At 73.3% G+C, this 57372-nt stretch carries 44 protein-coding genes (2 of these 44 running past the window's edge); 20 read left to right on the top strand and 24 right to left on the bottom strand.

What is annotated here, in order from left to right:
- The 4 genes from WMF33_RS24200 to WMF33_RS24185 form a co-directional block, all read right to left on the bottom strand.
- Window positions 1-768, bottom strand: the beginning of a protein-coding gene (locus WMF33_RS24200) for a M1 family metallopeptidase (RefSeq protein WP_437339329.1). The gene continues 840 nt to the left of window position 1, outside the view; only the first 768 of its 1608 coding nucleotides appear in the window; its start codon is at window positions 766-768; its stop codon lies beyond the left edge, outside the window.
- A 71-nt stretch (window positions 769-839) separates the two neighbouring features.
- A complete protein-coding gene (locus tag WMF33_RS24195; RefSeq protein WP_437339328.1) occupies window positions 840-2009 on the bottom strand; it encodes an ATP-binding protein in 1170 nt (389 codons plus the stop codon).
- Window positions 2006-3286, bottom strand: coding sequence for a sensor histidine kinase (locus WMF33_RS24190; RefSeq protein WP_437339327.1), 1281 nt, complete (start codon window positions 3284-3286; stop codon window positions 2006-2008). The genes WMF33_RS24195 and WMF33_RS24190 overlap by 4 nt, the downstream gene beginning before the upstream one ends.
- A gap of 185 nt (window positions 3287-3471) precedes the next feature.
- A complete protein-coding gene (locus tag WMF33_RS24185; RefSeq protein ID WP_437339326.1) occupies window positions 3472-4971 on the bottom strand; it encodes a cobalamin B12-binding domain-containing protein in 1500 nt (499 codons plus the stop codon).
- A 208-nt stretch (window positions 4972-5179) separates the two neighbouring features.
- Here WMF33_RS24185 and pucL point away from each other — a divergent pair, with 208 nt between their 5' ends.
- The 6 genes from pucL (at window position 5180) to WMF33_RS24155 (ending at window position 14031) form a co-directional block, all read left to right on the top strand.
- Entirely contained in the window at window positions 5180-6025 is an 846-nt protein-coding gene (pucL, locus tag WMF33_RS24180; RefSeq protein WP_061627932.1) for a factor-independent urate hydroxylase, read from the top strand.
- Window positions 6026-6058: 33 nt separating this feature from the next.
- Complete coding sequence (locus WMF33_RS24175) at window positions 6059-7747, top strand: lipase maturation factor family protein (RefSeq protein WP_437339325.1); 1689 nt, start codon at window positions 6059-6061, stop codon at window positions 7745-7747.
- 249 nt (window positions 7748-7996) lie between these two features.
- A complete protein-coding gene (locus tag WMF33_RS24170; protein ID WP_437339324.1) occupies window positions 7997-9709 on the top strand; it encodes a DUF1592 domain-containing protein in 1713 nt (570 codons plus the stop codon).
- 1 nt (window position 9710) lies between these two features.
- Window positions 9711-11081, top strand: a complete 1371-nt coding sequence (locus tag WMF33_RS24165) for a DUF1552 domain-containing protein (protein ID WP_437339323.1) — start codon at window positions 9711-9713, stop codon at window positions 11079-11081.
- Between the two features lie 164 nt (window positions 11082-11245).
- Window positions 11246-12253 (top strand): NAD-dependent epimerase/dehydratase family protein, encoded by a 1008-nt coding sequence (locus WMF33_RS24160; protein WP_437339322.1) that lies wholly within the window; start codon window positions 11246-11248, stop codon window positions 12251-12253.
- Between the two features lie 140 nt (window positions 12254-12393).
- The gene (locus WMF33_RS24155) at window positions 12394-14031 is read left to right on the top strand and encodes an RICIN domain-containing protein (RefSeq protein WP_437339321.1); all 1638 of its coding nucleotides are present in this window, start codon (window positions 12394-12396) and stop codon (window positions 14029-14031) included.
- A 50-nt stretch (window positions 14032-14081) separates the two neighbouring features.
- Here WMF33_RS24155 and WMF33_RS24150 read toward each other — a convergent pair whose 3' ends face one another.
- The 4 genes from WMF33_RS24150 to WMF33_RS24135 all read right to left on the bottom strand — a co-directional run bounded on the left by WMF33_RS24150 (window position 14082) and on the right by WMF33_RS24135 (window position 21376).
- A complete protein-coding gene (locus WMF33_RS24150) occupies window positions 14082-14720 on the bottom strand; it encodes a hypothetical protein (protein WP_437339320.1) in 639 nt (212 codons plus the stop codon).
- A 6-nt stretch (window positions 14721-14726) separates the two neighbouring features.
- Window positions 14727-16130 (bottom strand): selenium-binding protein SBP56-related protein, encoded by a 1404-nt coding sequence (locus WMF33_RS24145; RefSeq protein WP_437339319.1) that lies wholly within the window; start codon window positions 16128-16130, stop codon window positions 14727-14729.
- A gap of 282 nt (window positions 16131-16412) precedes the next feature.
- Window positions 16413-18404 carry a hypothetical protein gene (locus WMF33_RS24140; protein WP_437339318.1) on the bottom strand — a complete coding sequence of 664 codons (1992 nt, stop codon included), beginning with the start codon at window positions 18402-18404 and terminating at the stop codon, window positions 16413-16415.
- A gap of 497 nt (window positions 18405-18901) precedes the next feature.
- Window positions 18902-21376 (bottom strand): heavy metal translocating P-type ATPase, encoded by a 2475-nt coding sequence (locus WMF33_RS24135; RefSeq protein WP_437339317.1) that lies wholly within the window; start codon window positions 21374-21376, stop codon window positions 18902-18904.
- Window positions 21377-21562: 186 nt separating this feature from the next.
- Between WMF33_RS24135 and WMF33_RS24130 the strand changes: the two genes are divergently transcribed.
- The 4 genes from WMF33_RS24130 (at window position 21563) to WMF33_RS24115 (ending at window position 24506) form a co-directional block, all read left to right on the top strand.
- On the top strand, window positions 21563-22180 hold the full coding sequence (locus WMF33_RS24130) for a cadmium resistance transporter (protein WP_437339316.1): 618 nt from the start codon (window positions 21563-21565) through the stop codon (window positions 22178-22180).
- 345 nt (window positions 22181-22525) lie between these two features.
- Window positions 22526-23326, top strand: coding sequence for a hypothetical protein (locus WMF33_RS24125; RefSeq protein ID WP_437339315.1), 801 nt, complete (start codon window positions 22526-22528; stop codon window positions 23324-23326).
- Window positions 23327-23758: 432 nt separating this feature from the next.
- The gene (locus WMF33_RS24120; protein ID WP_437339314.1) at window positions 23759-24283 is read left to right on the top strand and encodes a hypothetical protein; all 525 of its coding nucleotides are present in this window, start codon (window positions 23759-23761) and stop codon (window positions 24281-24283) included.
- 40 nt (window positions 24284-24323) lie between these two features.
- Window positions 24324-24506 carry a hypothetical protein gene (locus WMF33_RS24115; protein WP_437339313.1) on the top strand — a complete coding sequence of 61 codons (183 nt, stop codon included), beginning with the start codon at window positions 24324-24326 and terminating at the stop codon, window positions 24504-24506.
- A 362-nt stretch (window positions 24507-24868) separates the two neighbouring features.
- Here the strand turns inward: WMF33_RS24115 and rsmG are convergent, their stop codons facing one another.
- A complete protein-coding gene (rsmG, locus tag WMF33_RS24110) occupies window positions 24869-25588 on the bottom strand; it encodes a 16S rRNA (guanine(527)-N(7))-methyltransferase RsmG (RefSeq protein ID WP_437339312.1) in 720 nt (239 codons plus the stop codon).
- 180 nt (window positions 25589-25768) lie between these two features.
- Between rsmG and WMF33_RS24105 the strand changes: the two genes are divergently transcribed.
- The gene (locus WMF33_RS24105) at window positions 25769-26020 is read left to right on the top strand and encodes a hypothetical protein (protein WP_437339311.1); all 252 of its coding nucleotides are present in this window, start codon (window positions 25769-25771) and stop codon (window positions 26018-26020) included.
- Here the strand turns inward: WMF33_RS24105 and WMF33_RS24100 are convergent.
- Both WMF33_RS24100 and WMF33_RS24095 read right to left on the bottom strand, forming a co-directional pair.
- A complete protein-coding gene (locus WMF33_RS24100) occupies window positions 26017-27369 on the bottom strand; it encodes a sigma 54-interacting transcriptional regulator (protein ID WP_437339310.1) in 1353 nt (450 codons plus the stop codon). The two genes, WMF33_RS24105 and WMF33_RS24100, sit on opposite strands and share 4 nt — an antisense overlap.
- 144 nt (window positions 27370-27513) lie before the next feature.
- Window positions 27514-29079 (bottom strand): serine/threonine-protein kinase, encoded by a 1566-nt coding sequence (locus WMF33_RS24095; protein WP_437339309.1) that lies wholly within the window; start codon window positions 29077-29079, stop codon window positions 27514-27516.
- Window positions 29080-29152: 73 nt separating this feature from the next.
- Here WMF33_RS24095 and WMF33_RS24090 point away from each other — a divergent pair, with 73 nt between their 5' ends.
- Both WMF33_RS24090 and WMF33_RS24085 read left to right on the top strand, forming a co-directional pair.
- Window positions 29153-33415: a protein kinase domain-containing protein gene (locus WMF33_RS24090; RefSeq protein WP_437339308.1), complete on the top strand. Its 4263-nt coding sequence runs from the start codon at window positions 29153-29155 to the stop codon at window positions 33413-33415.
- Between the two features lie 168 nt (window positions 33416-33583).
- The gene (locus WMF33_RS24085; protein WP_437339307.1) at window positions 33584-34435 is read left to right on the top strand and encodes a hypothetical protein; all 852 of its coding nucleotides are present in this window, start codon (window positions 33584-33586) and stop codon (window positions 34433-34435) included.
- Window positions 34436-34759: 324 nt separating this feature from the next.
- Here the strand turns inward: WMF33_RS24085 and WMF33_RS24080 are convergent, their stop codons facing one another.
- Window positions 34760-35560, bottom strand: a complete 801-nt coding sequence (locus WMF33_RS24080; RefSeq protein WP_437339306.1) for a DeoR/GlpR family DNA-binding transcription regulator — start codon at window positions 35558-35560, stop codon at window positions 34760-34762.
- A 187-nt stretch (window positions 35561-35747) separates the two neighbouring features.
- Here WMF33_RS24080 and WMF33_RS24075 point away from each other — a divergent pair, with 187 nt between their 5' ends.
- Window positions 35748-36977: an MFS transporter gene (locus WMF33_RS24075; protein ID WP_437339305.1), complete on the top strand. Its 1230-nt coding sequence runs from the start codon at window positions 35748-35750 to the stop codon at window positions 36975-36977.
- A 72-nt stretch (window positions 36978-37049) separates the two neighbouring features.
- Here the strand turns inward: WMF33_RS24075 and WMF33_RS24070 are convergent, their stop codons facing one another.
- A complete protein-coding gene (locus WMF33_RS24070) occupies window positions 37050-37670 on the bottom strand; it encodes a class I SAM-dependent methyltransferase (RefSeq protein ID WP_061626501.1) in 621 nt (206 codons plus the stop codon).
- 49 nt (window positions 37671-37719) lie between these two features.
- Window positions 37720-38535, bottom strand: a complete 816-nt coding sequence (locus WMF33_RS24065) for an alpha/beta fold hydrolase (protein ID WP_437339304.1) — start codon at window positions 38533-38535, stop codon at window positions 37720-37722.
- Between the two features lie 291 nt (window positions 38536-38826).
- Between WMF33_RS24065 and WMF33_RS24060 the strand changes: the two genes are divergently transcribed.
- The gene (locus WMF33_RS24060; RefSeq protein WP_437339303.1) at window positions 38827-39585 is read left to right on the top strand and encodes a class I SAM-dependent methyltransferase; all 759 of its coding nucleotides are present in this window, start codon (window positions 38827-38829) and stop codon (window positions 39583-39585) included.
- Between the two features lie 29 nt (window positions 39586-39614).
- Here WMF33_RS24060 and WMF33_RS24055 read toward each other — a convergent pair whose 3' ends face one another.
- Window positions 39615-41906 carry a response regulator gene (locus WMF33_RS24055; protein ID WP_437339302.1) on the bottom strand — a complete coding sequence of 764 codons (2292 nt, stop codon included), beginning with the start codon at window positions 41904-41906 and terminating at the stop codon, window positions 39615-39617.
- Between the two features lie 744 nt (window positions 41907-42650).
- On the opposite strand from WMF33_RS24055, the gene WMF33_RS24050 reads away from it, so the two are divergent.
- Together WMF33_RS24050 and WMF33_RS24045 are read left to right on the top strand one after the other, a co-directional pair.
- Window positions 42651-43550, top strand: coding sequence for an S-adenosylmethionine decarboxylase (locus WMF33_RS24050; protein WP_020736745.1), 900 nt, complete (start codon window positions 42651-42653; stop codon window positions 43548-43550).
- 573 nt (window positions 43551-44123) lie between these two features.
- Window positions 44124-45596 carry a serine/threonine-protein kinase gene (locus WMF33_RS24045; RefSeq protein WP_437339301.1) on the top strand — a complete coding sequence of 491 codons (1473 nt, stop codon included), beginning with the start codon at window positions 44124-44126 and terminating at the stop codon, window positions 45594-45596.
- 10 nt (window positions 45597-45606) lie between these two features.
- Here WMF33_RS24045 and WMF33_RS24040 read toward each other — a convergent pair whose 3' ends face one another.
- Complete coding sequence (locus tag WMF33_RS24040; RefSeq protein ID WP_437339300.1) at window positions 45607-46404, bottom strand: helix-turn-helix domain-containing protein; 798 nt, start codon at window positions 46402-46404, stop codon at window positions 45607-45609.
- 121 nt (window positions 46405-46525) lie between these two features.
- Here WMF33_RS24040 and WMF33_RS24035 point away from each other — a divergent pair, with 121 nt between their 5' ends.
- Window positions 46526-46924 (top strand): hypothetical protein, encoded by a 399-nt coding sequence (locus WMF33_RS24035; RefSeq protein ID WP_437339299.1) that lies wholly within the window; start codon window positions 46526-46528, stop codon window positions 46922-46924.
- A gap of 26 nt (window positions 46925-46950) precedes the next feature.
- Here WMF33_RS24035 and WMF33_RS24030 read toward each other — a convergent pair whose 3' ends face one another.
- Window positions 46951-47862 (bottom strand): LysR family transcriptional regulator, encoded by a 912-nt coding sequence (locus tag WMF33_RS24030; RefSeq protein WP_437339298.1) that lies wholly within the window; start codon window positions 47860-47862, stop codon window positions 46951-46953.
- 243 nt (window positions 47863-48105) lie between these two features.
- Here WMF33_RS24030 and WMF33_RS24025 point away from each other — a divergent pair, with 243 nt between their 5' ends.
- Window positions 48106-49104, top strand: coding sequence for a zinc-dependent alcohol dehydrogenase family protein (locus WMF33_RS24025; protein WP_437339297.1), 999 nt, complete (start codon window positions 48106-48108; stop codon window positions 49102-49104).
- A 48-nt stretch (window positions 49105-49152) separates the two neighbouring features.
- Here the strand turns inward: WMF33_RS24025 and gstA are convergent, their stop codons facing one another.
- From gstA to WMF33_RS23990, 7 genes are all read right to left on the bottom strand, one after another.
- Entirely contained in the window at window positions 49153-49758 is a 606-nt protein-coding gene (gene gstA, locus WMF33_RS24020; protein ID WP_437339296.1) for a glutathione transferase GstA, read from the bottom strand.
- Between the two features lie 26 nt (window positions 49759-49784).
- Window positions 49785-50291 carry a GNAT family N-acetyltransferase gene (locus WMF33_RS24015; protein ID WP_061623442.1) on the bottom strand — a complete coding sequence of 169 codons (507 nt, stop codon included), beginning with the start codon at window positions 50289-50291 and terminating at the stop codon, window positions 49785-49787.
- A 146-nt stretch (window positions 50292-50437) separates the two neighbouring features.
- A complete protein-coding gene (locus WMF33_RS24010; protein WP_437339295.1) occupies window positions 50438-51172 on the bottom strand; it encodes a Uma2 family endonuclease in 735 nt (244 codons plus the stop codon).
- Window positions 51173-51363: 191 nt separating this feature from the next.
- Complete coding sequence (locus WMF33_RS24005) at window positions 51364-51966, bottom strand: TlpA family protein disulfide reductase (protein ID WP_437339294.1); 603 nt, start codon at window positions 51964-51966, stop codon at window positions 51364-51366.
- 4 nt (window positions 51967-51970) lie between these two features.
- Window positions 51971-55120: an efflux RND transporter permease subunit gene (locus WMF33_RS24000; protein ID WP_437339293.1), complete on the bottom strand. Its 3150-nt coding sequence runs from the start codon at window positions 55118-55120 to the stop codon at window positions 51971-51973.
- A 9-nt stretch (window positions 55121-55129) separates the two neighbouring features.
- Window positions 55130-56524: an efflux RND transporter periplasmic adaptor subunit gene (locus WMF33_RS23995; RefSeq protein ID WP_437339292.1), complete on the bottom strand. Its 1395-nt coding sequence runs from the start codon at window positions 56522-56524 to the stop codon at window positions 55130-55132.
- A 1-nt stretch (window position 56525) separates the two neighbouring features.
- Window positions 56526-56873, bottom strand: a complete 348-nt coding sequence (locus WMF33_RS23990) for a hypothetical protein (protein ID WP_129576409.1) — start codon at window positions 56871-56873, stop codon at window positions 56526-56528.
- Window positions 56874-57088: 215 nt separating this feature from the next.
- Here WMF33_RS23990 and WMF33_RS23985 point away from each other — a divergent pair, with 215 nt between their 5' ends.
- Window positions 57089-57372 carry the 5' portion of a YnfA family protein gene (locus WMF33_RS23985; protein WP_437339291.1) on the top strand. It continues 49 nt past the right edge of the window, so only the first 284 of its 333 coding nucleotides appear in the window; its start codon is at window positions 57089-57091; its stop codon lies off the right edge, out of view.

Raw genomic sequence — 57372 nt, 5'->3', positions numbered from 1 at the left:
CGGCACCCCGGTCACGCGCATCGTGAACCGCACGCCGTCCGCAGGATCGGATTTGCACGGGAAGAGGTTGCCGCAGAAATAGGGCCAGAGGAACGACACCCCCGCTTCCGGCATCCACCCGTCGAAGCCGTCGTGGGGCTTGAATGCATAATCGATGATGACCGTGGCGTCGCTCCCGGTCGACGGCACGCTGACGTGGAGCGCGCCGGCGCCCACAGCGTAGTCGAGGTCGCCCGATGGATCCGCGACCGACACGATGTCGAGGTCGCCGATCTCGAACGACGCGGCCGTGCTGTCCGACGCGGCGAGCACGATGGTCGCCCTGCCCGCCAGGCTGGCGAGGTCGAGCTCGAGGGCCGTCGAGAGGATGTCGCGGGTCCAGTCCTCGGCAGCGGGGCTGCCGCCGGAGCCGCCAGTGCCGCCGGCTGAGCCGCCGGTGCCGCCGCCTGAGCCGCCTGAGCCGCCGCCTGAGCCGCCGGTGCCGCCGCCTGCGCCGCCGGAACCGCCAGTGCCGCCGCCTGCGCCGCCGGAGCCGCCGGTGCCGCCGCCTGAGCCGCCCGAGCCGCCGGTGCCGCCGCCTGAGCCGCCGTCGCCACCCGAGCCGCCGTCGCCGCCCGAACCGCCGTCGCCGCCCGCCGTGCTCGAGCTGCTGGCCGCGCCAGCGCCGCCATCACCGCCGCTGCCTGCGCCCTCGTCGTCGCCGCAGGCTGCCGCCGCCGCGAGGGTCGCCGAGGTCACGATCGATAACCAGAGGGGAGTGCGCCGCATGCCTTCGCTCCTGGAGCAGGAGCGCGCATGCTAGGCGACCGCGAATCGCGCTCGAAGAAAGCTGCGTCGTTTCAGCTGCTCCTCTCGACGGCCAGCGGCAGCGTGAAGAACACCCGCGTTCCCCGGCCGAGCTCGCTCTCCACGCGGATCACGCCGCCGTGGCGCTCCACGAGGTTCTTGCAGATCGAGAGGCCGAGCCCCGTGCTCTTCTCGCCGCCCGTCGTCCGGGTGCTCGTCCTCCGGAACTTGCAGAACAGGCCGCTGATCTCCTCCGGGCGGATGCCGAGGCCCTGATCCTCGATCACCACCTCGACCGCCTGGCCGAGCCGCCGCGCGCGCACCGTCACCGTCGTGCCCGGATGAGAGAACTTGAAGGCGTTGCTGAGCAGGTTGCTCAAGACCTGCTCGATCCGCTCGACGTCGCAGCGGACGGGCGGGAGATCGGCGGGCGCGTCGATGGCCAGGGCGATCTGCTTGCGGCGGGCGCCGTGCTCGTTCAGCGATATCGCCGCCGCGATCAGGCCACGCAGGTCGGCGTCCTGGAGGCGAAGCACGATGTTCCCTTGCTCGAGCGTCGTGATGTCGAGCAGATCCTCGAGCAGCTGCAGCGCGAACTCGGCGTTGGCCTGGATCTTCAAGAGGTGGCGGCGCGCGTCCTCGCGCCCGGCGGAGGCGCCCCCGAGCTGCATCGCCGAGAACCACTGGATCGCCGCGATCGGATTGCGCAGATCGTGCGCGGCGATGCCCACGAGCTCATGGCTCCGCTGGCTCTGCTCGGCGAGCCGCTCGTTCTCCCTGCGGAGCGTCTCGGCGCTCGCCTCCAGGCGATCGAGGCGCCGATTGCGGTCGCAGAGCCGATCGTGCTGGGCGAACGCGTCCCGCACGACGGCGGCGAGCGCCGGCGGGTCCCACGGCTTGGCGATGAACCGGTACACGCCGCCGTCGTTGATGGCCTGGATCGCCGCGTTCGTGTCCGCATAGGCCGTCATGAGGAGCCGGACGGTCTCCGGAAACTCGGCCTTGACCGCCGCGTAGAGCTCCGTGCCCGTCATGCCCGGCATCCGCTGATCGCTGAGGACGACGGGGATGGCCCGCGCGCGCAGGAGCGCATGGCCCTCTTCGGCGCTCTCCGCGGTGAGGACCTCGTAGTCGCGCCGGAGCTCGCGGCGGAGCGCCTTCAGGGTCTCGCGCTCGTCGTCGACGATGAGCAGGGCGCGGCGCTCGCCGGGCGCGCTCGTCATCGATCGAGCTCCTTCGGCAGCGTGATCGTGAAGGTGCTCCCGGCCCCCGGGGTCGAGCGGACCGCGAGCGTGCCCCCGTGCTGATCCACGACGATCTTGTGCGAGATCGTGAGGCCGAGCCCCGTGCCCTGCCCGACGGGCTTGGTCGTGAAGAACGGATCGAAGATCCTGCCGAGGACGTCATCGGTCATCCCGGCGCCGTTGTCCTCGAACTCGAGGGCGACCTGGCGCCCCTCGTCCCGCGCGCGGATCGCGATGCGGCCGTTCCCCGGGCCGCGGCACTCGACCGCCTGGGCCGCGTTGATGAGCAGGTTCAGGAACACCTGGCTGAGCTCCGCCGGCTTGCACCGCACCTTCGGCAGGTCGTCCCACGCCACCGTCACCTGGACGCCGCCGCTCCGCAGCGCTGGGCCCGCGATCGCGAGGGTGCTCTCCAGGCTCTCCCGCAGGTCGGAGCCCTCCACCTCCGCCTGGTCGAGCCGCGCGAAGGTCCTGAGATCCTCGACGATCTTCTGCACGCGCGCGAGGCCGCCGAGGGTGCCTTTCACGAGATCGCCCGCGTCCTCGCGGAGAAACTCGAGGTCGGCGTCCTCGCGGAGCGCCGCGGCGACGCCCGCCACGTCGCCCGGGCGCTCGCGGAGCGCGGCCGCCTCGAGCGCCTCGTAGGCGGCGAACAGCCGCACGAGCGACGCTCCCAGGGTGTGCACGTTGCTGCGGACGAAGGCGAGGGGGTTGTTGATCTCGTGGGCCACGCCGGCGGCGAGCTTGCCGAGGGCGTTCATCTTCTCCGAGTGGACGAGCATCGATTGCGTGGCGCGCAGCTGCCCGAGCGACCTCTCGAGCGCCTTCTGCTCGGACACGAGCCGCCGCTGGAGGCTCGTGATCCTCGAGTTGAGCGCGGACACCTCGGCGACCACGCGCTCGAGCTCGACGACGTCGAACTCGGCGAGGATCAGCAGCGCATCGTCGAACCGCCACACCTCGCCGCGGACGCTGTGCGCGATCGAGCGGAGATCCCCGAAGTGCAGGATGCCGCGGTGGACCGGCGCGTCGCCGCCGCGCGCCGCCGCGGCGAGCTGCGGAATGCTCGGGCTGACGAGGCGGGCCGGCTCATCCGCGCGTCCGAGCAGCCGGCGCATGCCGCGGTTCGCGAGCCGGGGCGCGCCGTCCGGCGCGAACACGCCCACGGCGAGCGCGGTGGAGTCCATGAGGAACGAGCCGGCGAGCTCTGCGACCCTGCCGTCGAGCTGCCCTGTCGCCGGCAGGGCCAATCCCATCTCTTCTTCGTTATCTCCTGTGCTTCGCGGCTCGCGCGGTGCCATCGGACTCCGGGCCTCTCGTTCCGGTCGGGACGACCTGTTCTTGGCAGGCTGGCGCGAAGCTCGCTAGACGAAACCGTACCGCGCTGGCGCCGCCGCTCGCCCGCGCTGGCAAGATCGGCGCCGGAGCGCGCCGGGCAAGGTCATGCGGCGCGCGCGGTGAGGAGCTGCTCCGCCGCGCCGACGGCCCCCTTGGCGGTCAACGCCGAGCCGTCGGCGCCGACCTGCCTCCAGAGGTCGGAGACGGCGCAGAACGGCCGGCCGCCGGCCAGGACGACGACCCCCTTGCACCGCTCGTCGCGGCGCGCGGCGGCGATGAGATCGCCGACGCTCGCGAGGTGCTCGCCGAGCGCGGCCGAGACCGCGAGGACGTCGGCCTTGCAGCGGACGACCGCGTCAATCACGTCCTGGGCCGGCGTGCTGGCCCCGAGATAGAAGGTGTCCCAGCCCGCCATCTCGAAGAAATCGGCGACGAAGCGCGCGCCGATCTCGTGGAGGTTGCCGTCGACCGCGGTGGCCACGAGCCGTAGGCCGGCGCGATCGGAGCTCGGGACGAGCGGGTACAGCTGATTGATGACCATCTGGGTGACCGCCGTGCAGTAGTGCTCCTCGGCGATGCTGAGCTGATGGAGCTGCCACAGCCGGCCCACCTCGTACTGGCACGGCTGCAGGACGTGAGCATAGATGTCCCCGATCGGCGTGCCCAGCTCGACCGCCTCCCGGATGAGCCTCATGGCCCGCCGCCGGTCCCGCTGGAGGAGCGCGTCGAGGTAGCCGCACGCGAGCACGCCGAGCGGGGCCTCGGGCCGGACGAAGCTCGGAGGTTCGACGCGCACCGAGGTGAGCCGATCGATCGCCGCGGACAGGTACCTCCGCGGCGCCTCGGCGAGGTGCTCCGGCAGCGCGATCGCGAGGACGTCGCCGAGCGCGCCGAGGTGGCCCACGAGCTCGGCGGGGTCGAGGCCGAAGCCGACGAGCAGCGCCTGCGCCCAGTCGGCGTACGCGCTGAAGAGCTCGGGCGACCCCAGCTCGACGGCCGCGGCGAGCTGCGCGAGGTGGCGCCGGGCGTCCTCCAGGCAGCGGGCGCGCCGCTCGCCGTGGGCGAGCGCGTCCGCCGGCCGCCGCGCGTAGCTGAGCGCCACGCTCATCGCGGCGACGCGCGCCGCCGACATGCGGAGCGCCTCCGCCGCCGAGGCGGCCTCGCCGGGCGCGGGACCGGCCGGGGGGACGGCCGCCAGCGCCGCCGGCGTCACGAGGGGCGCGCCGCCGAGGCGCCGCCGGCCGGCGGCGAGGACGCCTTGCGCGAGCGCGGCGAGCGCCGGGTCGAGCTGCTCGCCGATGCTCTCGCCGAGCGCTTCCAGCGCGGCGGCGAGCGCGCTCTTGGGCACGCCGAGCCCCTCGAGGAGCACCGCCGCGAAGGCGCAGTGCTCGCCGAGCTCCTCGTCGACCCCGGCGCGCAGCGCCGCCGCGAGCGCGTCGATGTGCGCGCCGAGGTCCAGGTCGCACCGCGCGAGGGCCTCGCGGGCGCTGGGGGCAACCTGCGCGGCCGCCGCGCCCTGCAGGCGCCCGAGCGCGGCTGCCGTCAACGCTTCGCGGGAGGCGAGGAGTCGATCCGCCGCCCTGTCGCGCTCTGCGATCGCCATATCGACCCATCTTGCGACGCGCGCTCGCCGGCGCACGTCCCGTATCGCACGAGCCCGCCCGGGGCGTTCCGGCGGGCGGCGCGCGCCTGCCCGCGGGCGCTGCCCGCGCCGGCTGCCCGCCGGGCTTGAGCGGGCGTCCCGCTTCAAGGTACGGTATCTCTCGCATCGCAACGAAGCGTCGTTGCCCGGGCGCGGGAGCTGAAGAACGATGTCGATCTCCTTGGTGCGGAACAGCTACGGCAAATCGAGGGTGCGGCTCGTCAAGGTCCGCCGCGCGGACGGGCGGCACGAGCTCACCGACATCGACGTCGACATCCAGCTCGAGGGCGATTTCGACGACGCCTACACGCGGGGCGACAACAGCAAGGTGCTGCCCACGGACACGATGAAGAACACCGTGTACGCCCTCGCCAAGGGCCACCCGGTCGAGCCGATCGAGGACTTCGGCGTCCTGCTCGCCGAGCACTTCCTCGGGAAGGCCCACACCCGGCGGGCGCGGGTCGCCATCGCGGAGAACGTCTGGTCGCGCATCGACGCGGGCGGCGCGCCGCACCGGCACGCCTTCCTCCGCGCCGGGGCCGAGCGGCGGACCGCGGAGATCACGGCGGGGCCCGGCGGGGTCGAGATCGTGTCCGGCATCGAGGATCTGCTCGTCCTCAAGACCGGCGGCTCGGCGTTCTCGGGCTTCCCGCGCGACAAGTACACGACGCTCAAGGAGACGGAGGACCGCATCCTCTCCACGCTCATCCTGGCGCGATGGCGCGCGGCGGCCCGCGACGAGGCCCCCACGGCGACCTGGGAGCGCGCCCGACGCGCCCTGCTCGAGACGTTCGCCGAGCAACACAGCCTCTCGGTCCAGCACACCATCCACGCGCTCGGGGAGGCCGTGCTCGCGGCCTGCCCGGCCGTCGACGAGCTGAGCCTCTCGCTGCCGAACAAGCATTGCTTGCTCGTCGATCTCTCGCCCTTCGGGTTCGGCAACGACAACGAGATCTTCGTCCCCGTCGACGAGCCGCACGGCCTCATCCATGCCACGATGAAGCGCGGTGGATGACCGGCGCGCAGGGGGGCTATCCTCTCGCGTCCGATGGCTCGCGAAGCACCGCCCCCCGCCGCAGCGACGGCCGACGAAGCAGCGCCGGCCGACGAAGACGACGGCGCGTTCCTCCGCCGCATCCGGAGCCACCCGCTCCGCCGCTTCCTCGGCCCTCCGCGCACGTACCTGCTGACGCGCTTCGTCCTGCTCCGCCTGCTCGGCTTCGTCTACTTCATCGCGTTCTTCTCGCTCGCCCGGCAGCTCGGCCCGCTCCTCGGCCCGGACGGGCTCCTGCCGGCGGACCGGTTCCTCGAGCGCCTCCTCGCCGTGACCGGCTCGCCCGGCGCCGCGTTCCGCCGGCTCCCCACGCTCTTTCTGTGGCTCGGCGCCTCCGAGGGCGTCCTCCTCGCCGCCGCGTGGGCCGGCGTCGCGCTGTCGCTCGCCGTGTGCGCCGGCGTCACCAACGCGATCGTGCAGCTCGCGCTCTGGGCGCTTTATCTCTCGTTCGTGCACATCGGGCAGGTCTTCTATGGCTATGGCTGGGAGCACCAGCTCGCCGAGACCGGCTTTCTGGCCATCTTCCTCTGTCCCGTGCGCGGCCTCCGCCCGTTCCGGTCGCCGCCGCCGCCGGTCGTGGTGATCTGGCTCTTCCGCTGGCTCATCTTCCGGATCATGCTCGGCGCCGGCCTCATCAAGCTCCGGGGCGACCCGTGCTGGCGCGACCTCTCGTGCCTTGTCTATCATTACGAGACGCAGCCGGTGCCGAACCCGCTGAGCTATTACCTTCACCAGCTCCCGCGGCCGGTGCACGCGCTCGGCGCGCTGTTCAATCACCTCGTCGAGCTGGTCGTCCCCTGGTTCGCGTTCGGCCCCCGCCGCGCCCGGCACGCGGCCGGCGTGCTCCTCGTGCTCTTCCAGGTCCTGCTCATCGCGAGCGGCAACCTCTCGTTCCTCAACTGGCTCACCATCGTCCCGGCGCTCGCCTGCTTCGACGACGGCGCCCTCGGCCGGCTCCTCCCGGCGCGGCTCAGGGAGCGCGCCGCGGCGCTCTCCCAGGAGTGCTCGCCGTCCCGCGCGCACCGCGCCGCCGCCGCCCTGCTCGCGGTCCTGGTGCTCTGCCTCAGCGTGAGCCCGGTCATGAACCTGCTCTCGCCGCGGCAGGCGATGAACGCCACGTTCGACAGCTTCGGTCTGGTGAACACCTATGGTGCGTTCGGCAGCGTCGGCCGGGAGCGCTACGAGGTGATCCTGGAGGGCACGAGCGACGAGGCGCTCGGGGAGGGGACGCGGTGGCTCGAATACGACCTGCCGTGCAAGCCGGGCGACGTGCGCCGGCGCCCGTGCGTCATCACGCCGTACCATTACCGCCTCGACTGGCAGATCTGGTTCGCCGCGTTCGGGAGCTACGAGAGCGAGCCGTGGCTCGTTCATTTCATCTACAAGCTCCTCACGGGCGACCCGGGCGCGCAGCGCCTGCTCGGGACGAACCCGTTTCCCGGCGCGCCGCCCCGGTACATCCGCGCCGAGCTCTACCGGTACAGCTTCACCCGCATCGGCGACGGCAGCGGCGCGTGGTGGCGCCGCGAGCGCGTCGGACCGTACCTGCCGCCGCTGTCCGCCGACGACCCGGCGCTGCGCCGCTTCCTCGCCGCGCATGGATGGCTGCGGCTGCCTGCCTCCCGCGCGGCCGCGCCCGCGGATGACGAAGATGGCAGGAGCGGAGTCGAGGACGCCCCGTAATCCTCCGGAGCGCGCGCGGCGCGCCGGCGCTCCCCGGAGCAGCCCGGCGCCCTCGCGCGGTCCGATTTCTGGCGCGCTCGTGATCAAGGCGCCCCAGCGCGGGCATTCAGGGGATCGCGGTCCTGGTTTCGGCGCGGTGGCGCGGAGAGACACGATAGCTTCGGCGTGAGTGCAATTTTCTTGGCCCGAGTCGCCGAGCGCGTGCCGAAACTTCACCGTAGGTGGTGAACGACGGTAGGAGGTCACGGTATGGCTGACTTAAGGGTTCGTCGCTGGCGAGGCTGTCTCGCGGCCACCGCGACGCTCGCGCTGACGCTCGCGGCCGGGTGCGACGGGACGATCGGGGCGGCGGGCGCCGGGGACGGGGAGGACGTCCCGGGGTCCGGACAAGGCGGTCCGCAGGCGTGCGCGGGGACCGAGCGGCTCCTCGCGCCGCAGCGGCGCCTGACGCGATTCGAATACAACAACACGGTTCGAGATCTGCTCGGAACGTCGCTTACCCCTGCCGATCAATTCCCGGTGGACGAGGTCGCCGGCGGGTTCAACAACAACGCGTCGGTGCTGACGATATCGTCGCTGCACGCCGAGAAATACCTGCTGGCCGCCGAGGCGCTCGCGGCCGAGGCCGTGGCGGGCGATCTGTCGAAGCTATTGCCGTGCGACCCGGCCGCCGTCGAGGGCCAGGCCGAGGCGGAGGCGGCGTGCGCGCGGAAGTTCGTCGAGACCTTCGGCCGCCGCGCGTACCGCCGGCCGCTCGCGCCAGAGGACGTCGACCGGCTGATGCGCGCCTACGACGCCGGGCGCACGGGCGGGTCGCTGCGCGAGGGGATCGAGGTGGTCATCCGGGCCGCGCTGCAGTCGCCGAAGTTCCTGTTCCGCCTGGAGCTGCGCCACGATCTCGACGGCTCCGCGCCGAAGGTGCGCCTCGATCCGTACGAGATGGCGTCCCGCCTCTCCTACCTCGTCTGGGCGTCGGGCCCCGACGACGAGCTGCTCGCGGCCGCCGAGGCCGGATTGCTCGAGACCCGCGAGCAGCTCGCCGAGCGAACCCGCGCGATGCTCGAGAGCCCGCGGGCGCGCCGGGCCATCGCGGAATTCTACAAGCAGTGGCTCAACCTCGGGAGGCTCGACACCATCGTCAAGCAGGAGAGCGCCTTCCCCGGGTTCGACGATGAGCTCGTCGCGGGGATGCGCGCCGAGACGCCCGCGTTCATCGAGCACGTGCTGTGGTCGGGGGACCGGAAGCTGTCGAGTTTGCTCACGCTGCCCGTCGGCTTTGCCACCGAGCCGGTCGCCGAGCTGTACGGCGTGTCGGTCCCGCCCGGCACGACCACGCCCCAGCTCGTCGAGCTCCCGCCCGAGCAGCGCGCCGGGCTGCTCACGCAGCCCGCGTTCCTGGCCGTCCATGCGCACCCGGATCAGACGTCTCCGGTCCTGCGCGGCAAGGCGATCCGGCAGAAGTTCCTGTGTTACGATCCGCCGCCGCCCCCGGACGACGTCGACCTCACGCCGCCCACGGGCGAGGAGGGCGCCACGGCGCGCGAGCGGTTCCAGCAGCACTCCTCCGACGCGTCGTGCGCCGGTTGCCATCAGCTGATGGATCCCATCGGCTTCGCGTTCGAGAACTACGATGCTGTCGGCGCGTACCGCACCGAGGAGGGCGGGCAGGTGATCGACAGCTCCGGCGAGATCTTCCGGTCCGCGGACGTGGATGGGCCGTTCGTCGGCGTCCGCGAGCTGGCGGAGCGGCTCGCCGGGAGCGAGCAGGTCCGTGAGTGCCTCGCGACACAGTGGTTCCGCTACGCGGCGGGCCGCTTCGAGACGGACGGCGACGGATGCTCGCTCGACCGGCTGCGCGGCGGGTTCCACGCCTCCGAGGGCGATCTCGTGGAGCTCATCGTGGCCACCACGCAGACCGAGGCGTTCATGTTCCGCAGCGCGATCGCGGCAGAGGAGGAGTGAGATGAGACAGCGAATGATCTCCAGGCGGCGGATGCTCCAGGGCGCGCTGGCGGCGACGGCGACGATCCCGCTGCTCAACTCCGAGCTGGCCCGCGGGGACGAGACCACCGCGCCCAAGCGCTTCGTGGTGTTCTACACGCCGAACGGCACGCTCGAGTCGCAATGGATGCCCCAGGGCACCGAGACCAACTTCACGCTGAGCCCGCTCTTGCAGCCGCTCTCGCCGTTCAAGGCGAAGCTGATCCCGCTGCGCGGGATCAACATGAACGTCGTGGTCAACTCCAACATCGGCTCCGAGCACGCGCGGGGCATCGGCGGCCTGCTCACGGGGCGGGCGCTGCTCCGGGGCAATTTCCGGAGCTTCAACTCCAACAACGCCGGCTGGTCGTCGGGGATCTCGCTCGACCAGCACATCGCGAACAAGCTGAAGCCCCCGACGCTGTTTCGCACCCTGGAGCTCGGCGTCCAGGTCCGCGACGCGGAGGTGCGCGGCCGGATCTGCTACGCCGGGCCCGATCAGCCGATCCCGCCGCGCGAGGATCCCTACGACACGTTCCAGCAGCTCTTCGGGGCCTCGGTGCCGGGCCAGGGCCAGGGCAGCTCCGATGCGCTGGATCGGCTCCGCGCGCAGCGGCGGACCGTGTTCGACATCCTCCGCGAGGACATCGCCGACGTGCGGCCCCGCATCGGCCGGGAAGATCGCGTGAAGCTCGACGCGCACCTGCAGTCGATCCAGGACATCGAGGCGCGCCTGGCCGGCGGCAGCTCGTCGACCGGCGGCGGCCCGACCGCGAGCTGCCAGGGCCCGGCGCTCGGCGATCGCATCGACCTCTCGGACGACGCGAACATGCCCGCCATCGGCAAGCTCCAGATGGACATGGCGGCCGCGGCGCTCGCGTGCGACCTCACCCGGATCTGCACGATCCAGTGGTCGTACGCCGAGAGCGAGCACCTCTATCCGTTCCTCGATCTCCAGGGGAACCACCACGCCATCTCCCACCAGTGGGACACCCAGGGCAAGGCGCAGTACTCGAAGATCCACACGTGGTTCGCCGAGCAGCTCGCCTACTTGCTCGGCAAGCTCGACTCGTACGCGGAAGGGGATGGCACGCTCCTCGACAACACCGTGGTCCTGTGGGTCACCGAGATCAGCGAGTCGACGCAGCACGCGCTCACGAACATGCCGTTTTTGCTCGCCGGCAGCGCGGGCGGGGCCTTCCGCACCGGCCGCTTCGTCGACTACCTGGCGAACGGCGGCTCCGCCCGCCAGCACAACGACCTGCTGGTCTCGATCGCCAACGCGATGGGGACCGACGACACGACCTTCGGCGACCCCCAGTTCTGCACCGGGCCGCTCCCCGGCCTCACCTGACCGCCCCCCGCCGGCGGGACACACGCGCCCCATAGCGCCGCGATCTGCCTCGGTCGCGGCCGTACCTCGCCGGCGCCGCGCCCTCTCGGGTCTTGCATTTTTGCCGCCACCGCTTGCAGTTTCCGGCCGTTGTCTTGCGCCGTTGCAAGAACCATCCTGGGCTCATGAACAACGCATCGCCCACCCCGGGCTCCTCTTCCCAGCTCCACGTCGTGCTCGGCGCCGGCCAGATCGGCCCGCGCGTCGCGGATCTCCTGCTCGCGCGCGGGCATCGCGTGCGCCTCGTGCAGCGCACCCGCCGCGCTCCGGAGCGGCCGGGGCTCACGTCGGTGTGCGGCGACATCACCGATTTCGCCTTTGCCGAGGAGGCCACGCGCGGCGCGAGCGTGGTCTACGATTGCATGAACCCGCCTTACCATCTCTGGCCCACGCAGCTCCTGCCCATCGCGCGGGGCGCCGTGCACGGCGCGGGCAAGGCGGGCGCGAAGCTCGTGGCGCTCGATTGCCTCTACATGTACGGCGTGCCCGACGGGCCCATGCGCGAGGGCTCGCCGCGCCGCCCTTGCAGCAAGAAGGGCGCGCTGCGCGTCGACCTCGAGGAGATGCGCCTCGGGGCCCAGCGTCGCGGCGACGTGCGCGTCGCCATCGGGCGCGCCAGCGACTTCTTCGGCGCCAACGTGCCGCTGTCCGCCTGGGGCGAGCGCTTCTATACGCGCGCGCTCGCCGGTAAGGCCGTGGAGTGCATGGGCGATTCCGACATGCCTCACTCCTATACGTACGTGGAGGACGTGGCGCGCGGCCTCGTGACGCTGGGCGATCGGGAAGAGGCCATGGGCCACATCTGGCACCTGCCGACGGCGCCCGCCGAGAGCACGCGCGCGCTCGCGCGGCGCCTCGGCCGCGCGCTCGGGGTCGAGGTGGAGGTCGCGCGGGTCCCGCGCCTCGCGCTGCGCGCGGTGGGCCTGTTCTCGCCGTTCGTGCGCGAGGCCGTCGAGATGGCGTACCAGTGGGACGTGCCTTATGTCATCGACGACACGCGATTCCGCGAGACCTTCGGCTGGTCGGCGACTCCCGTGGAGCGGCAGGTCGCGGACGTCGCGGCCTGGGCCCGGAACCGGTACAACCTCGCCGCCCCGAACGCCGCGCCGGGGATCCCGGCGGGCGCGCGCTGATCGGCCGGCACGAGCGGCCGAGTTCGTCGAGGCTGGGTGTTCGCCCGAGAGCGGAACATCGCAGCGCTGCCATAGCGCGCGCGAAGGCCTTGACAAGCCTGGTTGAAGGACTCGAGATGGTGCTCTTTCTGGAGGGCATCATGCGTCTCGATTCCTTGTCTCCGACGGTGTGCCTGCTGGTCGCGGGCGTCGGCCTCGCGGCCTGCGATGCCGGTACGGCCGAGGGCGCCGGGAGCGCGACACCCGGGGACGGCGTCACCTCGGGGGTCGGCGCCTCCGGCGGCGGCGGCGCGCCCGGCGGCGGCGTCACCTCGGGGGTCGGCGCCTCTGGCGTCGGCGGCGCGCCGGGCGACGGCGGGTCTGCCGGCGAGGGCGGTGGCCCGGAGCCGCTCCCGCCGGTCGGGCCTTTGGTCAACGGCATTCAGTGGGCCGACACCTCGGGCAATCCCATCCAGGCGCACGGGGGCGGGGTGATCAAGGTGGGCTCCTATTACTACTGGTTCGGCGAGAACCGGAACCCGGACGGGACGTTCTACGCCGTGTCCGCTTACCGCTCGTCGGACCTGCGGCGCTGGGAGCTCAGGAACCATGTGCTCACCATGGACTCCGACGAGGACCTCGACCCGGCCAACATCGAGCGACCGAAGGTGGTCTACAACGCGTCCACGGGCAAATACGTGATGTGGATGCACTGGGAGAACGGGGTGAACTACGGCGAGGCCCGGGCCGCGGTCGCGAGCTCGAGCACCGTGGACGGCGACTACACGTATCACGGCAGCTTCCGGCCGCTCGCGGGCACCGGGGTGACCGACCACGGCAAGCCCGGGTACATGTCCCGGGACTGCGGCCTCTTCGTCGACGACGACGGCAAGGGCTACTTCATCTCGGCCTCGAACGAGAACTACGATCTCAACCTTTATGCGCTGACCCCCGACTACCTGGCCGTGGACCGGCTGGCTGCGGTGCTGTTCCCCGGCGGACACCGGGAGGCGCCGGCGCTGTTCAAGCGGAACGGCGTCTATTTCCTGCTGACGTCCGGGGCCACGGGCTGGGACCCCAACCAGGCCAAGTACGCGACCTCTCGCTCCCTCGAGCGCGGCTGGTCGACGATGACCAACGTCGCCGACGGCACGACCTTCCACTCCCAGTCGACCTACGTGCTCCCGGTCCAGGGCAGCGCGGGGACGGCCTACCTGTACATGGGGGATCGCTGGGCGGGCGCCTGGGGCGGGCGGGTCAACGACTCGACCTATGTGTGGCAGCCGATCTCGTTCCCCTCGGACACGACGATGAGCATGACCTGGAACAACACGCTGACCATCGACACGGCGGCGGGCAGCGTCACCGGGGCGACGAACCGCTTCAAGCTCATGAACAGGAAGAGCGGCAAGGTGATGACGGTCGCCGGCGCGTCGTCCGAGGACGGGGCCGCGGTGGTCCAGAGCGCGGACGACGGCGGAGACAACCAGAAGTGGAGCCTCAACTACAACGGCGCGGGCTACTTCCGGCTGACCAACGTCAAGAGCGGCAAGGTGCTGGACGTCCCCGACGAGTCGAAGAGCGACGGGATCGCGCTGAAGCAATGGACGGACCACGACGGCGACAACCAGGCGTGGCTCTTCATCGATCTTGGCGGCGGCGACCTCCAGATCCGGAACAAGAACAGCGGCAAGCTGGTCGGGGTCGTCCAGGGCTCGACCGAGGACGCCGCCGCGATCGAGCAGCGGGGGAGCAGCGGCGGCGAGGAGCAGCGGTGGCAGCTCGTCGTGGCGAATTGACGGCGAACTGACGGCGAACTGACGGCGAATCGACGGGCGCGCGACCGGCGTCAGAGCACGATCGCGATGACGCCGGCGCCGATGAGCGCGGCAGCCCACGCCCGATCGAGGTTGAACCAGGCCGTGCGGAGGATCGCGACGCCGAGCCTGTGGTAGACCACGAGCGCGACCGCCGCGGCCGCCGCCATCATGGCGGCCGTGTGCACGAGGACGGCGGCGAGGTAGCCCGCGGGGCTCGTCAGCGACAGGCCAGCTGCGTTGTGACACCCGGCGCCATGGCACGGCGCCGGGTTGTCCGCGCCGAGCAGGAAGACCGGGAGCAGCATGAGCCCGGCGCCGTGCGCGGTGGCCATCAGGAAGGACCACCAGGTCAGATCGCGGAAGCCGACGCGCATCCCGACCCACCTCGGGTGGCGCGGCCTCACGAGCTTGAGCGCGCCGAACGCGATCAGCGCGATCGCCGTGATCCAGCGGAGCGCCGCGGCGGGCACGCTCGCGAGCCCGAGCCCGAGCAGCGCGACCGTGAGCCCGATCGAGGCGGCGTGGCCGAGCGCGATCGGCACGAGCGCCCGCCGCACCGCGCGGCCGCTCTTCTCCTGCAGGCCGAGCGCGACCGCGAACAGCCAGCCCATGCCCGGGTTGATGCCATGATAAGCGCCGAGGAGCGCCAAGGTGAGCCAGGGCGTCATGGCGAGCTAGGGATAGCAGAACGAATCCGAGGACGCGTCGCCCCCCTCGAGCCGCACCTGGTGAGGGCGCAAGGGGCCGAAGTCGACGAAGAACTCGGGGTCGAGCGCGATGCCGCCGCCGGGGGCCGCGTCGACCTTGGCCATCCAGCCGCCGACGCCTTCCGGATAGAACTGCTCGTCCCACGAGGCGTAGAGCGAGTTCGTGAAGTAGATGCGCCGCCCGTCGCGGCTCACCTCGACCATCTGCGGCCCGCCGCGCAGCGGCCCGGAGCGCTGGTGCGCGGCCCTGCGGACCACGCCCCCGAGGTGCACCGAGCCGGTCAGCTTCGGGTGGAACGGGTCCGACACGTCGTACTGGCGGAGCTCGCCCGTGCCCCAGCAGGACACGTAGAGGAACCGGTCGTCGAGGGAGAGGTTGATGTCGGTGATGAGGGGCGGGACGGCCTTGAAGCCCTCGAGCAGCGGCGGCAAGAGATCTGGCTCCGCCGGCTCGGCCGGCACCTCGATGACCTTGCGGATCGCCCACCGGTCGCCGTCGCGATGCCAGAGCCAGACCGAGGCGGAGAGGTCCTTGACGCTCACGACGACGCCGACGAAGCCATAGGCCTTGGTCGGGTCGTGCGCGGGGCGGAGCTCGAGCGCCATCTGGTGCTCGTCGCCGAGATCCAGCGCCTGGAGGTGCTTTCGCTTCCGGAGATCCCAGACATGGATCTTGTGGCCGTATTTCTTGCCGAGCAAGAGCTCCGGATTCACGCCGTCCTCGATCATCTTCGGCGTCCCCCACTCGCTCGTGAGCAGGGTGTCGTGGCCGAGGTGCCACCAGAAGTCGTAGTGGAGGAACTGCGGCCCGCGGTCGATCTCCCAGCGGCCGAGCACATCGAAGCTCTCGCAGTCGAGCACGAAGATGCCCCCTGGCCCTTCGCCCTCGGGGTTGCCGAGCGCGCTCACGTAGATGCCGTCGGGCCCGCAGTGCAGCGTGTGCGGGCGCGAGTAGCCGGCCCGCTTCGCGATCTCCTCGGCCCGGACCGTGTGGACGAGCTCGGGGCGGCGCGGGTCCGGCTTGACGTCGAAGACGAAGATGTTCGACGAGCGGAGCGCGGGCAGCAGGAGGAAGCGGCGCTCCACGTGGGGGTGCGGCGCGTACGGGCACAGCGAGGCGCTGCAGGCGTTCCAGCCCGAGTGGTGGAGCTCGTCGCCGTAGGTCGGCAGCTCGTTGACCGAGACGAGGGTGCCATACTCAGGCGACCTCGGGTCGAGGTCGACGACCGTGAGCGCGTCGTGGCGATGGTTGCCCGGGCGCTTCAGCGCGGCGCCCGCGTCGAGCGCCGTCACGTAGGCCAGCCGCTCGGGCGGCGCATCCATCGCCAGGCGCGGCGACGGGTAGAAGGTGGGATCCGGACGAAAGCGCATGCGCTGCGTCTCCTTGAGTTCTGGCGTTCGCGTGTTCTCCGGGGGCGCCGCCGCCGCTCCCGGCGGGACCGGCGCGCGACGCCCGCGGCGTGAGGCGGTGATGACGGTTCGTTGCCGGGTCGATGCGCTTCGTCCAAACGGCGGCGCTGCGCATCGACGTGGACCCGATCGGAGCGAGGACGTGCGTCCGTTATAACAGACGCCGCGGGCGGGATCTACGGTCGCGGTGGGCTTCCGGCGGCGCCGGGGCCCCGTGTGGGCGGCGAGGTGCCGCGGGGCACGCTACGAGCGCGCGCGGCTGCGGCGCGCGAGCGCGAGGCCCGCGAGCGCCGCGGCGAGCGCGGCGGCGCCGCCGGCAGAGCCCGCCGGGCCGGAGGTGCTGCACCCCGCTCCGGCCGGCGCGATGTCGGCGCCGGTGTCCATATCGACGTCGCCGAGCAGCTCGGCGCCGTCGGCCGACACCGGCAGCGCGTCGGGCTCGTGCAGATCCCGCGCCCACACCGTCGCGTCGAGCGCCTCGCTCTCGGCGAACGACGTGGACAGCACCTCGCGCTCGCCGAGGCCCTCCTCCCGCGCGAGCTCCTCGATCCCCGTCGCGGCGAGCCGCGCGGCGGCGCTGGCCGGGGTCGAGACCTCAAACAGCGTGTTGCCGATGGTCACATACCAGCTCCCGTCGAGCCAGCGGCCGTGCCCGATCTCGGTGCTGATCTGCTCCGGAATTCCCCCCGGGCGGCCGATATAGCGCTTGCCTTCGTACAGGAACAGGACCTCGCCGGCGTCGCTGATGCCGTCGTGGCCGACCCGGAGCTTCGCCTGGTCGAACCGGCTCGACTTCGGGAAATCGCTGATCTGGTGCTGCTCGCCGTCGGGCGTCCGCAGCCAGATCTGGTTGGCGTCGCCATCGCTCTTCAGGAAGGCGGCGTAGCCCGCGTGCGCCAGCAGCCCGGCAGAGGTGTGGGTGAGCGAGTCGCCGAGGAACACCTCCTCACCTTCCGCGGTGTAGAGGTAGCTAGAGCTCGTCATCCCATCCCACCACCGGCCGACGACGTTCGTTCCGTCGGTGATCGGCCGCTGCAGGTTGCCCGCGTGATCCCCGAGGATCGCGTTGCCCGGCCCGACGATGGACGCGCTCTCGTAGGTGCCGAAGAAGACGCCGCCCGACGCCGCAACGTCGGCCTGGAACGGCGATCGGCTCCCCGGGCTGTACCAGAGGGTCCGGTTCGCGCCCGTCGACAGCGTGTGCTCGTGCGCCCAGTCGTCGTTGTACGACGTCCACACGGCCGTATCGCCGTTCACGGCGTCGAGGCGCGGCGTTACCGTCGCGCTCGCGACCTGGCGCCGGACGCCGTCGGCCCAGGAGAGAATGTAGCCGGTCGCCGACTGGTACACGCACCCCGACGGCGTGAGCGCGCCATAGACCGCGCCGAGCTGGGGAGCCGCCCATTCCGGGATGGTCTCGATCCACGTGATCTGGTGGGTGGCGCGATCGAAGATCCCGATGCGACGGAGGTAATCCACGAAGAGGAACCGCGTGGCGTCGAAATCGAGGATGGTGCCGGGAGCGCGCTCGACGGCGGTGAGCCTCGGGCTGCGGTCGACGTAGATGGGGCCGACGGTCCTGGTGACGTTGGGGCCGATCCCGACGTTGGCCGAGACCGTGAGCGTGTACGTCTTGCCCGACGGGAGCCAGTTGCCGTTCCTGCCATTGGCCTCCTTGACGTACAGCCGTCCCGGGACGGGCTGCGGGTGGGGCGACCCGTCGTTGTTGTCGAACCCGTAGCTTCCGCTATCGGTGTCGAACCGCGCCGAGAGCTGCTTGCACTCGTAGGGCGGCGTCGGGATGCACTTCGCTTCGAAGCGCCAGCCGGCCGTGAGGGTGTCGTGCGGCAGCACGTTCCACACCACGGTCGGGGGCGCGTACTGATGCACGATGCCCTCATCGCTCGCCCCCTCGCCGAACGTGTCGTACGCGTTGACGGTCACGACGTAAGGGCCGTAGGGGAGCTCGCCGCCGAGCTCGCCGAGATCGAACGCGCCCTCGTAGTAGCCGTCTCCCGTCGGCGTGAGCTCGATGGTGAGGCCCTCGAACTCCGCCTCGACGTAATAGATTTCGTCAGGGGACGACGCGGCGACGCGCACCGGGACGGTGCTGCCCTCGATGAGCGTGTGGTTCGGCTGGACGATGTCGACCGTGACGGCGGCGTCAGCGGCTTGCGCCGCGAGGAGCACGGTAAGAGCAACGGCTGTGCCAGTGTGCCGGTGGTAAGTTCTCATAGATCCTCCGTATTTCTGGGACTTCGGTGCGCCCGCAGCTTCTAGCATTCACCCCCGTCGGCGTCCGGGCGGTGCTTCCGCGGCGCGCGTGTGGGCGTGCGGCGGAGCGCCCGCGCGGCAGAAGAGGGTCCGGGCCTTCCGCCCCTCCGCAAGCCGGCTCCGAGAGATTCGGCCCGGCGAACCCGAACGGCGCGCCCGGCTTGTTTGTGCGCCGCGTTGGGCAGCGCGATGACGCGGGCGAGCCAACCCTGACCCGTGCCGCCGTCACGCCTGCGCTCCTCACCGAGGTCTAGGTAACGATGCCAGTCCAGCTTTCGCCAAGCCGATCTGGATATCAGCATGAATTCAACGCCATCGAGGAACGGGCCGAGTGGGAGATCGTCGCCTTCGCGAGGCGATCTCGGCCTCTCCCGACCTGGTGGAGCTGCCGACCGCCCGCGCGCGCCATCGCCGCGAGCGGAGGTCGGCGCGCGATGCGGAGTCGACTCACCGAACGCTCATTCGCGACGTGAGCCGCGGCCGAACGCGCGCAGCCGGAGGGAGTTGGCGAGCACCGACACGCTCGACAGCGACATCGCCGCGCTCGCGAGGACGGGGGAGAGGAGCCACCCGGTGAGCGGGTACAGCAGGCCCGCCGCGATCGGGATGCCGAGCACGTTGTAGATGAACGCCCAGAAGAGGTTCTGGCGGATCGTGCGCAGCGTGGCGCGCGCGAGGTCGAGCGCCACCGGCAGGCCGGCGATCCCGCCGCGGAGCAGCGCCACGTCTGCGGACGCGACCGCGACGTCCGCGCCGCTGCCGAGCGCGACCCCCACGTCCGCGCTGGCGAGCGCGGGCGCGTCGTTGATGCCGTCGCCGACCATGGCCACCCGGCGGCCGGCGGCCCGCTGCTCGCGGACGATCCTCGCCTTGTCCTCCGGCCTCACCTCCGCGAACACCGCGCGGATGCCGAGCTCCTCGGCGACGGCGCGCGCGGCGCCCGCCCGATCGCCGGTCACCATGGCCACCTCGACGCCGAGCTGCCGCAGGGCCGCGATGGCGCGGCGCGCCTCCTCGGTCGGCCGGTCGGCGACCGCCACGAGCCCGGCGAGCCGCCCGTCGACGGCCACGAACGACGGCGTGCGGCCCTGCGCGGCGAGCCGCTCGGCCTCGGCCTCCAGCGCGCCCGTGTCGATGCCCGCCCGGCGCAGCCACGCCGCGGTGCCGGCGCGCACGAGGCGGCCCGCGGCGCGCGCCTCGATGCCGTGGCCGATCTCCGCGCGGAAATCCGAGGCCGCCGGGAGGCCCACGCCGCGGCCGCGCGCGCCCTCGACGATCGCCCGCGCCACCGGGTGCTCGCTCTGGAGCTCCGCGGCCGCCGCGAGGCCGAGGAGCTCCGCCTCGCCGTGGCCCGCGAGGGCGACGACGTCGGTGAGCTCGGGCCGCCCCGAGGTGAGCGTCCCGGTCTTGTCGAGCAGCACCGTGTCGACGCGGCTCGCCGCCTCGAGCGCCGCGCCGCCCTTGACGAGGACGCCGAGCTCCGCGCCGCGCCCCGTCCCGACGGCCACGGCCGCCGGCGTGGCCAGGCCGAGCGCGCACGGGCAGGCGATCACGAGCACCGCGACGAACCGCTCGATCGCCGTGGCGAGGCCCGCGGCGGTCGGGTCGACCGCGAGCCACGCGACGAAGGCGAGCGACGCGACGGCGGCGACGACGGGGACGAAGACGCCGCTCACCACGTCGGCGAGCCGGGCGATCGGCGCGCGCGACCCCTGCGCCTGCTCCACGGCGTCGACGATGCGCGCGAGCGCGGTGTCCGCGCCGGTCTTCGTGACGCGGAGGGTGAGGGCGCCGCTCTGGTTGAGCGTCCCGCCGAGCACGGCCGAGCCCGCGGTCTTGTCGACGGGCATGCTCTCGCCGGTGAGCATCGACTCGTCGACCGCGGACGCGCCGCGGACCACCTCGCCGTCGGTCGCGATGCGCTCGCCGGGCCGCACCAGCACGAGGTCGCCGGGCGCGAGCGCGGCGGCGGGCACCTCGTCCTCGGCGTCGCCGCGGAGGCGCCGCGCGGTCTTCGGCTGCAGCGCCACGAGCCCGCGCACGGCGTCGGCGAGCCGCTTCCGCGCGCGCGTCTCGAGGAGCCTGCCGATCAGCACGAAGGTGACGATCGCGGCGGCGGCCTCGAAGTAGACGGGCGGCAGGTGGCCGTGCTCGGCGTGCGGGAAGAGGCCGGGCGCCACGACCGCGGCGGTCGAGTAGAGCCAGGCGGCGCCGGCCCCGAGGCTCACGAGGGTGTTCATGTCGGCGGCGCGGTGCCGGAGCGCGCCGAAGGCGAGGCGGAAGAACCGGCGACCCGGCCCGAGGATCACGACCGTGGCGAGCGCGAGCGAGAGCCAGCGCCCGAAGGCGCCTTCGAGCGCCGGGAGCGCGCCGTGCGACATGGCCACGGCGAGCAGGGGGGCCGTGAACAGGGCGGCGATCGCGACGTCGCGCCGGAGCGCGCGCCGCTCCCGCTGCTCGGCCGCGTCCATGGCGGCGGCGCGCTCGGAGGCGGCCGGGTGCGGGCGCGGCGGCGGAGCGCCCGCGGCGGCCGCGGAGCGCTCGGGCGCCGTGGAGGTCGCGCGGGCGCCGGCGTCGGCGGGCGCCGCGGGAGCGCCGGCGTCGGCGGGCGCCGCGGGAGCGCCATCGACGGCGGAGGCGTCGGGCACCTCGGGCACCTCGTAGCCCGCCTCCACGATGGCGTGGGCCAGCGCGGCCGGCGTGGTCGTCCGCGCGTCGTAGGCGATCGTCGCCCGCTGGGTCACGAGGTTGACCGTCGCCTCCGCGACGCCGGGCGTCGCGCGCAGCGCCTTCTCCACGCGGCGCACGCACGCCGCGCAGGTCATGCCCTGCACCGGCAGGTCCGTCCGGGCGCGCTGCTCCACGGTCGCCGCGTTCGCTCCGGGCGCGGCCGTCGCCCTGGTCGGCTCCGCGGGCTGGGGGTTCGTCGTCATGGCCTCTCCATTCCACTCCACGAGCGCGCGGCTCGCCTCCCGTCCGCCTGCGCAGGCGCAGCCGCTCCGGCCACGCTATCTACCCCGGAACGGTCGACACGGCTCCCGCGACGCAGGGCCGGCGCCGCTCCGGCCGCGCCGCGCCGAGCGGTGGCCGGCCGCGGGAGGTGCTACGCCCGCGGGCGCATGGAGCAGATCCTTCCGGCGCTCGGGGTGAGCGTGGTCGTGTTCATCTCGACGAACATCGACGACATCCTCCTGCTGTCGGCCTTCTTCGCGGACCCCGGCTTCACCGCCCGCCAGGTCGTCGCCGGCCAGTTCCTCGGCATGGCGGCGCTCGTCCTGGCGAGCGTCGCGTGCGCGCTGCTCGCCGTCCGCGTGCCGGACGGGTGGATCGGCCTGCTCGGCCTGGCGCCCCTCGCGCTCGGCCTGCGGGGCCTCTGGGCGCTCCGTCGGGGCCCCGGGGCCGACGACGACGGCGACGACGACGACGAAAAGCCGCCCGGCGGCGCGGCGCGGTTCAAGGCGCTCGCGGTGGCGAGCGTGACCATCGCGAACGGCGGGGACAACCTCGGCGTCTACATCCCGCTGTTCTCGAGCGCCCCGGGGCACGTCCCGCTCCACGCGGCCGTGTTCGCGGTCATGACCGGCGCCTTCTGCGCGCTCGGCCACCGCCTCGTCCACCACCCGGTCCTTGGCAGCCGCATCCGGCGCTACGGCCGGGCGGCGCTGCCGTTCGTCCTGATCGGCCTCGGGCTCTGGATCCTGTCCGACGCCCTCGCGCTCGCCCGTCCAGCGGGTTGACCGGCCGCGGGAGAGGGCGCTCGTTGCCTGCCCCGGGCTGCACCTGCCGCCTGCTGCAGCCAGCACCCGGGCGCCGGGAGCGCCTCCGCCGCCGACCGCCGCGCTCGCCGCTCGCCGCGCGCGGGGACCCCCGCACCTCCCCGGAAATGAGGGCCCTCCGAGGCGGCGATCGCCCTCGCCTCGGCCCGCGCCGCGCGTGGCGCGATGCCTGCTTGAGAGCGCGCGGCGGCGGCAGGGCGACATCACCCCGTGCACCTCGCCCGCCGTCGAGTGTGACCACCATGTTTCAAGCAAGAACCGAATCATCCGTGACCGCGCACGATCGCGAGCGCACAGGAGGCCACCTTGCCGGTCGCGTGTTTTGATGCCGCGGGCAAGCTCGCCGTCGACGAGGCGCTCCAGCGCGGCGAGGCGGTCGTCCTGCCCACCCCGTCGCCGCTGGCCTACGTGATCGCGGGGAAGACGGCCGCCGCCGTGAACCGCGCGCGGGGGCGACCTCACAACCACCCCGTCGCCGCGTGGGAGCCGCGCCTCGATCGGCTCGCGCCGCACCTCGCGCTCGACGAGGCGGAGCGCCGCCGCCTCGGCTGGCTGCTCGCGGTCGAGCGCGTGACCGCCCTCGTGCCGCAGGCCCGCGACGTGGCCGCGCCGAGCTGGCTCGATCCCGCCGCGAGCTACGGCATGGCGCTCCTCTTCGGCGTCGCGTGGGAGCCCATCGCCTGGCTGCTCGAGCGCCACGCGCCGCTCTTCGTGAGCAGCGCCAACGGCGCCGGCGCGCTGCCCGCGGTCGACCTGCGGCAGGCCGTCGCCGCCTTCGGCCCCGAGGTGTGGGTGCTCGACGGCGACGCGCTGCGCGAGCGCGCGCGGCCGCACGCGTCCACGACGACGCTCCGCTTCGTCCCCGGCCGCGGCTGGGAGATCCACCGGCGCGGCATCCAGGATACCCTCCGCGCGAACGCCGGGTGCAGCGACTACCTCGCGGACGTCCTGGCCCGCGCCGACGCCGCCCTCTTCCGGAGACCGTTCCCCCGGCGACAGGACGGACGCGCAGGGCGCCAGGCGCGGCGCTCGCCGCCAGCGGACCGCGACGGCCCGGCGCGCCTTCACGGTCCCAGGGGCCGTCGCCCGAGGCATCACGCAGCGTAGCTCGGCCGCCCAGCGGCGCGCCGCAGGGAGCCCTGCCGGGACGGTTCTGCGGGGGCGATCTGTCGCGATCCGTCGGGTCGAATGTGCGGTGCCCAACCATCACCCGCCAGCCCTCCCACCCCCGCTTCGGGCCGAGCCGTTCACATGTGAATCGCACTCGTTAACACGTGATTTTGCATGACGAGGTTTGGACGGCGCCGTACTCGAGGTTTGGACGGGGCGGTACTCGAGGTTTGGACGGCGCCGTACTCGAGGTTTGGACGGCGCCGTACTCGAGGTTTGGACGGGGCGGTACTCGAGGTTTGGACGGCGCAGCACCAGGAGGGTCGCGGTCGAGGTGCGCTCCGCCGTTACCAGGCGCGCACCACCGCAAGGATACCGCACCCTTCCACGACGCCCCGTCGGAGCCATCGCCCGAGGAGATCTTTCCCCATGACAACGCTTCCCAAGAATCGCCATGCCATGTTCGGCTCGATCCTCGCCATCGCCACCGTGGGCCTCTTCGCGCTCGGTTCCGGGTGCAGCACGGCCCCGTCCGACTCCGCCGGCGCGGAGGAGGTCGGCGAGGCGGATGACGACCTCTCCATCCTCCAGTGCCTGCTCTACGAGATCAACGGCAAGACCACCATCTGCCACGCCACCAACTCGCGGCGGCACGCTGAGCTGCGGCTCCTGCACCGATCCCGAGACCTGCGGCGGCGGCGGCACGGCCAACGTCTGCGGCTGCACGCCGACCACGTGCGGGGCCCAGGGCGCGACCTGCGGCACCATCCCCGACGGCTGCGGCGGCACGCTCACCTGCGGCGCGCCCTGCGGCCCCGTCTGCCCCTGCGCCGCGAACCCGGCCTGGGAGGCCGCGCTGGACGGGACGATCGTGAACGACGGACGGTGCACGAATTACTCCTTCCCCGCTCCCTGCCACACTTCGGGCGCCTATTCCTGGGCAGTCTCCGATGAGGGCACGTCGGTCGTGGAGCTCATGGCCGGAACGGACTCCGTGGACGGAGAAGAATTCAGCTTCTGTGGTGTGCAGGTGATGAACGTGAGCAGCCAATTCCCCGGTCAGTGCAGCGGGGGTGCCTTCCCCGTCATGATGACGACCCTCACCGCGGCGGAGGTCGCGTCGTGCAGGGCCGATATCGCGAACTTCGCGGCGGCCCAGAACGTCACCTGCAACTGAGCCTCCATCTCCCACCTTCCAAGCGCGCCGCTCTCCCCGGGCGGCGCGCGCTGCCCGCGGCAACGTCGTCGTGGCCGCGTGGACACCTCGCGTCGGCGATGGGCCACGCTTTTCTCTCCTCCGTTCGGGCTTGCGCGGGCTCCCTCGGCCGCGCGCCCCGGACTCTTCTCAGGGGCGATCTCCGGCCGCATGCCGCGCATGCCCAGCGCCCGCAGGGCCGGCGGATACGCACCGGGTCTGCTTGCCTGACGAGCACCGCGACTTCGTCCTCCACATCGCCGACGGCGGCGCGGGCCCGAGCTGCGGCCTGGCCCCTCGTGACGCCTGGACGCCGGACGCGCGGCAGGAACACCCGCCGGCGATCACCGCCCGAGACGGCGCTTCGGCTCCTCCCCCGACTTCCGCAGCATCACGATCTTCCCCGTCGGCGTCCCCACCGTCTTCACGAAGGCGGCCCGCTGTCGCCCGAGGACCCGGCTCGCCTCGGCGAGCTCCTCCTCGGCGCGCTGCCCCTTGACCAGCAGCACCATCCCGTCGGGCCGCACGAAGGGCACCGTCAGGGGGATCAGCACGACCAGGCGCGCCACCGCGCGCGCCGTCACCGCGTCGAACGCGCCGCGGAGGTCGCCCTTGCCGAGCTGCTCGGCGCGCTCGGCGCGCACCGACACGTTGGTGAGCCCGAGGCACGCGGCCACCGCGACGAGGAACGAAGCCTTCTTCTGGGTCGCCTCCACCAGCGTCACCTTCAGATCGGGCCGAGCGATGGCGAGCGGAAGGCCGGGGAGGCCCCCGCCCGAGCCGATGTCGGCGAGGCTCGCCCCCGCGCTCAGCTCCTCCAGGAGAGGCACGAGCGTGAGCGAATCGAGGATGTGCTTCTCCCAGCCCTCGACCGGATCCGTGATCGCGGTGAGGTTCATCAGCTCGTTCATCGCGAGCAGGCGCGCGAGGTAATCGCCGAGCTTGGCGATCACCGCGGCGTCGAGGGTGACGCCGATCGCCGCGAGGCGCTCCGCGAAGCCCTCCGGAGGCGTGAGCGGAGCGGGGGCCGGCAGCGGGAGAGGGGCGCGTTCTTCAGGGATCATCGGGGTCCGTACACCCTAGCAAGCGCCCGCTTGGCGTTCGCGTCATCGATGGACGGGATGAGCACGTCGCTCCGCTGCGTGAGGCGAAAAGGGCACCCGACCGGGGGGCCACCGGGGGGCTGAAGCGAAAAGGGCACCCGACCGGGGGGCCACCGGGGGGCTGAAGCGAAAAGCGCAACGGTGGAGCGGTTCGGGGCAACGGTGGAGCGGTTCGGGGCAACGGTGGAGCGGTTCGGGGCAGCGGTGGAGCGGTTCGGGGCAGCGGTGGAGCGGTTCGGGGCAGCGGTGGAGCGGTTCGGGGCAGCGGTGGAGCGGTTCGGCGCCGGCGCGTTCACGAAACGCGCGGCGCCGCGCCCGGCGGAGCCTCCCGTTCAGGCGCACGAGGCGACCGCGAACCGCAGCCGCTCCACCCCGCCGCTCGACGCCGTCTAGGACTCGGTCGCCGTGACGCCGTGCCGGCGCAGGAGCTCCCGCAGGTAGTTCCGGTCCATCCGGCCGGCGCGCGCGGCGTGGGAGAGGTTCCCCCCGTTGGCCCGGATCAGCGCCCTCACGTACGCCCGCTCCCAGCGCGCCACCGTGCGCTCCTTGGCCTGGCGGAACGAGAGCTCGAGGTCGTCCGGCCGGAGCGCCTCATCGTCGTCGCCGACCTCCCGCGCCGCGGGGCAGCCCTCTCCGATCGCGGGATCGCCGGTCAGCACGGCGCGCTCGACCGCGCTGCGCAGCTCGCGGACGTTGCCGGGCCAGTCGTGGTGGAGCAGCCGCTCCACGAGCTCGGCCGGCGGATGCGCCTTGTCGGCGAACTGCCGGTAGTAATGCGCGACGAGCAGCGGGATGTCGTCCCGCCGCTCGCGCAGCGGCGGCACGCGGAGCCGGACCACGTTGAGCCGGTAGAACAGGTCCGAGCGGAAGGTGCCGCGGTTCACCTCCTGCCGGAGATCGCGGTTCGTGGCCGCGATGATCCGCACGTCGAGCGGGACGGTATCGAGGCTGCCGATGCGGCGGATCGAGCGCTCCTCGAGGGCGCGCAGCAGCTTCGGCTGGAGGTCGAGCCGGAGCTCGCCGATCTCGTCGAGCAGCACCGTGCCCCCGCGCGCCGCCTCGAAGGCGCCGGCGCGCGCCTGGTGCGCCCCCGTGAACGCGCCCTTCATGTACCCGAACAGCTCGGCCTCGATGAGCGTGGGCGGGATCGCGCCGCAGTCGATGACCACGAACGGCCCGGCCGCGCGCGGGCTCTTCTGGTGGATCACCTCGGCGAGCAGCCCCTTGCCGGACCCGGTCTCGCCCTCGAGGAGCACCGTGGCGTCCGCCGCGGCGATCCGCGGGATCATCGCGAAGAGCCGGCGCATGGCCGTGCTCTGCCCCAGCACCCGCCCGGAGAGCTCCGCGTCCCCGAGCGGCTCGTGGACCTCGTCGGGCAGGTGATCGAAGCGCAGCGACGTCTGGCCCACGCCGAACGTGGCGCCCGGGGTCAGGTACGCCGCCTCCACGCGGAAGCCCCCGAGCAGGATCCCGTTCGTGCTGCCGAGATCGCGCAGCTGGTAGCCCTTGGGGGTCGCGGCGATCACGCAGTGGTGGCGCGACACCGACGGATCGGTGAGCACCAGGTGATTGCCGGCCGCGGTGCCGATCGCGAGCTCCGGCGCGTCGGCCGCGTGGGAAGCGCCCTGATCCGGGCCGCTCACCACCTGCACGCTGAACCTGCCGAACGTCACCTCGCGCGGGTGGACCTTCAGCACGGTGGTCGCGTCCTCGCCTGATGTGGGTATCGGAGTGCGGATCACTCTCACCAGCTTACCATGTCGAACGTCGCCTGAGCGGTGTCCCGGACATCGCACAGGCGGTGCAGACGCGGGCACGCAGCTGCTGATGGCCCCCGCAGGCAGCACCCAGGATGGACTTTTCCGGCGCGGTGCCGGAGCGCGCCGCTACCGCGCTGCGGTGGGCTCGGCCGCGGCGAGGACGAGCATCGTCCCCTCGAGCGCCGTCGGCCCGGCGACGATCCCGAGGCCCGCGACGACCTCGGGCGAGGCGAACACGCCCGCCTGCGCCCCCTCGGGCGCCCAGCCGCCGACCTCCGCGAGCTCGCCGCCGAGCAGCTCGCCCGAGGGGCCGAGGAGCAGCTCCCCCGTGTGGAGGCACAGGCGCACCTGCACCCTCGGATCGCGCCCGGGGCGGCCCTCGAGCCGCCGGAAGATCCGGAGCGCGGCGTCCACGGCGCGGCGGCGCGCCTCGGCGTCGGCGTCGGCGTCGCCGGGGCGCTCGGCGGTGAAGAGCAGGCTGCTGCCGGTCTCGGCCCCGGGGGACAGCCCGGCCTCGGTGAGCTCGGCGGCCACGAACGGCAAGATCGCCTCCAGATCCGCGAGCAGGCGATCGTCCGGCGCGTCGAGCGCCTCGGGCGCGGCGCCCACCTCGGCGTAGATCGCCACCCCGGGGCGCGCGCGCGCGCCGCTCGGCGCGTCGCTCGCGCCGCGCGAGGCCTCGAGCGCGCCGCGGAACTCCTCGAGGAAGGCGCCGGGGCTCGGGGGGCGCGCCGCGGGGTCCTTGGCGAGCGCCCGGAGGATGACCTCGTCGAAGCCCGTCGAGAGCCGCGCCTTCGCGCTCGGGCGCGGCGGGCTCGCGAACAGGTGCAGCTGGCGCAGGAGCGCGCCGATGTCCCCGCTGAAGAGCGGCTCGCCGACGAGCATGCGGTAGGTGAGGGCGCCGAGTGCGTAGACGTCCGCCCGGACGTCGACCGGCTGGCCGAGGAGCTGCTCGGGGGCGACGCTCGAGGGGCTCCCGAGGACCTCGCGCGAGGAGGTCAGCGACGGCCCGGGCGCGTCGAGCAGCTTGGCCACCCCGAAGTCGAGCAGGACGACGCGGCGGCGGTCGCCGTCCTCCTCGAGGAAGACGTTCGACGCCTTGAGGTCGCGGTGCACGACGGCCTGCGCATGCGCGGCCTCGAGCGCGTCGCAGAGCGGCTCCAGCACCGCGAGCGCCTCCTCGGGCGACAGCCGGCCGCGGGACCGGAGGTGCTGATCCAGGCTGACCCCGGAGAGCAGCTCCATGACGTAGTAAGGCCGCCCGTCCTCGAGCTGCCCCTGCTCGAAGACCCGGACGATGCCGGGGTGCTCCAGCCGCCGGACCGTCTCCACCTCCCGCTGGAAGCGGAGCACCACGTCCGGCTGCGCGCTGAGCTCCGGGTGCAGCACCTTCACCGCGGCCGGCGCGCCGCGGTCCGCGTGCCGGGCGCGGTAGATCACGCTGAAGCCGCCCGCGCCGAGCGGGCCCTCGATCACCCAGTCGCCCGCCCGCTCCCCGGGCATCAGGCCCTCCAGCGCGAGGCCGCCGAGCGCGGCCGGCGGGCGCGTGGCCGTGGCGGTCGGCGTCATCGGCGCGAGCGTGATCGGCGTGGCCGCGGCGTCGGGCTCGGCCGAGGCCGGCTGCGCGGTCCGGACCGTGCGCTCGCTGGGGATCCCCGCGCTGGGGAGGGTGTCGGGCTCTTCGCTCACCATGGACCGGCCGAGCGACGGTACCATAAGCGCGGCGGCGCGCTGACGCCCTCCGCCGGCCTCAGGGAGCAACGACGTGTCCCGCTGCCCACAGTGCCACCGCCGGCTCCCCCCGGCGGGGGCTTGCCCTCGAGACGGCGGGACGGCGCCGCCGTCGGCCGAGCGCACGCCCGCGCCGGGGCCGCCGCGCGTCCCGGGCTTCCAGGTCGGCGGCTTGCTGGGGCAGGGCGGCTTCTCCGCCGTGTGGTCCGCGCGGCGCGAGGCGGACGGCCTCACCGTCGCCCTCAAGATCGGCCGCTCCTCCCGGCCGACCGTCCAGGCGCGGTTCCGGCGCGAGGCGGGCGCGCTCCGGCTCATCGGTCCGCCGCACGTCCCGCGGGTCCACGCCGAGGGGCGGCTCGACGACGGCCGCCCCTGGTTCGCCATGGATCTCGTCCCCGGCGAGACGCTCGCCGAGGCGCTCGCGGCGCTGCCCGGGCCCCCGGAACCGGCCTGGGCGGCCGCGAGCGCGGCCGCGCTGCTCGACGCGCTCGCGGCCGCGCACGCGCGCGGCGTCGTCCACCGGGATCTCAAGCCGGAGAACGTGATCCTCACGCCTCCCCACGCGCGCCCCGGCGCGGACGCCGCGCGCGCGGTGCTGCTCGACCTCGGCCTGGCGCGGCCCGCGGGGGCGCCGCGCCACGACGACGAGATCGAGATCACGCGCGGGGGGACGGTCGTCGGCACGCCCGAGTACATGGCGCCCGAGCAGCTCCGCGCGGAGGCCGACCTCGACGAGCGCGCGGATCTTTACGCCTTCGGCGCGATCCTGTTCGAGCTGCTCACCCTCAGGCCGCCGTTCGTGGGGGACACGGGCGCGGTGGAGCACGGGCACCTCACGCTGCGCCCGCCGCGGCCGGGAGAGCTCGCGCCCGTCCCCGAGGCCCTCGAGGAGCTCGTCCTGTCGTGCCTCGCCAAGGATCCCGGCCGCCGGCCCCCGAGCGCGGCCCGCCTCCGCCGCGCGCTCGACGAGGCCTGCGCGCTCGGCGCCGCCGCTGCCGCGGAGCGCGGCGCCTCCGCCGCGGAGCCCGGCGCTGCCGCGGAGCACGGCGCCGCCGCCGCGGAGCCCGGCGCCGCCGCGGAGCCCGGCGCTGCCGCGGAGCCCGGCGCTGCCGCGGAGCCCGGCGCTGCCGCGGAGCGCGTCGCGGCCGCTGCCGCGGAGCCGACCTCGCGGCCCGTGATCGCGCCGGGGCCGCCCTCCGGCCGCGGGGGCGGCAGGCTCATCGCCGAAGGGCTCCAGCCGGCCGTCGTGCTGGTCGCGGAGACCGGCGCCGCCACGCCGATCGTGGTCGCCGCGCTCGCGAGCCGCAGGGGGATCTGCGTCCGCCAGCGCCGGCGCCGCTACACCGCCGTCTTCTCGGCCCGCGACGCCGAGGATCCGGTCCGGCTCGCGCTCGCCGCCGCGCGGGAGCTCGTCGAGCGGCACGGCGCCCGCGCCGCGCTCCACCTCGCGGGCGTCATCATCCGCCCGCGCGAGAAGGCCCCGCCCGCCGTCTACGGCGCGGCCGTGGATCGCCCGGAGACCTGGATCCCTGCGGATCCCTGGTCGGGCGTCGCGCTCACCGAGGAGTTCGAGCGCGCCCTCGTCGAGGCCGAGGCGACGATGACCCCCACCTCGCCGCAGGGCGCGCCGGCGGCGGAGCTCGAGGCGCCGCCGCCGACCACGGTCGGGCGGGGCGACGTCATCGCGGCGCTCGAGGCGAGCGCCGCCGCGGCGTTCAGCGGCGTGTGCCCCGCGCTCGTCACGGTGCTCGGCGACGACGGCCTCGGCAAGACCCGGGTCGCGGCCGAGGCGGCCGCCGTGGCGCGGCGCCTCCGCCCCGGCGCCGCGGCGCTGGTCGTGCGCGCGGCGCAGCCCCTGCCGGGCGAGGCGAGCAAGGACACCGCGGCGATCCTGCGCTTCGCGCTCGCCGCGCCCGCGGCTGCGCCGGCCGATCCTCGGGCCTTCTGCGAGGCGCGGCTCGGCCCGGAGATCGGCGGCTCGACCTTCGCGTCGGTGGCCGCGGCGCTCGGGTGGTCGCGCCCCGGCGCCGCGCCCGCCGCGACGCCGCACCACCTCGCGCGGGCGATCGCCGAGGGGCTGCGCCGCCGCGCGCGCCGCGCCCCCGTCGCCGTGATCGTGGACGACGCGCAGTGGGCGGACGTCACCGTGCTCGACGCGCTCGAGGTCGCGACGCTCGACGGCGCCGGCGTGGCGCTCTGGGCGGCGGTCGTCGCGCACCCGCGCTTCGAGCGCTTCCGCCCCACGTGGGGCGCGCGCACGCAGCGCGCCGACCGGGTGACGCTCGCCCCGCTCGACGAGGTCGCCGCGGCGGACCTCGCGGCGCAGCTGCTCCTGCCGGCGGCGTACCCGCCCGCCGACGTGCTCCGGGGGCTCGCCCGCTGGGCCGGCGGCAACCCGGGTTGCCTCGCCGCGATCATCCGGTCGCTCAAGCAGGCCGGCCTCGTGCGCCGCCGCCCCGGGGGCGGCGACTACTGCGTCGAGGCGGCGGAGCTCGACGGCCTGCCGGTCTCTCCCGCGTGGCAGTGGCTGGCGATGCGGCAGCTCGGGGCGCTGCCGCAGGAGGTCGCCGCGCTCGCGCGGCTCTGCGCCGTGCTCGGCGAGTCGTTCACCCGGGCCGAGCTGGAGTGGGTGCAGGACGCCGTCGATCGCGCCGGAGGCGCCGGGACGCCGGTCGACGCCGGGTACGGGCTCGGCGTGCTCGTCGAGCAGGGCATCATCGGGCGCCGCGCGGGGGGTGACGGCGAGCGCGCCGCGCCCGGCGAGGGCGACGGTCGCCGCGCGCGGGGTGAGGGCGAGCGGTGGTGGTTCCAGAGCGGCCTCTTTCGCGACGCGGTGTACGAGACGCTCGATCCCGAGCACCGCGCGCAGATCCACCGGCACGCGCTCGCCTTCTGGCGGGCGCGGGTCGAGCGCGGGCGCCCTCCCGCGTCTTCGGCGGCCCCGCGGGCCGTCCCCGTCGCGCCCGCGGAGCTCGCGGCGCAGCCGGGGCCGGAGGAGCTCGAGCCGCTCGCCCGGCACGCGGGCGCGTGCGGGGCGGGGGAGGAGGCGGCCGAGGCGCACCTCCGGCTCGGGGATCTCGCGTTCGCGCGGCACCGGCACGTCGAGGCGGAGCGCTGCTACACCGCCGCGCTCAAGCTCGCCGGCGAGGGCGATCGCCGCCGCCGCGCGCTCGCGCTGGCCGGCCGCGGCCGGATCCGGTACCGGCTCCACCTCATCGAGGAGGCCCTGGCCGACCTCTCCGCCGCGCTCGAGCTCGCGGACGACGAGCTCCGCGCGGACGTCCTGCTCGAGGAGGCCACCGCGCTCGACTGGACGGGCGCCTACGAGGCGTCGTCGCGGCGGCTCGAGCTGGCGCGGCCGCTCGTGGAGCGCGCGGGCTCGCCGCGGCTCTCGGCGCGCCTCTGCGTGGCCGAGGGGCGCACGCGCCTCAGGCGGGGCGAGGTCGCGGAGGCGATCGCGCTCCTCTCGGAGGGGGCGTCGCTGGCCGAGTCCGCGGGCGACGAGGAGAGCCGGATCATCGCGCTCGTGCTGCTGTCGACCGAGCTCGCGCACGCGGGCCGCTTCGCCGAGGCGGAGCGGCAGGCCGAGGAGGCGATCGCGCTCTGCGAGCGGGCCGAGGATCTGCCGCACCTCTGCGTCGCGATCATGAACCGCGTCGTGCTCTGGGCGCTGAAGAAGGAGCTCCCGCGCGCGACCGCGGACCTCCGGCGCGCGATCGCGCTCGCGCGGGAGATCGGCAACCCGTGGCTGGAGCGCGTCGCCACGTACAACGTCGCCGAGCTGCTCTACTGGAGCGATCAGCAGGACGAGGCGCTCTCGCTGGCGCGCCGCGCGCACACGCTCGAGCAGCGGTTCGTGGATCGCCCCGTGCCCGAGTGCTCGCTGCTGCTCGCGCGCATCCTCGCGGCGCGGGGCGATCTCGGCGAGGCGCGGCGCCTCGTCGCGTGGATCGCCGCGTCGTGCCCGCCGGAGCCGTCCGCGAAGGCGGCGCACGGCTGCTACCTGATGCTGCGCTGCCTGCTCTCGGACGGTGGCGACGGCGTCGCGCCGCGCGACCTGCTCGGCGGCCTCGACGAGGCGGAGCTCGAGGCCGGCCCGTTCCAGTTCGCCGACGAGCTCCTCGAGGTCCTCTACTGGCGCGGCCGTGCGGCAATCCGCCACGGTGCTGTCGAGGTCGCTGTCGCGAGCCTGAGCAGGGCCCGCGCGCTGCTGTCGGAGCATCCGGCGTGGCGCTCGCGGTTCGACGGGCTCGCGCTGCGGCTCGGCGCGCCGCAGGCCGCCGCGAGCCGCTGCTGAGACCGCGTCGCTCCCATCACCGCTGAGCCCGGTTGCGGCGATCGCGGCGCGACGGCCGCCCGCGCGGACGATCGGCCGGACGCGGCCACGGATCGGGAATTGCTTAGGAGTGGCCGCTGAACCGGGTGCGATGCGCACGCACGTGCGCCTTAACTGGAGGATGAGGTCATGCTTCGCGTAAGGATCGATGCTGCCGGGGTGATCGGTTTCTGCGTGCTTGCGGTCGGGTGCGGTGCGGCGCCGGCCGACGAGGGCGAGTCGGTCCTGGTCGCGGAGCAGGAGATCATCGTGATGAACGGCCTCCAGCCGGCCTATTTCTGGAAGCCCTCGACGCAGCGGGCGCTGCGGGCGCTCGCGCAGGCGCCGCTCCCGGCCGGGCTGGACAGCGGCGGTGGGGCGGCGCTCCTCGAGAGCGAGCAGGGCAGGCACCTCGTGGAGCGCGTGGTCGCCTGCGCCCTGCCGGCGGGGGCGGCGGTGGCGGCGCCCTTCGGGCAGTCGTTCGCCGGGTGGATCGGGCTCGCGCCGTCGTGGGCCACCTCGCCGCTCTCGGACGGCGCGTCGCGGCGCTGGGTGACGGCGTGCTTGCTTCAGTCGCTGAACGCGCTGGGCGCGCCGGTCGCCGTTCACCTGACCGGCGGCCACCCGGGGCTCGCCGACGCATCGGACAGCGAGGCGTCCGAGTACACGGTCCGGGATGCGATCATGTTCGGCGATCTCTTCGAGCCGGCCCGCCCGACCGCGTTCGCCTGCGCCGACAACGCGCTGATCGACGACTGCGGCGTGGCGCTGAGCGCGAAGACCGTCGAGCGCGTCTGCGGGCAATCGCCCACGTGCGGGCTCACCCTCCTTGGCCACTGCAACGCGATCTGCGACCGGGACGGCGCGGGCGCGTCGACCTGCTGGGCCCCCCGGAGCGGGGTTTACCCGGAGTCGATCGCCTCGAGCCTGGAGCCCCTCGTCGCGCTCTCCTCGGGGGGCCTGACATGCGGTGTCCTCGGCCTGGTCTCCGGACTGCTCTAGAGCGGCGGTCACCCGCTTCGGATACGGGCCCATCTCGACGTTTTCGGTGCTCAGCGCACCGGAGTGCGCTTCCGCGCCGAAAACGCCGAGCTGGACCCGTCTCCTGTGCGGGTGACCGCCGCTCTGTGACGCATGTGCAAGAGAGGGGCGAAAACCGATCTAGAGCGGTTTCAGCCGCGCCTGATACGACGTGCGTCGTCTCCCATCCCCGTCTTCCGTCTTCCGTCTTCCGTCTTCCGTCTTCCGTCTTCCGTCTTCCGTGCTCGTCCTTCGTGCGCGTGCGCGTGCGCGATTCCCCGGAGTCAGCGTGGTGTTGGAGCGCCGCTACGCCGGCTCCTCCTCCAGCGCCTGCGTGATGGTGACCCCCGCCTCCCGATAGGGAGCGAGCGCCTCCTTCGACACCCCGCGCTCGGTGAAGAGCCACGTCAGCTCGCCCAGCGGCGCGACCACGTACGGCGACACCGTGCCGAGCTTGTCGGCGGTCGCCAGCGCGACGACCTCCGCCGAGGCCTCGACCATCGCCCGTTTCACGTACGACTCGTCCAGATCCACCGTGGTGATACCGAACGTCGGATCCAGCGTGCAAACGCCGAGATAGCAGAGGTCCGCCCGGATCTGCCGCACCCCCGCGATGGTCACCGCGTCCGCGGCGGCCAGCGGATCCTTCCGCATGCGCCCGCCGAGCAGCACCACCTCGACGCGCGGGTGCTCGGACAGCGCGATCGCCACAGGAGGGCTGTTGGTCACGACCGTCGCCTCGAGATCGCGCGGCAGGTGGCGCGCCACAGCCACGTTCGTCGTGCCGCTGTCGATGAACACCACCTGACCCTTCTTGATCAACGTGGCCGCCGCCCGCGCGAGCTCGTCCTTCACGCGCGGCTGCTGCCGCTCGCGCGCAGGGAAGCTCGGGTTCACCCGGGCGAGCGGCAGGCCGCCGCCGTGCACCCGCTGCAGCAGCCCCTCGTTCGCCATCTCGCGCAGATCGCGCCGGATCGTGTCCTCCGAGACGCCGAACGAACGGCTCAGCTCGGCCGCCACCACCTTCCCGTCGCGTTCCAGTACAGCGAGAATATGCCGCCGCCGTTCGGCGACCATGAGCCCGGAGCTGTCTGCGTTGTTTTGCACGTTTGTTCCTGTTTGTGCACGAGCATCCTTGCGAAGGCCGTGTTCGGCTGCAAGATTCTTCCTTGATGTTCACGATAATGCACGAAGATTCTGGAACGCTTCCTGCCCACCCTGCCGTCTGCTGGACGGCCTTCCTCGATCGGCGCAGCGCCCGCGCCCCGTCCGGCCCGGCGCGGAGGGTGCCGTGATGCTCGCGCCCCCAGCATCCGCCGGCGACATCGCGCGCGCCCGGCGCGCCGTCTCCGTGATGTTCGTGGCGAACGGCATCGCCTTCGCCTCCTGGGCCGCGCGTGTCCCCGCGGTCCGCGAGCGGCTCGCGCTGCGCGACAGCGCGCTCGGCCTCGCCCTGCTGGGCGTCGCCGTCGGCGCGATGCTGGCCTTTCGCGCCGCCGGGCCGCTCATCGCCCGCTTCGGCAGCCGGCGCGTCACCCGCGTCTCGGCCGTGCTCCTCTGCGCGGCGCTGCCCCTGCCGGCGCTCGCGCCCTCCTTCGCCGCGCTCGTCGCCGCGCTCCTGCTGCTCGGCGCGAGCAACGGCCTCATGGACGTCGCCATGAACGCGCAGGCCGTCGAGGTCGAGCGGCGCCACCGCAGGCCGATCCTCGCCTCGTTCCACGGCATGTTCAGCCTCGGCGGCCTCGTCGGCGCGTCCCTCGGCGCGCTCGCGGCCGACCGGGCGGTGTCGCCCGCGGCGCACCTCGTCGCGGTCGCCGCCGTCCTCGCCGCCGCCGCCACCGCCGCGGGCGCGGCGCTCTCGGCCGACGCGCGCCCCGAGGCCCCGGCCACGGCGGCCGCCGGCGCCCCCGCGGAGCGCCGCTCGACCCGGCTCCTCCTGCTCGGCCTCATCGCGTTCTGCTCCTCCATCGGCGAGGGCGCGATGGCCAACTGGTCCGCGGTCTACCTCCGCGACGAGCTCCACACCACCGCGGCCGTGGCCGCGGCCGGCTACGCCGTGTTCTCGCTGGCGATGCTCCTCGGGCGCTTCTCCGGGGACGGGCTGACGCAGCGGTTCGGCGCCGCGCGGCTCGTGCGCTCGGCCGCGCTCCTCGTCGCCGCCGGGCTGGGCGCGGCGCTGCTCGTCAACGTCCCGATCGCCATGCTGCTGGGCTTCGGGTGCGTGGGCGCCGGCCTGTCCGTCGTGGTGCCGCTCGTCTTCCGCGCCGGGGCGAGCGCCCCCGGCGTCGCGCCGGGGAGGGCGATTTCGACGCTCGCCACCATGTCCTACGGCGGCTTCCTCGTCGGGCCGCCGGCGATCGGCCTCGTCGCCGACCTCTTCACCCTGCGCGGCGGGCTCGTCCTCGTCGTGGCGCTGGTCCTCGTCATCGTCGCCCTGGCCCCGGCCGTGGCCCGCGGCTCCGCCGCCGGCGCGCCCGCCCCGTGCCCGCCCGCGTCCTGCCGGCCCGCGCTCAGGGCGCACTGACGCGGGCGCCGTCGCCGCCGGTCGGAGCGCCGGGCCGGAGCGCCGGGCCGGCGCTCGACGGCCCGGCGCCGCTCAGCGCTTGCGCCACACCGTCGCCAGCCACGGCTGCTGCTCGCGCGGCCGGCCCGCGGGGCGGTAGTAATGCTCGATCTCCTCGAACCCGGCGGCGCTCACGTGCTCCCGCCACCGCTCGAGCGACCAATAGCAGCCGTAGCGGTCGCCCGACCACCCCTCGCGATCGTCGCCGCGCGGGTTCGAGCTGAAGAGCACGCCGCGCGGCCGGAGCGCGGCGTGGAGCTCGCGGAGCACGCGCGGCAGCTCGCGGCTCGGCACGTGGAACAGCGACGCGTTGGCGAAGATCCCGTCGAAGCGCTCGGCCCCGAGATCGAGGCGCAAAAAATCCTGGTGGAGCACCTCGCACCCCGCGTGCTGCCGCGCCATCTCGACGAACCGCGCCGACCCGTCGAGCCCGACCGGGATGTGCCCCGCGGCGCGGAACGCCGCGAGGTCGCGCCCGGGGCCGCAGCCGAGATCGAGGATCGTGAACGGGCCCGCCCCCTCCAGCGCCGCGAGGAGCGCCGCGCGGTTCTGCGAGACGTCGTGATCCCGCGTGCCCTCCCAGAACGACAGGGCGTGATCGTCGTAGTGACCGAGGGTCCTCGCGGTGAGCCGGGAGAGGTCGTCGTCGCGCATGGCGGCAGTGTGCGCCGGGCGCGCCGCGCCGCAAAGGCGGGGCGCCGCGTCAGGGGGCGTCGAGCCAGGCCTCGAGCGCCGCGGCGAACGCGGCCGGGGCGTCGAGCATCAGCCAGTGGCTGGTCCCCGGCAGCACGACGGACGTCAGCGCGGGCCGCAGCGCATGCAGGCTCAGCGGCCACGCGTTCGACGGGGCGAGGATGGCGTGGGCGCGGGCGCCCGGGGCCGCGAGGTAGCGGTCCAGCGCGCTCGCGGCCTCGAACTCGAGGAGGTGGCGGGACATGTCGAGCATCTGGTCGTGCGGCACGGCGGCGGCGCGCGAGAGCACCGTCTCCCGCGTCGCGGGCGTGCTGCCCGCGAGCGCCTCGTTGAAGGTGGCCACCGCGGTGTCCCGCCAGCCGTCCGCCTCGAGCGCGGCGATGTAAGGCGTGAAATGCTGCGCCTTGCCGGCCGCCGGGACCTGCGAGAAGTCGCGCGGCGGGTCCGCGAGCACGAGGCGCGCGACCCGCTCCGGATGGGCGGCCGCGGCGGCGAGCGCCACGAGCGCGCCGTAGCTGTGGCCGACGAGCGCCACGCGGGGGAGCGCCAGGGCGTCGAGGACCGCGAGCACGTCGGCCGCGCACGCCGACGGAGCGTAGTCCGCGCCGGCGGGGGGCTCGGACGCGCCGTGCCCCCGGAGATCGATGGCCACGGCGCGGCGCCGGCCAGAGGCGTGCGCGAGCGGCGCCTCCCAGAAGCCGGCGTGGGCGACCATCCCGTGCACGAGCACGACCGGCAGCGCCTCGCGCGCGGGATGAGCGCCCGCGGCCGGATGATCAACGACGTGGAGCGCGCCCGCAGGGCCCGCGATGGTCAAGGAACGCATGTGCGTCGGCTACCTCGGTGTGTATGGCCGCGTGACGGAATCGCGCTGCGCTGTGAGGGCGGAGCGTAGGCGAGGCGCTCGTCCGAAGCAACGCCGCGCGCCGCTGCGTCTGCCGGCGAAGGCGCCGCGCGCGAGGAACATGGGGGTCGTCGTCGCGCGCGCGCTCGTCGACATGTCCATCGCCGTCGGCGTGGATCGCGGCGTCGGAGAGGGCGCGGCCGCCTCGTCGTCGCGGCGCTCCGGATGCCTTCCGGTTGACGGCGCCGGAGGGCCCGTCGGATAAGCAGGGCCATGAAGAACGAAGCGGCATGGCGAGAGACGAAGTTCGTCCGGCGGGGCGGCAGGCTGCGCGCATCGACCGACCTGCGGGAAGTCATCATGGGCTCGCGCCTGACCGGCGACTGCATCGCGAGGCTCTACGACGAGTACCTTCCCCGGTACGCGCACGGGGCCGCGGCGGACCTCGGTTGCGGGACGGTGCCGCTCTACGGGGCCTACCGGAGCCATGTCTCGTCCGTGATCTGCGTGGACTGGAGCAATTCGTCGTTCGAGACGCCGCACCTCGACTTCGAGTGCGATCTGAACGGCGCGCTGCCGCTGGAGGATGCCTCCCTAGACACGCTGATCCTGTCCGACGTGCTCGAGCACATCGCGCGGCCCGAATCTCTCTGGGCGGAGATGGCGCGGATCCTGCGCCCTGGCGGTGTCGCCTTCGTGAACACGCCGTTCTTCTACTGGGTGCACGGCGAGCCTTACGACTACTACCGGTACACCGAGTTCGCGCACCGTCGTTTTGCGGAGCAGGCCGGGTTCGAGGTGCTGGTCATGGAGCGCATCGGCGGGCTTTTGGAAGTGGCGTGCGACGTCTTCGCGAAGAGCGCCTCCGCCGTTCCCGTGGTGGGGAATCCGATCGCGGCCGTGGCGCAGGGCGTGGTCAGCGCGTGGTCCCGGTCGTCGCCTGGCCGGAAGGTCGCGCACTGGAGCGGCAGGAAATTCCCCCTGGGGTACTTCCTTGTCGCGCGCCGCCTTCCCGCGCCGCCGCAGCCCTAGGGAACCCGCGCCCTTCGGGGGCGGGGAGGCTACGCCTCGGCGCGGTGGAGCTCCTGCACGAGCGCGGCGAGCCCCGGCGGCGACGACGTGAAGTGGATGCGCACCACGTCCTCGGCGCGCGGGTCGAGCTCGATCACCTTCGCGTGCAGCTCGCCGCCGAGCTGCTCGGCGAGCGCGACGGAGGGGTGGAGCTGGAGGTTCGTGAACGGCGCGGGCCGCGGGTGCAGCCGCAGCACGGCGCCGAAGGGGGAGAGCCCGAGGATGAAGGCGGACTGCGGCTCGCCCTCGACGCGCTTGCCGGCGAGCCGCGCGCACACGACCGGCAGCGGCGACGAGAGCGCGAGGATCTCGACGCGCCGCTCGGGCAGGTACAGCCGCTCGGGGTTGTCGAGGCCGAGGAGCTCGTGGACCAGCACGCGGTTCGAGAACCCCTTGACGGCCAGCGCGTGGCTCTGGCCGAGCAGGAGGCCGGCGCCGGCGGCCCGGCGCGTGGTGTCCGCGATGAGGATCTGGCGGCCCACCGTGCACGACTCGATGCGGGACGTCAGGTTCACCTGCGCGCCGACCACGCCGTATTTCGTGCGCGCCTCGGAGCCGATGTTGCCGACGACCACCGGCCCGGTGTTGAGCGCGATGCCCATCTGGAGCGTCGGCAGCCCCTCCGCGCTGTTCTTCTCGTTCACCGCGTCCATCGCGATCTGCATCTCGAGCGCGCAGGCGACCGCCCGGCGGGTGTCGTCGCCCGTGGCGAACGGCGCGCCGAAGAGCGCGAGGATCGCGTCGCCGATGAACTCGATGATCGTGCCGCCGCGCGCGATGATGATGCGCGCCATCTCGCCGAGGTAGCCGTTCAGGAGGCGCATCACGACCTCGGGCGGCATGCTCTCGGTCATCGTGGTGAAGCTGCGCAGGTCGGTCATCATGATGGTGACCTCGCGCTCCTCGCCGCCGAGGAGCTGGGCCTCGGGCGAGGAGAGCAGGCGGTTCACCACGTCGTCGCTCAGGTAGCGGCCGAACGTCTTGCGGATGAACTCGCTCTTGACCGACAGCTCCGCGGCGAGCTGCGACAGCTGCTCGCGCGAGCGCTTCAGCGTGAGCTGCGTGTCGAGGCGCCCGAGCAGGATGTCGAAGTCGATGGGCTTGGTCACGTGGTCGTTGGCGCCGAGCTTGAGCGACTCGACGACGTCCTCGCTCGCGCCCCGCGTGGTCACCATGATCACGGGCAGCTCCGCCGCCGACCGGCTCTGGCGCAGGGCGGAGAGCACGCCGAGGCCGCTGATGCCGGGCATGTTCACGTCGAGCAGCACGGCGTCGAAGCGCTCGCGCGCGGCGAGCCCGAGCGCGCGCGGGCCGTCCTCGGCGGCGACGGCGCGGAAGCCGTTGTTCTGCAGCACGCGGCAGAGCACGTCGCGGTTGCCCCGGCTGTCGTCGACCACGAGGATCGCGCCGCGCCCGCCGCCCTCGAGCTCGGCGTGGAGCGCGGGCTCCTCGCGCGGGGAGGCGACGTTGACGTTCACGCTCGAGGGCGCGTCCTCGTCGCCGTTCTCCATCGCCTGCACGATGCCGAGCAGCTTTCGCGAGGCGAGCTCGATGTTGCGGATGTCCTCGATGTGCTGCGGCGCGACCTTGCCCTGCAGCGACGCGACGAGCAGCCGCGTGTAGCCGAGGATCTGGTTGATCGGCGTGTACGGGTCGTGCCCGCCGCCGTGCGGCTCGTGGAGCCGCTGCGGCTCGCGCGCCGCCGCCGGGCGCGCCGACGGCTGGTGCGAGGGCGGCGCGGCGGGCGTGACGCGCCTGCCCGGCGACGAGGCCGGCGCGTGGCCGCGGCCCCCGTCCTCGTGGCGCGACATCTCCGGCACGCGCGAGCTCGGCGGATCGGGCGGCTGGGTCGCGGGCATGGTGGGCGGCCCCTCCGGCGGGTCCCACCGATCGAACGGATCCTGCAAGGTGTGGCCGCTGCGCGCCGCGGCCGGGCCGAGCGGCCGATCGCGCCAGCGCGCGTCCGGCGCGGGGTGGCCGCCGTGCACCGCGCCCGTGGCGCTCGGCCGATCGCGCCGCACGCGCGCGTCGGTCGGGAAGTGGCTGCCGCGCGCCGGGGCGGCCGGGTGCTGCGGGGGCGGGAGGGTGCTGCCGCCGCGGTTCGACGCCGGCGCCGGCGGCAGGCAGCTGCTGTTGTTGCGCGCCGGGGGCGGCGCCGGCGGCACGTAGCTGCCGCTCGTGTTGCCGCGCGACGGGATCGTCTCCGGCGGGGTCCCTCGCGACGACACTGGGCTGACCGGTGCCTTTTTGTTCGCGTCCTTGTCGGAGGGGGATCGGGTCATAGCTACGGCGATTCTACGCCTGCGCGCGTCCGGGCAACGATGGATGACACCTGGGCTTCAATTTTTATCGCACCTCGACACCGTGATCCACGGCGGGTGGATTTCCTCCGCCGGCGCAACCCGCGCTCCGAGGGCGTCCGGGCTGTCCGGGTGAACTCGTTCAGTGAGCCGGCACCCCGAAACTGAGAGAGGTGTTGGCCTCCTCCCGGGTCAGCTGGCCTGTCGCAGCGCGTGATGACAGGCACGTCTCGGACGCCGAGCTCCCCATGGAAGTCGTCCGGTCCCCGCGACTCCCGCGCTGCATGACCGACATGAGCGCCGCCGGTCGCGCGGCCAGGAGGCGATTCGCCTCATGGTCTGTGCGCGATCCATCACGGCATCTCGAGGCCAAATGAAAGACTTTTTTTGAAGTCAAGCGTGTCGTCTCATCCCGCGAGCCTCGCTGGCGGCGGCTCGGCATCCGCGGGCGCGGGCCGTCGCCGAGGGGCGCGGGCGGCGGGCGAGCGCTGCAGTGTCGAGCGCCGTCCCGGCGGGCTCATCGTGCACGGCGAGGTGAGCCGATGCGTGAAACCGCAGCGGATCGCGGCCATGGCCGCACGACAGCCATGTTTGTGCCCTGCTTCCCCACCTGATCATCGGGTGGCGCACACGCGCGCGGGCGGCGAAACGCGGCGCGCGAAATTTCTCCGATCGCGCCTGCTCCGTGTGGAGTAGCATCGCTCAACTCGTCGACGAAGGGGCAACATGCATAAGGCACGCAAGAACCTCACCCATTTCACGATGGATGGCTTCCACGGCTTCCGGAGCCGTTTTGATGACGTGAAGCTGGCGCAGGAGCTTCTGGAGGAGGTGCCCGGCGTGCTCCGGCTCAAGCCGGTGATGCCTCCCTTCATCCTGCCGTACTACAACGGGGTCGTGGCCGAGGACTGCGGCATCAGCGCCTTCGTGCTGTTGCTCGGCGGCCACCTCACGATCCACACCTTCAGCTTCCGCGAGTGCTTCTTCGCGGATCTGGTGTACCCGGGGGCCTTCGATCCCCAGCGCGTCCAGATGATGCTCCAGACGACGCTGCCGTGCCGCAGCGTGTTCACGCAGACGGTCGATCGCGGCGAGGGCGGCGATCTCCAGGAGCGCCGGGGGCACGAGGTGGTGAGCCCCGAGGCCGACTTCGGGCCCCACCTCTTCCTGCAGTTCAGCCCGTACCGCGGGCCGACGTCGCTCGACGCGCTCTTCGACATCTTCGATCACCTGCCCGCGAAGATCGGGATGACGCCGATCATGCGGCCCTTCGTGGTGAAGACCGCCACGAAGGACGGGGTCCCGGTGATCAGCGCGATGGTGATGATCGCCGAGTCGCACATCACGCTGCACATCTTCCCCGACAGCGACGAGGCGTTCTTCGATCTGTTCAGCTGCAAGTTCTTCGACGTGGAGCCGGTCGTGCGGGTGCTGGCCGAGCAGCTCGGCGGCAACGTGACCGAGCAGGTGCTCGTCCCCCGCGGCCAGCGCTACCTGCAGCTCAGGACCGAGCGCCCGCACGTGATGAGCCACGTGAACCAGTGGCTCGCCGCCTCGCACCCCGGCGTCTACGCGCGGATGCCGGGCGACGGGGGGCCGCTCGGGCCGAAGCCTTCGAAGGGCTGAGCAGGGGATAGGGCCCGAGGGCGCGAGCGCGCGGCCAGGGCGTCAAGCAAAGAGAACGGCAAGAGCAGCCGTCGAGACAGAAGCAGCCGCCACGAGGAGAGAGGGATGGGCTTCATCCGCTCTCTCCTCTTGGCGTTTCGGTTTTGTGCCTCTTCATCCATGCCCTCGTCGGCTGGCCGCGGCCTACCACGGCGAGACGACCTCGCCGGACGAGGGCGAGGGGCGATTCCCTTGCTCCCGTCGCCGTGTGCGATGCGCGCGCCTCCGGGATCTCCCGACATCTCCGGCGCCGGAGCATGAATCCGACCGAAGGGGCGATATTTGTGCTCCTGTGCGTCCATGCGCCGACATCGGCGCATGGTCGATGCGCGTCCACGTCGCTAACCCATCGTTATCGCGCGGGAATCCTCGTCGATGCGCCCGGCGGCGACCACGAGCGCGGCGCCGGGGAGAGCACTTGTTTCTCTTGCAGAGACTATGAAGGCGTCGTAGTGATCTAGGTACGCGAGTTTTGGGCTAGAGCTGACATGAACCACCAGCTCGGGCCTCTTCGAGTTAAGGAGTAGCAGAGGTATGCCCCTGCACACCGGACAGATGGTGACCCCTGCGCTGCGGCTCGTACGCATCCTCCGGCGGGGCGGGATGGGGAGCATCTGGGTCGCCGAGCGCCTCCCGCTGAAGGCGCAGGTGGCCGTGAAGTTCATGTCGCCCGAGTTCGCGGACGACCCGGGCTACGTGGAGCGGTTCCGGCGAGAGGCGGTCGCGGCGGCGCAGATCACGAGCCCGCACGTCGCTCAGGTCCTCGATCACGGGCTCACGGCGGAGGGCATGCCGTACATCGCGATGGAGCTGCTCCGCGGCGAGGACCTCCGGGCCCGCATCCGCCGCCTGGGCCGGCTGCCGCTCGGCGAGGTGGCGCGCATCGTGACGCAGGCGGCGAAGGCGCTGGGGCAGGCGCACCGGCTCGGCATCGTCCACCGCGACATCAAGCCGGACAACCTGTTCCTGACCGAGGTGGACGGGGAGACCTTCGTCAAGGTGCTCGACTTCGGTATCGCCCGGCGGGCCCGGGACATGCGCGTCACCTCGACCGGGAACGTCGTGGGGACGCCGCTCTACATGAGCCCCGAGCAGCTCATCAGCTCGAAGGACCTCGATTTCCGCGCGGATCTCTGGTCGCTCGGCGTCGTGGCCTACCACGCGATCACCGGGCAGGCCCCGTTCTTCGGGGATTCGCTCGCGGCGCTGACGCTGCTCGTGCACACCGCCAAGTTCAAGCCGCCGAGCGCGCTCCGGCCCGAGGCGCCCCCCGCCCTCGACGACTGGATGCGCAAGGCCCTGCAGCTCGACCCGACCGCGCGCTTCGGGTCCGCCAAGGAGATGGCCGACGCGCTGGAGCGGGCGCTCTCGCCGCGCAAGCGCGGCGCCGAGGCGTGGGCCACGACCGGCGACACCGGCGCGGAGAGCCCGATCACGATGCGCGTCCCGAGCGCGCCGGAGACCGCGGTCACCCGGCGCCACCCCGCGCCGGCGCCCTCGCCGTTCGCGCTGGCGGAGACGGATCCCTGCGAGGCCGACGTCCCCGATCGCACGACGACGGTCATGATGACCACCGCGAGCCGCAAGAAGCTCAGGCCGCCCTCGGTGCGGCTCGCCACGGCCGCCGCCCTCGGCGTGATGCTCGCCGGCGCCGGCGTGCTCCTCGGCGCCCGCTACGGCGCGCCCGTGGCCGACGGCGCCGCGCTCGCCGCCGTCGCCCCCCGCGCCGCCGCGATGACCGGCCCGGCCGAGGCGACGCTCCTCGCCAGCGTCGTGGAGACGCAGCGGCAGCTGCGCGCGCCGGAGATCCCGGAGCCGGCCCCGGCCAGCGCCGCGGCGACCCAGGCCGACGCCGCGCCGGCGAGCGAGGCGACCCGGCCGGCCGCGAAGAAGCCCGCCGCGCGCCCCGCGCGGACCCCGGGGCGGGCCAAGCCTGCCCCGTCGACGGTGCGGGTCAACCGGCGCATCAAGCCCTTCCCCCGCAACGACATCGCCATGCACCGGTAGAGCGCCGACGTCAGCGCGCGCGCAGCGCGTCCGCGGTCGCCTGGTCCGCAGGGAAGAACGACTCGACCGCGAGCTCGGACAGGGTGACGTCGACCGGCGTGCCGAAGACCATCGTCGTGCTGAGGAAGCTCAGGACGCCGTGCTCCGTCCGGAGCCTGAGCGGGACCGCGATGGCCACCGGGCTCGGCTCGCGTCCGGGCTCCGGGCGCCGCGAGCCCTCGGGCGGCGGCGGATAGCGGCTGAGATCCTCGAGGAGCTTCACCAGGACGGGGTCGGCGCTCACCTCGATCTGGCGGCGCAGGCGGGCGAGGAGGTGCGCGCGCCACTCGGCGGCGTTCTCGATGCGCGGCGCGAGGCCCTGGGGGTGCAAGCTCAGGTGCAGCACGTTGATCGGGGGCCGGAGCAGGGCAGGGTCGGCGCCGGCGAGGAGCGGGCCGAGCGCCCCGTTCGCGGCGACGAGGGTCCAGTGCCGATCGATGGCGACCGCCGGATACGGCTCGTGGCCCGCGAGCACGAGATCGACCGCCCTGCGCGCCGCCGCGAGCGCGGGATCGTCGAGGCTGCGCTCGGGATAGAGCGGCGCGAACCCCGCGGCCACGAGGAGCTGGTTGCGGTCGCGCAGGGGCACGTCGAGGCGCTCCGCCAGGTGGAGCACCATCTCGCGGCTCGGCTGCGCGCGGCCGGTCTCGAGGAAGCTCAGGTGTCGCGTCGAGATGTCGGCCTGACAGGCGAGATCCAGCTGGCTCATGCGGCGGCGCTGGCGCCACTCGCGCAAGAGACCCCCGACCGGCGGATGGGCGCTCATCATCGAGAGCGACCCTAGCACGCCGGAAAATGACGCCCATTACCTGGGAGGTAATCGACCCTGAGCCCGGCGACGCGCATCGTACGCCGTGTCGGAGCACGACTCCCAGCGAAAGGAACTCGCCATGTCGTTCATGACCTCTCCTCGTTTCCTGCGCCGCGCCCTCCTCGCCGATGCCGTCGTCAGCGGCGCCACTGGCCTGCTCATGGTCGCGGCCGCGGCGCCGCTCGCCGGCCTCACCGGCCTCCCCGAGGCGCTGTTCCGCTGGGCCGGCGCGAGCCTGCTGCCGTTCGCGGCCCTCGTGGCCTGGCTCGGCACGCGGGAGAAGCCGGCCCGCGGGGCGGTCCTCGCCGTGGTCGTCACGAACGCGCTCTGGGTCGTCGACAGCGTGCTCCTCCTCGCGCTCGGAGGGTTCGAGCCGACGGCGCTCGGCTATGCGTTCGTCGCGGCGCAGGCGCTCGCCGTGGCGCTCTTCGCCGAGGCGCAGGCGCTCGGGCTGCGCCGCGCGCAAGCGGCGGCCTGAGCGGCAGGGCGCGGGGCGACGCGAGCTCAACGACCCGAAGGCGCCTCCTTGCGGCGGGCCTCGAAGAGCTCGACGAGGAAATCGACGAAGACGCGCGCGCGCGGCAGGAGGTGCCGGCTCCTCGGGTAGAGCGCGTGAACGGGGTACGTGAGGCTCGGGTCGCGGAGCGGCGCGGCCTCGAGCTCGCCGCGCGCGAGCGCGCCCTCGACGTGGAAGTCGAACGAGTAGAGGAGCCCGAGCCCGGCGATCGCGCCGTGCAGCAGGAGGTCGGCGTCGTTCGTGTTGAAGCGCGCCTCGACGGCGGCGGCCGGCGGCAGCCGGCCGTCGGCGAAGCGGTAGGGCGTGGGGCGCCCGTCCCGCAGGAAGCCGAGGCACGCGTGGCGCGCGAGGTCCTCGAGGCGCTTCGGCCGGCCGTGCCGGCGAAAATACGCGGGCGAGCCGCAGATCAAGGTGCGGATCTCACCGAGACGCCGCGCGACGAGCGACGAGTCGCCGAGCTCTCCGATGCGCAGCGCGACGTCGACCCCCTCCGCCACCGGGTCGATGTACTGGTCGCGCAGCGTCAGCTCGAGCCGGATCCGCGGGTAGCGGCGGAGGAAGTCCGGGATCTTCGGCCCGAGGAGCGTCCGCCCCAGCACGACGGCCGCGTCGACGCGCAGCGCGCCCGCCGGGGCCGCGCGCGCGCCCTTGAGCGTCTCGGTCGCGGCCCGGTACTCCTCGACGATGCGCGCGCCCCGATCGAGGAACGCGGCGCCGTCCTCGGTCAGCCGGAGCGACCTCGTGGTGCGCGCGAGCAGCTGGACGCCGAGCTCGTCCTCGAGGCGGGCGATGCGGCGGCTGACCGCGGACGCCGTGACGCCGAGGCGCTTGGCCCCGGCGGCGAAGCTGCCCGCCTGCACCGTCGTCACGAAGAACTCGATGCTCGTCAGCGTGTCCACGGCGATTCGTTCTACTCTGGAACGAGACAAGTGTCATCCGTGCCTCTAACGCACATCGTGGAATGAATTAACCTCCGCTCAGGCGCTCGACGGGGCCGCGCGCCGGCCGAAGGACGGCCGCGGGCGGCGAGGGCGCCGGGAACACCGCTGTTCCGCCGCGGCGCCCTCCGCGCCGCGGCGGCGCAGTCCATGGGCTTTTGAGCAGAGGAGCGCGCGATGGACAGGCGAATGAGAGCATGGGTCTTGGAGGGTGGGTTTGGGACCGAGCACCTGCGGCCGGTCGAGCTGCCCGTTCCGGCGCCGAAGCGCGGCCAGGTCGTCGTCCGGATCCGGGCGGCGTCGCTCAATTATCGGGATCTGATGGTGGTCGACGGCCAGTTCGATAAGTCCCTCTTGATGCCGCTCGTGCCGCTCTCCGACGGCGCGGGCGAGGTGGTCGCCGTCGGCGAGGACGCGCACCGGCTGCGCGTCGGGGATCGCGTCGCCACCCTGTTTCAGCAGAAGTGGCTCGGCGGGCGGCCCACGTTCAGGACGACCCTCGAGTCGAGCCTCGGTTATCCGAGGGGCGGGGTGCTCGCCGAGCAGGTCGTGCTCGACGAGGACGGGCTTGTCGCGCTCCCGCCGGCGCTGACCTTCGAGGAGGGCTCGACCCTGCCGATCGCCGGCGTGACCGCGTGGCAGGCGCTCCACGTCGACGCGCCCGCGCGGCCGGGCGACACCGTCCTCGTGCTCGGGACCGGCGGGGTCGCCGTGTTCGCGATCCAGCTCGCGCGCGCGTCCGGCGCGCGGGTGATCGTCACGTCGAGCAGCGACGAGAAGCTCGCGCGGGCGCGCGAGCTAGGCGCGACCGATCTCATCAACTACCGCTCGACGCCCGACTGGGACGCGCGCGCGCTCGAGCTGACGGGCGGCGTCGGCGTCGACCTCGTCGTCGACACGGCGGGCGGCGACCTGCGGCGATCGGTCCGCGCGCTGCGCCCCGGCGGTCAGGTGAGCCTCGTCGGCCTGCTCGCGGGCGCGTCCGCGGAGCTCGACGTGGTCCCGATGCTGCTGCGGCGCGCCCGCATCCAGGCCATCAGCGTGGGCAGCCGCGACATGTTCGAGGACCTCGTGCGCGCCGTGGCGCACCACCGCATCCGGCCTGTGATCCACCGCGTCTACCCGTTCGAGGCCGCGCGGGAGGCGATGGAGGCGCTGCGGCGGGGCGAGCACGTCGGCAAGCTCGTGATCGCGGTCGGTTGAGGGAGCCGGCTCCCGAGCGGCGCGCTGCCGTCCGGCGACCCCCGTTGGCTACTTGCCCTTCTCGGCCGCGATGGCGGCCTGCACGGCGGGGCGGGCGCCGACGCGGTCCTTGTACTGGCCGAGGCCGGGCCAGCCGCCGAGATCGACGCCCGCGGACCGCGTCCAGGTGAGCACGGTGAAGAGGTAGCCGTCCGCCACCGTGAACTGCTCGCCGAGCAGGTACGTGGCGCCGTCGAGCCGCTGCGCCACGTAGCCGAAGCGCTGGCCTAGGATTGCCCGCGCCGCGCTCTTCTGCTCGTCGGGCGCCCTCGGCTTGAAGAGGGGCGCGAACTGCTTGTGCAGCTCGGTGCCGATGAAGTTGAGCCACTCCTGGAGCCGGTAGCGCGCGAGGGTGCCTGCAGGCGGCGCGAGCCCGGACTCGGGCCTTCGATCGGCGATGTACTGGACGATCGCCGGCCCCTCGGTGAGCACCTCGCCGCCCTCGATCTCGAGCGCGGGGACGTAGCCCTTGGGGTTGATCAGGGTGAAGTCGGCGCCGGATCTCGTCTTCTTCGTGCCGAGGTGGACGCGCTCGAGGTCGAACTCCAGGCCAGCCTCGCGCAGCGCGATGTGGGGAGACAGCGAACACGTGCCGGGGCTGAAATAGAGCTTCATCGTGGCCTCCGTGACGAGGAGGGGCGTCAGCGCGGCGGCTCCGCGCCGCGGGGCGGGGCAGGGTCGATCAGCGGATCGGCGTAGACCCCGGGGGTGGAGTCGGGGATGAGCGTCGCGCCGACCGTGCGCGCGTAGAACTCGACGGGCCCGACGCCGCCGATGATGCCGTACGCATAGCCCATCTGCGCGAGGCCGTGCAGCGAGGCGAGGAGCAGCGCCTTGCCGACCCCCTGGCCGCGCTCGCTGTCGGCGACGCCGGTCGGGCCGAAGAAGCCGCGGCGGGTGCACTCGTAGGCGGAGAAGCCGATCACCTCGCCGCCGCGGATCGCGAGATAGACGCTGACGGGCTTGTTCGCGTAACCGACGCTGATCTCATCGGCCCAGTACGTCGTGAAGTGCTGCTCGACGAACCGCCGGACGCGCGTGATCTCGTAAGGCGCCGCGCGCCGGACGACCACGGAGGCCTGGCGCATCGCCTCGAGCGACGGTTCGAGCGGCGGCAGCTTGAGCAGATTGACGAGCATGTCGGACATGGGCCCTCCCGAGCGACGAGATGACGAGCGCGGAGAGCGGCCCGGAAAGCGGGCTCGCTCCGGCCGGCGTTCTACCAGGATCGGGGCGAGCGGGCGATGCGACGGCGCGCGGGCCGCGCTGCGGCGAGGCGAGCGCGCCGCGCTCGCTACTTCAAGGTGTCGGGATCGACGCCGAGCTCCCTGAGCTTCTCCGCCAGACGCGCCGCCCGCTGCTCGGCGGACTCGGCCCGCTGCTCGGCGGACTCGGCCCGCTGCTCGGCGGACTCGGCCCGCTGGGCGAGCTCCTTGCCCGCCGGCACGAGCGCTCCCTCGCGGGTGAAGAAGCGGAGCTGCCCCTGCTCGACGCCCAGGAACAGCTCGAGCTGCGCGCTCCAGAGGCGGCCCGAGGCGTCGGGAGAGAGCGGCTCGTACTGCCCGTCGACGAGGTGGAAGCCCGAGAGCTCGAGCGTCTCCGGATGGAACCAGAAGTAGTCCGGCGTCCGGAAGACGTCCTGGTACGTCTGCTTCTTGAGGCCGCGATCGATGCTCTCGGTGCTGTCCGAGAGCACCTCCACGATCACGTTCGGATACCGGCCGTCCTCCTCCCAGACGACCCAGCTCTTGCGCGGCCTCCGCTCGGTGCCGAGCACGACGAAGAAATCCGGACCCCGGAAGTGCTCGGACTTGAGCTGGCGCGGGCTGAAGTAGATCGTCAGGTTGCCGGCCGCGAAGAAATCCGTCCGCTCCTTCCAGAAGAGCTCCAGGCTCTCGAGCAGCAGGAGCATCTGGATGAGGTGCACATAGCTCTCCATGGGCGGCTCGTTGCTGTCCAGATCGGCCGGAGGAGCGACGACGTCCGGGTCGACGATCTCCACCGGCATCGAGAAGGCCAGGGACGTCATGCCTCCAGCCTGCCGGAGGATCCACACCGCAGCAAGGTCCGCGGCGCATCTTCTCAACCCGGCTCGGGCTTACGGATCGAGGCATCGTTCATTTCGAGATCGGCATCCGGCCGCGTCTCGCGGGGCGTCCGTCCTGCAGGGCGCCGCGCAGCGCTCGCCGCCGCCGCGCGCCGCCCGCCCGGCAGCGCCGCTCAGCGCGGCGGCGCGTCCGGCGCCGGCGGCCACGATCCCGCCTGCCCGGTCACGAGCAGCCGCGCTTCGGGCGCCCTCCAGTCGCGCGCGCCCGTGAACCGGAGCGCCAGCGTGCCGTCCGGGCGCACGAGGAACGTGTCGGGCAGCGTCGAGACCCCGAGCCGCCGCCCGAGGGCGGGCGAGCCGGCCCGCACGACCTCGGGCGGCACCTCGCCGTCGAAGAAGGCGCGCACGACCTCCCAGCTCTCGTCGACGCTCACGGCCACGAGCTCGACGCCTCCGCCCCGCTGGAGCTCCCGGCCGAGATCGAGCAGGGCAGGGAGCTCGGCGCGGCACGGCGCGCACCACGTCGCCCAGAGGTGGAGCAGCACGGCCCGGCCGCGCAGCGCGCTCAGGCGAAGCTCGCTCCCGTCCGGCCGCGTGAGGATCTCGTCCGGCGCCAGCTCGGCCCCGGAGAGCGGCTCGTGCGCGAAGGGGCGCCCCGGCCGCCCCGCGCCGCGGCGGTGCTCCACCGCCCAGTAAAGGCCCACCGCGAGCGCCTGGAGGAGCATCAGGACGCCGGCGGCGCGGGAGGCAGCGCGGAGGTGCGGGTGCGCGCCCATGGAGCTACTCCGCGGCCGGTGGCAGGGCCGCCGCGGCGCGCGGCGCGGGGCCGGCGGCGCCCGGCGCGGCGTCAGGGCCCGGGGCGGCCGCCGCCCCCTCGCGCGCGGTGCCCACGACGCTGTAGAGCACCGGCAGGACGAGCAGCGTGAGCAGCGTGGAGGAGATCACGCCGCCGATCACGACTGTCGCCAGAGGGCGCTGGATCTCGGCGCCGACGCCCGTGTTCAGCGCCATCGGCACGAAGCCGAGCGACGCGACGAGCGCCGTCATCAGGACCGGACGGAGGCGCCGCTCGGCCGCGAGCTCGATGGCCGCCCGCACCGGCATCCCGGCCGCGGTGAGCTGCCGGACGGTGGAGACGAGCACCATGTCGCCGAGCACCGCGACCCCCGACAGCGCCACGAACCCGACGCCCGCGGAGATGCTGAAGGGCAGGTCGCCGAGCCAGAGCGCGACGACGCCGCCGATCGCGGCGAACGGGACGCCCGTGAAGACGCGGATCGCGTCGAGGAGCCGCCCGTACGTGACGTAGAGCAGGAGCAGGATCAGCCCCAGGGCGACGGGCACGACGACGAGCAGGCGCGCCTGCGCCCGCTCGAGGTGCTCGAACTGCCCGCCGAAGCGGACGTAGTAGCCGGGAGGCAGCTCGACCTCCCGATCGAGCCGCGCGCGCGCCTCCTCCACATAGGTGCCCACGTCGCGGCCCCGGACGTTCGCCTGCACGACGATCCGGCGCTTCGCCCACTCGCGGTTGATCGCGGTCGGCCCCTCGGTCGTGCGGATCTTCGCGAGCCGCGCGAGCGGGATGCGCTCGCCGCCGGCCGCCGTGACCAGGATGCGGCCGATCGAGGCGGGGTCCTCCCGGTAGCGATCGTCGATGCGCAGCGTCACGGGGAAGCGGCGCTCACCCTCCTGGAGCTGCCCCACCTCGCGCGCGCCGAGCGCCTCGACGACATCCAGCACGTCGGCGGCCGCGATGCCGTGCCGGGCGATGGCGGCGCGGTCGACCTCGATCTCGAGCACGGGCTGCCCCGTGACCTGCTCGGTCACCACGTCCGCGGCGCCGGGGATCCCCTTGAGGACGGCCTCGATCTCCCGCGCCTTCTGCTTCAGCGTGTCGAAGTCGTCGCCGAACAGCTTCACCCCCAGATCGGCCCGGATCCCGGCGACCATCTCGTTGACCCGCATCTCGATCGGCTGCGTGTAGATGACGCGCATGCCCGGCATCCCCGCGAGCTCCGACTCCATCGCCTGGACGAGCTCGTCCTGCGTCGCGGCGCGCTTCCACGCCTCGCGCGGCCTCAGGGTGATGAACATGTCGGACAGCTCGAGCCCCATCGGATCCGTCGCCACCTCCGCGGTGCCCGTGCGGGTCCAGACGCGCTCGATCTCGTCCGGGAACCTCTCGAGCAGGACCCGCTCGAGCTGGGTGCCGTAGCGGATCGACTCGCCCGCCGAGACCCCCGAGAGCCGCACGGTGTTGGCGACGATGGTGCCCTCGCGGAGCCGCGGCACGAACTCGGCGCCGAGCCGGGTCGCGAGGAAGACCGCATTGCCGAGGAGCAGCGCGGCGCCGGCGAGCACCGCCCAGCGTCCCCTTAGCGCGAGCTGCAGCGCCGGCCGGTAGGCCCGCTTGAGGAGGCGCACGAGCGCGTTCTCGCGCGCCTTCATGCGGCGCGGCAGGAGCAGGCTCGCGAGCACCGGCATGAGCGTGAGCGACAGGATCATCGAGCCGACGAGCGCGAAGATGACGGTGAGCGCCATCGGCCGGAACAGCTTCCCCTCTGCCCCCTCGAGGGCGAGGATCGGCAGGTAGACGATCATGATGATGAGCTCGCCGAACATCGTCGGCTTGCGCACCTCGATCGACGCGTCGCGCACGACGTCCGTCGCGCTCCGGTCGCCCGCGTCCTCCGAGAGCCGCCGGACCGAGTTCTCGACCATGATCACCGAGCTGTCGACGACGAGGCCGAAGTCGATCGCGCCGAGGCTCATCAGGCTCCCCGCCACGCCCGCGCGCAGCATCAGATCGAAGGCGAAGAGCATCGACAGGGGGATGGCCAAGGCCACGATGAGCCCGGCGCGGAGGTTGCCGAGGAAGGCGAAGAGCACCGCGACGACGAGGAGCGCGCCCTCGATCAGGTTCTTCTCGACGGTGCCGAGCACCTCGTCGATGAGCTCGGTGCGGTCGTACACGACGGCGACGTCGACGCCTTCCGGCAGGCTCTTCTCGACCTCCGAGAGGCGCGCCTTGAGCCGCGTCGTGACGTCGTGGCTGTTCTCGCCCATCAGCATGAAGCCGAGGCCGAGCACGACCTCGCCCTGGCCGTCCGCGGTGACCGCGCCCCGCCGGATCTCGCGCCCCTCGACGACCCGCGCCACGTCGCGGACCCGGATGGGGGCCCCGCCCTTGGCGGCGACCACGATGTCCTCGATGTCGCTCACGCGCGTCGCGATGCCGATGCCCTGGATGAGGCTGGACTCGCCGGCCTGGTCCAGGGTGCCCCCACCCACGTTGGCGTTGTTGCGCTCCAGCGCTTCGGAGAGGTCGTGGAGCGCGAGCCCCCGCGCCGTGAGCTCCGCCGGGTCGACGAGGACCTGGATCTGCCGCTCGTCGCCGCCCCAGGCGTTGACCTCGGCCACGCCGCGCACCGAGCGGAGCTGCGGCGCGATGACCCAGTCGTGGACCGTGCGCAGCTCGCTCAGCGACTTGCCCTTGCCCGTGACCACGTAGTGGAACACCTCGCCGAGCCCCGTGGCGACCGGGCCGAGCTCCGGGCGCTCGATGCCCGGCGACAGCGTCACGGTCTGGAGCCGCTCCATGACGACCTGACGGGCCAGGTAGATGTCCATCTCCTCCTCGAACCGGGCCGTGACCTGCGAGAGGCCGAAGCGGGACAGCGAGCGGACCTCCTCGAGCCTGGGCAGCCCCGAGATCGCCTGCTCGACAGGCGCCGTGATCTGGCGCTCGATCTCGACGGGCGAGAGGGCAGGGGCGACGGTGTTGATCTGCACCTGCACCGGCGTCGTGTCCGGGAAGGCGTCGATCGGCAGGCGGCGGAGCGCGAGGATGCCCGCCAGAGAGAGGCCGATCGCGGCGAGGATCACGAGCAGCCGGTGGCGGAGCGACCAGGTGATGACGGCGTTCAGCATGGCCGCGCTTCAGTCCTCGCCGCAGCAGCCGGCGCCGATGCTCTCCTTGAGGGTCTCTGTCTTGAGCAGGAAGCTCCCCTCGGTCGCGACCTCCTCGCCCGGGCGCACGCCCTTCGTCACCTCGACGAGATCGCCCTCGGTCGCCCCGATCTCGACCCGCCGCGCCTCGAACTGGTCCTCCGCGAGCCGGACGAACACGAGCTTCACCGTCCTCGCGCGCTGGACGGCGGCGCGGGGCACCATGACCGCGGCGCGCGCCGGGGCGAGGATGCGCGCCCGGCCGAACATGTTGGCCCGCAGCGCGCCGCCCGGGTTCGCGAGCGGGACCCGCGCCTTGGCCGTGCGCGTCGCCGGATCGATGGCCGGCGCCACGTACGTGATCTCCCCCTTGAGCTCGCGCCCCTCGAGGCCGTCGACCTCGACGACCACCGGTTGCTTCAGCGAGACGGCCGGGAGCTCGGTCTCCGGCACGTCGAGCTCCGCCCACATGCTCGAGACGTCGACCACCTCGAACAGGGTCTCCTCGACGCCGACGAGCCGGCCCACGGTCGCCTTGCGCTGGGTCACGACGCCGGCGAGCGGGGTCGTGAGCGTGTAGCCCCCGGTCCCGCCCGCGCTCGCGCCCACGACGGCCAGGGAGGCCGCGAGCGAGGCGCGCTCGGCGCGGGCGGCGTCGAGCTCCTGCTGCGCGGCGAGGACGCTCTTGCGCGCGGCGAGCCCTTCCTTCTCGAGCTGCTCCTCGCGCTGCATGTTCTCCTCGGCGACCTTGAGGCGCGCCACCGCGCCGGCCAGCCGCGATCGATCCGCCCCCACGTCGGCGCTGTCGATGACGGCGAGCGGCGCGCCCTGCTTGACCTCCGACCCCACGTCCACGAAGAGCTTCTGGACGACGCCCGGCGCGCGCGCGTTGAGCTCGGCGACCTTGAGCGCGTCGTAGACGATCCGGGCGGTGACGGGGATCCCTCCGCCGCCCTGCCGCTCGACGGCCTTCGCCGTGAGGATGCCGGCGAGCCGGGCCGTGTCCTTGGTCTTGAATCTGACCTTGGTCCCGTCCGCCGGCGCGCCGTCGCTCGCCACGTCGGCCGCCGGCTTGCCGCCGCGCTCGGGGTGGCAGATGGGGCAGATGGACTCCGGGAGCTCGTGCTCTTTGCACCAGTCGCCCTTTGCCTGGAAGACCGGGGCGAGCTTCGGATTGCACTTCGTGCAGAGCGCTGCGAGCACGCCGTGCTCCTTGCACAGCGCGCCCTCGGCGACACGGCCCGCCGCGGGCTTCGCGCCGGCCTTCGCCTGCTCCTCGGCCGGAGCGGCGTTGTCGGCCTCCCGGCGCCCGCATGCCGCCTCGCACGAGAGGAGGGCGGCGAGGATCGGGATCAGGGCGGCGTGGGCGTGGGTGCGGCCGGCCATGTCAGCTCTCTTTCGGCGGTCTCACGATCTTGAGGTCGGGGTTGCACTTCAGGCACTGCGACTCGGGCAGGCCGTGCTCGGCGCACCAGTCGCCGGTGGCCTTGAAGGCCGGGATCAGCTCCGGGTTGCAGCGGCTGCACTGCGACTCGGGCACGCCGTGCTCTCCGCACCAGTCCTCGTGGGAGCCGGGCTTCACGTCCTTCGGCGCGTGCGCCGCGTTCGCGGGCGCCTGCGCGGCCCCGGCCGCCTGCTCGGTCGCGCCCTTTCCGGCGCCCGGCGCCTCCTTGGAGCACGCGGCGCCGCCGAGGGCGAGGGCGCCGATCACGAGCGAGATGAGATGGATCTTCATGCGTTTCTCCGCCTGATCTTCGTACTGCCGCCGAGCCGGCGCCGCCGCTCCCGCGCGTCGCTGGGCCGACCCGGCCCCGCGTACGCGCGCTCTGCCGCCGGGGAGCGAGGCTGCTGCCGGGGGCGCCGGAGCACATGCCGGCGGAGCGTACCATGCGTCGTCGAGAGCGCGAGCGCGACCGGCCCGAGCTCCGTCCTTCCTGGTAGGCTCGGCGTATGCGCGCTGCGCTCCTGTTCCTCGCCGCGGGCCTCCTGGAGATCGGGGGCGGGTACCTCGTGTGGCTCTGGCTGCGCGATCAGCGCGGCGTGCTCCTCGGCCTCGCCGGGTTCGCCGCGCTCGCGGCCTACGGCGTCATTCCCACGCTGCAGGCGGCCGAGCACCCGTTCGGCCGCGTCTATGCCGCGTATGGAGCCGTGTTCATCGCGCTCTCCATGCTGTGGGGCTGGGGCGTCGATCGGAAGCTCCCCGATCGGCGGGACTGGATCGGGGCGGCCATCTG

The sequence above is a fragment of the Sorangium sp. So ce394 genome (assembly GCF_051474665.1).
Classification (GTDB): domain Bacteria; phylum Myxococcota_A; class Polyangia; order Polyangiales; family Polyangiaceae; genus Sorangium; species Sorangium cellulosum_D.
This window is presented reverse-complemented; position numbering and strand designations above follow the sequence as displayed.

What these genes read in the sequence shown, in the direction of transcription:
- WMF33_RS24195 (WP_437339328.1), bottom strand. Translation starts at nt 2,009, where the DNA reads ATGACGAGCGCGCCCGGCGAGCGCCGCGCCCTGCTCATCGTCGACGAC.
- WMF33_RS24190 (WP_437339327.1), bottom strand. Translation starts at nt 3,286, where the DNA reads ATGGGATTGGCCCTGCCGGCGACAGGGCAGCTCGACGGCAGGGTCGCA.
- WMF33_RS24185 (WP_437339326.1), bottom strand. Translation starts at nt 4,971, where the DNA reads ATGGCGATCGCAGAGCGCGACAGGGCGGCGGATCGACTCCTCGCCTCC.
- pucL (WP_061627932.1), top strand. Translation starts at nt 5,180, where the DNA reads ATGTCGATCTCCTTGGTGCGGAACAGCTACGGCAAATCGAGGGTGCGG.
- WMF33_RS24175 (WP_437339325.1), top strand. Translation starts at nt 6,059, where the DNA reads ATGGCTCGCGAAGCACCGCCCCCCGCCGCAGCGACGGCCGACGAAGCA.
- WMF33_RS24170 (WP_437339324.1), top strand. Translation starts at nt 7,997, where the DNA reads ATGGCTGACTTAAGGGTTCGTCGCTGGCGAGGCTGTCTCGCGGCCACC.
- WMF33_RS24165 (WP_437339323.1), top strand. Translation starts at nt 9,711, where the DNA reads ATGAGACAGCGAATGATCTCCAGGCGGCGGATGCTCCAGGGCGCGCTG.
- WMF33_RS24160 (WP_437339322.1), top strand. Translation starts at nt 11,246, where the DNA reads ATGAACAACGCATCGCCCACCCCGGGCTCCTCTTCCCAGCTCCACGTC.
- WMF33_RS24155 (WP_437339321.1), top strand. Translation starts at nt 12,394, where the DNA reads ATGCGTCTCGATTCCTTGTCTCCGACGGTGTGCCTGCTGGTCGCGGGC.
- WMF33_RS24150 (WP_437339320.1), bottom strand. Translation starts at nt 14,720, where the DNA reads ATGACGCCCTGGCTCACCTTGGCGCTCCTCGGCGCTTATCATGGCATC.
- WMF33_RS24145 (WP_437339319.1), bottom strand. Translation starts at nt 16,130, where the DNA reads ATGCGCTTTCGTCCGGATCCCACCTTCTACCCGTCGCCGCGCCTGGCG.
- WMF33_RS24140 (WP_437339318.1), bottom strand. Translation starts at nt 18,404, where the DNA reads ATGAGAACTTACCACCGGCACACTGGCACAGCCGTTGCTCTTACCGTG.
- WMF33_RS24135 (WP_437339317.1), bottom strand. Translation starts at nt 21,376, where the DNA reads ATGACGACGAACCCCCAGCCCGCGGAGCCGACCAGGGCGACGGCCGCG.
- WMF33_RS24130 (WP_437339316.1), top strand. Translation starts at nt 21,563, where the DNA reads ATGGAGCAGATCCTTCCGGCGCTCGGGGTGAGCGTGGTCGTGTTCATC.
- WMF33_RS24120 (WP_437339314.1), top strand. Translation starts at nt 23,759, where the DNA reads ATGACAACGCTTCCCAAGAATCGCCATGCCATGTTCGGCTCGATCCTC.
- rsmG (WP_437339312.1), bottom strand. Translation starts at nt 25,588, where the DNA reads ATGATCCCTGAAGAACGCGCCCCTCTCCCGCTGCCGGCCCCCGCTCCG.
- WMF33_RS24095 (WP_437339309.1), bottom strand. Translation starts at nt 29,079, where the DNA reads ATGGTGAGCGAAGAGCCCGACACCCTCCCCAGCGCGGGGATCCCCAGC.
- WMF33_RS24085 (WP_437339307.1), top strand. Translation starts at nt 33,584, where the DNA reads ATGCTTCGCGTAAGGATCGATGCTGCCGGGGTGATCGGTTTCTGCGTG.
- WMF33_RS24075 (WP_437339305.1), top strand. Translation starts at nt 35,748, where the DNA reads ATGCTCGCGCCCCCAGCATCCGCCGGCGACATCGCGCGCGCCCGGCGC.
- WMF33_RS24070 (WP_061626501.1), bottom strand. Translation starts at nt 37,670, where the DNA reads ATGCGCGACGACGACCTCTCCCGGCTCACCGCGAGGACCCTCGGTCAC.
- WMF33_RS24065 (WP_437339304.1), bottom strand. Translation starts at nt 38,535, where the DNA reads ATGCGTTCCTTGACCATCGCGGGCCCTGCGGGCGCGCTCCACGTCGTT.
- WMF33_RS24060 (WP_437339303.1), top strand. Translation starts at nt 38,827, where the DNA reads ATGAAGAACGAAGCGGCATGGCGAGAGACGAAGTTCGTCCGGCGGGGC.
- WMF33_RS24055 (WP_437339302.1), bottom strand. Translation starts at nt 41,906, where the DNA reads ATGACCCGATCCCCCTCCGACAAGGACGCGAACAAAAAGGCACCGGTC.
- WMF33_RS24050 (WP_020736745.1), top strand. Translation starts at nt 42,651, where the DNA reads ATGCATAAGGCACGCAAGAACCTCACCCATTTCACGATGGATGGCTTC.
- WMF33_RS24045 (WP_437339301.1), top strand. Translation starts at nt 44,124, where the DNA reads ATGCCCCTGCACACCGGACAGATGGTGACCCCTGCGCTGCGGCTCGTA.
- WMF33_RS24040 (WP_437339300.1), bottom strand. Translation starts at nt 46,404, where the DNA reads ATGATGAGCGCCCATCCGCCGGTCGGGGGTCTCTTGCGCGAGTGGCGC.
- WMF33_RS24035 (WP_437339299.1), top strand. Translation starts at nt 46,526, where the DNA reads ATGTCGTTCATGACCTCTCCTCGTTTCCTGCGCCGCGCCCTCCTCGCC.
- gstA (WP_437339296.1), bottom strand. Translation starts at nt 49,758, where the DNA reads ATGAAGCTCTATTTCAGCCCCGGCACGTGTTCGCTGTCTCCCCACATC.
- WMF33_RS24015 (WP_061623442.1), bottom strand. Translation starts at nt 50,291, where the DNA reads ATGTCCGACATGCTCGTCAATCTGCTCAAGCTGCCGCCGCTCGAACCG.
- WMF33_RS24010 (WP_437339295.1), bottom strand. Translation starts at nt 51,172, where the DNA reads ATGACGTCCCTGGCCTTCTCGATGCCGGTGGAGATCGTCGACCCGGAC.
- WMF33_RS24005 (WP_437339294.1), bottom strand. Translation starts at nt 51,966, where the DNA reads ATGGGCGCGCACCCGCACCTCCGCGCTGCCTCCCGCGCCGCCGGCGTC.
- WMF33_RS24000 (WP_437339293.1), bottom strand. Translation starts at nt 55,120, where the DNA reads ATGCTGAACGCCGTCATCACCTGGTCGCTCCGCCACCGGCTGCTCGTG.
- WMF33_RS23995 (WP_437339292.1), bottom strand. Translation starts at nt 56,524, where the DNA reads ATGGCCGGCCGCACCCACGCCCACGCCGCCCTGATCCCGATCCTCGCC.
- WMF33_RS23990 (WP_129576409.1), bottom strand. Translation starts at nt 56,873, where the DNA reads ATGAAGATCCATCTCATCTCGCTCGTGATCGGCGCCCTCGCCCTCGGC.